Below are 55,103 nucleotides of genomic sequence, written 5' to 3' on the forward strand. Positions count from 1 at the left end.
ATCCGCGAGCGCGACGGCGGATCCCGCGTGCACGCCCGCGTCCTGGCCGCCGGCTACCTGTCGGCGATCCGCGCGGCGGGCCATGTGTGGTTCGACACCGACGACGACACCCCGCTGTTCACCCTCATCGAAGCCGCCCTGGACGAACTGGCGCTCCCCTACGAGTGAACCGACGGAAGCGGCGGGGCCCCGGGCCCCGCCGCGTCTGTCGGTGGTGTGGGTGGATCAGATCAGGGCGCCGTCCAGCAGGTCGGCGGCGTCCCGGACGCGGACGGCCCACGGGCTGTCCGGGGCGAGCGCGGGCTCCAGCGCCTCCAGCAGGCGGGCGCCGTCGGCGGTGGTGGGCCGCCGGGCGCCGACCTTGACGGCCTGGACCAGCGCCACCGCGAGCGAGCCCTGGAGCAGCCGCAGCGTCCGCGCCTGCTCGTGCGCGGTGATCGCCGCCTGGGTGCCGAACGGGACGACGTCCTGGTTGTGGTGGTTGGTCGGCAGGCTCTGCATCGACGCGGGCATCGCGCGCCGCCGCATCCGCGCGACCAGCGACGTCGCCGCGAGCTGGACGCCCTGCACCCCGTGGTCGTGGCCCGGCACCTCGGCCAGCACCGGGTTGAGCCCGCCGTTGCGGTGCGGGTCGATGAGCAGGTCGAGCTGCCGTTCGGCGAGGTTGCCCATCTGCGTCGCGGTCACCGACATCAGGTCGGCCGCGAACGCCACCTGCTGGCCGAAGAAGTTGCCGCCGTGCGCCACGACGTCGCGCTCGGGGAAGAACAGCGGGTTGTCGCTGACCCCGTTCAGGTCGTCGGTGACCACCTGCCTGGCGTGCCGCAGGCTGCTCGCCGCCGCGCCCAGCAGGTGCGGGGCGCAGCGCAGCGAGTACGGCTCCTGGAGGGGGCGGTCGGCCCCCGGCCGGTGGTCGGCGAGCCGCTCGCGCAGGACGGCGGCCTGCCGCGCGGTGTCGTCGTGCCCGAGCGCCTCGTAGAGCTCGGGCACCACGAAGTCCGTGCGGCAGCCCAGGACGTCGGCCATCAGCGCGGTCAGCGCCGTCGCCGCGTTCAGGGAGCGGGTGAGGACGGTCAGCGCGAGGCCCGCCGCGGCGGCCGTCACCGAGGTGCCGTTGACCAGGGCGAGCGCGTCCCTGCCGTTGAGCGTCAGCGGGGCCAGGCCCGCCCCGGCCAGCGCCTCGTCGGCGGGCATCCGGACCGCGCCGAGATAGGCGTGGCCCCGGCCCTGGAGCGCCCGGACGGCGTGCGCCATCGGGGCGAGGTCGCCGCTCGCGCCGACCGACCCGTACTCGGGGATCGCGGGCGCGAACGAGGTGGCGAGGGTGGCGCGCAGCGCGTCCACGACGGACAGCGCGACGCCCGATCTGCCGTGCGCGAGCGTCCACACCCGGGCCAGCAGCGCGGCGCGGGCCAGCGCGGGTGGCAGGTCGGGCCCCTGGCCGACCTCCAGATGGAACAGGAGGTTCTCGCACTGGTCGGCGGGCTGCCGCTGGCCCGCGAACCCGACGAGCGGGCCGAACCCGGTGGTCGCGCCGTAGATCTCGCGGCCCTCGGCCAGGCACAGGTGCAGGTAGTCGTGGCACTGCGCGACCGACTTCTGTGCCGTCTCCTCCAGCGAGACGGCCAGCGGCCCGGCCGCCTGTTCGAGCGCCTCCGGGGTCAGGGTCGCGGGGAATACCAGTGTGGCCGTGGCGGGAAGCTGGTCTACGGACATGTCTCCTCCTGGTGGTTTGGGCGGCGGCCTCATCGGCCGGAGGCCGCCAGCAACTGGGCCTGTGCCGTGCCCGGGGAGCTCGGGTGGTCGCCGGGGTCCAGGGCGACGGCGAGGACTCGGTCGGCGTCCCCCGCCGCGATGAGGCGGGCCGCCCGCTCCCGGGCGGCGGCCAGCGGCCCGCCGACGGCCAGGAGGGTGACGAAGGGCCCGGTCAGCCCCCACAGCGCCGCGAGGTGACCGGGTGCCGTGCTCGGCACGTTCTGGAACAGCAGGTGCTTGGGCACCCGCTCGGCCGCCGCCGTCGCCGCGTCGATCGCCGCCTGGGTGACGGTGTCGCCGCGCGTCGCCGCGAGGACCAGGCCGACCCGGCGGCCGTCGGCCTCCGGCAGCGGCGGCGGCCCGAAGGCGGCGGTCAGGCACGGCTCGGCCGCCGCCATGAGCAGCGGCGCGAGGAACGAGACGTCCCAGCGCGGCACCTCCGGCAGGCGCGGCGCGGGATCGCCCTCCGGCGGCCACTGCGCCCGCGCGAGGACCGTGAGGGCGACGCGCCCGGGAGCCGTGGCTCCCGGGTGCGCGGTGGTGTGGGTGCGGAGATCTGATTTCATGGCGCCGCCAGGACGAGGGCGGTGCTGACACCGCCGAAACCGGTGTTGAGGCTGAGCATGTGCCCTGTCGCCGGGGCGGTCCCCGGTTCCAGGACGAGGTTCAGCGGGCAGTCCGCGTCGGGGCCGAGATAGCCCGCGTTCACGGGCACCTGCCCGTTGCGGAACGCCAGCGCGCACACGGCGAGCTCCACGAGCCCGGACGCCTCCAGGCAGTGGCCGTGCAGCGCCTTGGTGGAGCTGACGTGCGCGTCCGCGCCGTCGGGCGGCAGGCCGCGCAGGATCGCGGCGGCCTCGGCCGCGTCGAACGCGGGCGTCGCGGTGGCGTGCGCGTTGACGTACCCGATCCTCGGGTTGCCCGCCCTGGCCAGGGCCGCCTGGATGGCGGCGGCCGGTCCCCTGCCGTCGGGGCGCGGCCGGACCACGTGGTCGGCCTCGCAGGTGTTGCCCCAGCCCGTCACCCGCAGCCAGGACCCCGTGCCCCCGGCGGCGCGCGTGAGGACGGCGGCCGCCGCGCCGTCGCCCAGCACGGGCCCCTCCCGGCCCGCGCTGAACGGGCGGCTGACGCCCTCGGGCGTGAGGATGCCCGCGCTGTCGAACGCGGCGAACATGCTGGCGTCCACGAAGCTGGCGCCCGCCACCACCACCCGCTCCTCGGCGAGGTCGGCGACGAGTTCGGCGGCGTCGGCGAGCGCCGAGTTCGAGGCGGCGCACGCGGCGGTGTGCACCGCGAGGACCTCGCGCAGCCCGCAGGCGGCGGCGAGCGTCCGTGCCCGCGCGGCGGTGTCCCGTCCCGCGTGCAGCGCCAGCACCAGCGGGGTGCGGGCCCGCTGCTCCGGCGACAGCCCGGCCTCCTCGCACGCCTCGTCGATGAGGCCGCGCAGCGCCGCGAACGGGTCGGGGTCGCCGGGCAGGGTCGCCGCGTGGTGCGCGTGGCGGTGCGCGGTGTCGAACCGGGTGACCCGGCTCGTCGCCGGGGTCGCCGACTTCAGGCCGTCCCACAGCGCGGGCAGGCCGTGGCCGTAGGCGGTGAGCACCGCGAGCCCTGTGACGTCGGCCATCAGACCACCCCCGAGGCGGTGCGGGGCGTCCCGGCCAGGCCCGCCGACGGACGGAACGTGACGGGCGCCTCGGACAGGCCCGCCGTCACGTGGAACCGGGTGAACGGGCCCGTGCCGCCCGGACGCCAGCGCAGCTCCGCCAGCGGGACGGCCGGAGCCAGGTCGGGCAGGCCGCGCAGCACCGTCATCAGGGCGGTCCGGCACAGGTGCGCGCCGAGCGCCGGGGACAGGCAGTGGTGCGGGCCGTGCGAGAACGCGAGGTCGTGCACGACGACGCGGTCGGGATCGAGCCGGTTCGGCTCGGCGAACCGGTGCGGGTCGCGGTCGGCCAGGGCCAGGTGCACGACGATCGCCTCGCCCGGCCGCAGCTCCGCGCCGTGGAACTCCATCGGCCGGGTGACCAGGCGCGGCATCGGCGCGGCGACCGGGCTGGTGTAGCGGAGCAGCTCGTCCGTCGCCCCCTCGACCCGGTTGTGGTCGGCGGCCAGGGCCGGGCGCCACCACAGGCTGTACAGCGCCGTGGTGAGGAAGTCGGTGACGGGCTCGGTGACGGCCATGAGCATCGCGAAGACCGTGGAGGTCAGCTCCTGGTCGTCCATGCCGGTGGCATCGGCGTGCTCGATCATCGCGGTGACCGCGTCCGGGCCGGGGGTGCGGCGGCGCGCGGCGAGCAGGTCGTGGAGCAGCTCCACCATCTCCTCCCGCTCCACCCCGTACCGGACGCGTTCGGCCGACCCCGGCGGCTCGAACAGCGGCGACGGCGCCCACCTGGGCAGGGCGCGCAGCCGCTCGGTGATGTCGCGCGGGTACCCGAACAGGTCGGCGGCGACGTCGAGGACGAACGGATGGCAGTAGTCGCGCACGAGGTCGGCCTCGCCGCGCCCGGCGACGGCGGCGAGCCGCCGGGCCGCGTGCCCGGCGGCGCGGTCGCCCGCGTACCGGGTGCGGTCGCCCGTCGCGGCGGCGCAGCCGAGCGCGCGCAGCCTGCGGTGCGCCTCGCCGTCGGTGTTGAACATGCTGCGCACGACGCTGTCGGTCGTCGGCTCGTCGGTGAACAGGAGGTACTCCTTCCACCTGGCGCCGCCCCGCTCGCTGAACGACCTGGCGAACGTCGGCTCGCCGAGCGCCTTGCGCGCCGCGTCGAAGCCCGTCACCGTCCAGACGAAGCTGCCGTCCGGGAGCGGCGCGCGCCAGACCGGCGGCTCGTCCCGGGTGTCGACGCCCTCGGCCTCCGGGCTGTGCCGCAGCCGCGCGTCCATGAGCGCGGTCGTGCCAGGTCCGGCTTCCACCATGCAGCCACCCCTCCCACCCACAATCACACCAAGTAACTATGATGTTGCCATCCGTAGCAATTGCCGGGATGCGACTTTCCAAACGCCCATCTCCGACACCTCTCCAGGAGCGGACATGCCCGACCATCTCCTCAACCCCTCCACCACGCCGTCCCCCGCGTCGGACGCGGACACGAGCGCCGCGCCCGACGCGGCGCCCTCGGACGCGGGCCACGCCATGCCGTTCGGCGCGCTCGCCGCGGGGGGCGTCGGCGGGTGGCTGCGGCGCCGGGCCGAGCGCGGCGGCGCGCGGGTCGCGGTCCTGGTCCCCGACGGCGGCGCGGTGACGTACGCCGCGCTGTTCGACCGGGCGACCCGGATGGCCCGACTCCTGGAACGGGACGGAGTGGGCAAAGGGGACCGAGTCGCCTATCTAGGGCCGAACGAGCCGGGGTTCCTCGTCGCGCTGGGCGCCGCCGGGCTGCTCGGCGCCGTGTTCGTCCCGCTGAACACGCTGCTGTCCGGCCGGGAGATCGCGCACCAGGTCGCGGACTGCGGCGCGCGGGTGCTGCTGCACTCGGCGTCGGTCCCGCCGCCGCCGGTGGCGCTGCCGGTCCGGGAGGTCGGCGGGCCGGACGGGGAACGCGAACTCGCGCGGGCCTCGGCCGAACCCGTCACCACCGCCGTCGCGGCGGACGACCCGTGCCTCATCCTCTACACCTCCGGGACGACCGGGCAGCCCAAGGGCGCCGTCCTCACCCACGGGAACGTGCTCGCCAACTGCCTCAACGCCTGGGCCGACCTCGACCTCACCGGCACCGAGACGGCGCTCGTCACCGCCCCGATGTTCCACGCCGCCGCGCTCGGCATGCTCGCGCTGCCCGTCCTGCTGAAGGGCGGGACGTGCCTGCTCACGCCGTCCTTCGACGCGGGCCGCGCCCTCGACCTCATCGGCGCGCGGCGCGTCACCTCGCTGTTCGCGGTGCCGACGATGCTGGAGCGGATGGCCGAGCACCCGGCCTGGGCCGACGCCGACCTCACGAGCCTGCGCACCCTGCTGTGTGGCGGCGCGCCCGTGCCGGAGAAACTCCTCGCGCGGTACGCCGAGCGGGGCGTCGCCGTCCGCGAGGGGTACGGGCTGACCGAGGCCGCGCCGGGCGTCCTGGTGGACGGCGGCACCGGCGCCGGGCTCGTCCCGCACCTGTACACCGACGTGCGGCTGGCCCCGCTGCCGGGCGCGCCCCCCGAGACGGGCGAGCTGCTCGTGCGGGGCCCGCAGGTGATGGCCGGGTACTGGGGCCGCCCCGCCGACACCGAGGCCGCCTTCACGGACGGCTGGCTCCGCACCGGCGACATCGCCCGCCGCCTCCCGGACGGCTCCTACCGGATCGTGGACCGCCTCAAGGAGGTCATCATCTCCGGCGGCGAGAACATCTACCCGGCCGAGGTGGAACGGGCCCTGCTCGCCGTGCCGGGGGTCGCCGAGTGCGCCGTCATCGGGGTGCCCGACGCGCGGTGGGGCGAAGTCGGGCGGGCCGTGCTCGTCGCCGCGCCCGGCGCCGCCCTCGACCCCGAGGCCGTCCTCGCCGCGCTGCGCGGCCGCCTGGCCACCTTCAAGATCCCGCGCTCGGCCGTCGTCGTCACCGACCTGCCGCACACCCGCACCGGCAAGGTCCACCGCCGCGCCGTCAAGGACCGGCACGGCTGACCCGTCCGGCCCCGCCGGGGTCGTGGCGGATCGCCCCGGTTCGGGGGCGTCGGGCTCTAGGATCCGGGGATGGCGAGGATGGGTGTGCCGCGCGTCACGAGCGGGGTGGCGGCGCTGGCCGGGGTCGGGGTGCTGTACTCCGTGACGACCGTGGCGGGCGCCGGGCTGCTGCCGGTGCTGGTCGCCGTGCTGTGCGTGGCGGTGGTCGTCGTCGTCATCGTCAAGGCGTGCGACCGGGCGACCAGGACGGTCGGGCTCGCCGTGCCGCTGCTCGTCCTCGCGCTGGCAGGCGGGCTCGCGGCGACCTCACTGCCCGAGCGGGCGATGCTGCTGCTCCTGCGCGGCGACCTGGAGCGGATCGCCGGACAGGACAGGCCCGGACGGGCCGGGCCGTACCGGATCGAGGCGCCGCTCCGGCAGGGGAGCGCCGTGCTCCTTGAAGTCTCCGGCTCGGGCTGGATCTTCGCGCACGGCGGCTACATCCACGCGCCCGACGGGGCCGGGACCGTGCCCGCGTTCGGCGAGTACGCGGAGTCCTTCAGATACCGGCACCTGACGGGCCCCTGGTACACGTACTACATGATCGAGAGCTGAGCGGCCGGCGCGCCCGGAGAACACGAGCGGGCCCGCGGGCGCGCCACGCCCCCGGGCCCCGTTCCGCGGCCTGCCGGTGCGGGAGGCTTCGGGGCGTCACAGCTTCTTCTTGAGGAGCTTCAGCAGGGCGCCGTCCTTGCGGAGGATGTCGAAGTGGTCCTTGCCCGCCTGCCTGAGGAAATCCGGGTGCATCGCGTCTCCTGGTGTCTCGTCGTTCCGACACCACCGAATCTCGCGCTAAGCCGCCCCGCCCCACATCGGGCATCCGCCGTATCCCCCGGGCTCAGGAAGACGAGCCCGTCCCTAAGAAGGTCTCAGGGACGGGCCCGCACGGCTAAGACCCCGCCGCCCGCCGCCCAGGCGGGGCGGGTCAGGGGACGGGCACGCCCAGGCGGCGGGCCGTCGCGGCGGCCTCGGTGCGGGTGGCCGCGCCGAGCTTGGCGAGGATGTGGGAGACGTGCACGCTGGCCGTCTTGGCCGAGATGAACAGCCGCTCGGCGATCTCGCGGTTGGAGCGGCCCAGGCTCAGATGGTGCAGGACCTCCAGCTCACGGGCGGTCAGGCCGTGCGCCGGGGAGGCGGAGCCGCCGACCCGGCGGGCCAGCTCGGTCGCCTCCCGGTGCAGGGCGCGCGCCCCCAGAGACTCGGCGAGCTCGGCGGCCCGGCCCAGGTGGGCGAGGGCGGCGGCGCGGTCGCCCGCCGACGCGGCGGCCGACGCCGCCGACACCAGCACGCGGGCCAGGGTGAGCGGCTGGCCGATCCGCTCCCAGCCGGCGAGCACCGGCGCCCAGTCCGCCGATCGGGGTTCGGACGCGTCCGACGTGCTCGGGCCCGGCCGGGCGCCCGGCCCCCCGGCCCCGGCGCGGAAACGCGCCGCCTCCGCCTGGAACGTGGCGTGCTGGAGTTCCTGGAGCGGGCCGAAGACGTCGGTGCGCGCGGCCCGCTCGGCGAACGGGGCGAACTCCTCGGGGGTGGCCGCGAGCCGGGCGGCGAGCAGCAGCACCGGCCAGGTGTAGCGGGAGTCGTCAGGGCGGCCGGTGAAGGCGAGCAGCGGCCGCACATGGTCGAGCGCCCGCGTCCGGCCGCCCAGCGCGACGGCCAGCTCGGCCTCGGACCTGACCAGCGGCCGGTACTCCTGGAGCCGCTGGTCGGTCTCCCAGGCGCGGCTCTCCCGGCAGCGCTCCAGCAGCGCCGCCGCGGCCCCGACCTCACCGCGGCACAGCATGATCTCGGCCTCCAGCTGCATCAGGCACAACTGGTGCGAAGGCGGCGGATCGGCGGCCAGGCCCTGCTCGACGGCGGCGAGCGCCGCGTCGAGACGGCCCAGCGACAGCAGCGACTCCGCCCTGTTGATCGCCAGGAACGAGCCCTGGGTGCGGAACAGACCCCACTCGCGGGCCTGCTCCATGCCGCGCAACGCCACCTCGGCGCCCTCGGCGTGGCGGCCCGAACCCTCCAGCAGGTGCGACCTGTTGACGGCGGCGCGCAGCACGAGCTGCGTCAGATCATGCTCGTGCGCGATCCGCTCCGCCTCCTCCATCAGCGCCGACTCGCGCGCGCCGTACTCGATCCCGCTGCCCAGGCAGGCGAGGGTGAGCAGGGCGCTGCACTCGGCGTACGGGTCGCCGACCCGGCGCGCCGTCTCCAGGGCGCGGCCCGCCGCCTCCAGCGCCTCGTCGCTGGCCCTGCCCATAAAGACGTACTGGGCGAACGCGGCGAGGATGCGGGTGCTGCGCACCGACGGTTCGAGCGGCTCGACCAGCCGGACGGACTCGCGCATGTCGTCGAGCCAGCGCTCCCGGCCCGCCCGGTGCAGCAGCCTGCCGCGCCGCTCCAGCAGCGTCGCGCGGCGCAGCGGGTCGGCGCCGACGGTGCGCAGCATCGCGGTGGCGAGCTTGATGCCGCGCTCGCTGTCGCCCGCGAGGTCGGCGGCGCAGATGGCCTCCTCCATCACGTCCTCGTGGCCGACGCCGATCCGCCCGGCCGCCTCCGGCACCCTGTCCCACAGCTCCAGGACGCGTTCCAGGAACCTCAGCTCCTCGGCGTAGGCCGCCGACTTGTCGGCCTGGGCGGCGGCCCGCCACGCGCTGATCAGCGCCCCTTCGAGGTTGTGCGCGGCGTGCCAGTGGAACGCCAGCTCGGCGGCGGCGCGGCCCGGCGGCACCAGCGAGGCGTCCGCCTCCAGGGCCTCGGCGTAGCGGGCGTGCAGCCGGGTGTGCTCGCCGGGGAGCAGGTCGTCGTGCAGCGCCTCCCGGATGAGGGCGTGCCGGAACGCGTAGCCCTCGCCGTCCACCGCCAGCACGTTGCCCTCGACGGCGGGCCGCAGCCCGCGCGCCAGGCCCAGCTCGTCAAGACCGCTGACGGCGGCCAGCAGCCGGTGCTCGATCCGGGCGCCGCCCGCGCTGGCCACCCTCAGCAGCTCCTGGGTGTCGTCGGGGAGCCGCTGCACCCCGGCCAGCAGCAGGTCGCGCAGCGACTCGGGCAGCTCGCAGGCGATCCCGCCGTCGGCCTCCATCAGCGCCTCGACGAACAGGGGGTTGCCCTCGCTGCGCGCGAAGAACTGCCGGACCCGGTGCGGCTCCGGCTCGACCCCGCGCAGGTTCGCCATGAGCTGGGCGACCTCCTGGCGGCTCAGTCTGCCGACGTCCTGCCGGACCACCCTGTCGATCCGGCCCAGCTCGGCCAGCAGCGGGCGCAGCGGATGCGCCCGGTGCAGCTCGTCGGCCCGGAACGTGACGACGATCAGCAGCGCGCCCGCCGCCCCGAGGTTGCGGACGAGGAACGTCAGCAGATCCCGGGACGACCTGTCGGCCCAGTGCGCGTCCTCGATCACCAGGACGAGCGGGCCTCGCGCGGTGAGCCGGTCGAGCAGGGTGAGGACCAGCTCGAACAGCCTGACCTGGCTGAACCGCTCGTCCCCCGCGGTGTCCTCGAACTCCGGGAGCAGCCGGGCCAGGCCCGCCGTCCGCCCGCCGAGCAGCGCGCCGACGCCGTCCGCGCCGATCTCGCGGACCAGCAGCCGCACCACGGCGGTGAACGGCGCGAACGGGAACCCGTCGACGCCCAGCTCCATGCACCCGCCGACGAGGACCCGCGCGCCGCGCTCGCGCGCCCGCTCGCCGAACTCCCGGATCAGCCGGGTCTTGCCGACGCCCGCCTCGCCGCCGACGAGCACCGCGCGCGCCCCGCCCTCGCATACCGCGCCGAACGCGGTGTCGAGCACGCCCAGCTCGGCGGCCCGCCCCACCAGCACCGACCGCTCCCCCACGCCGTCTCCCCCGCCCTCGGCGCAGCCCGCACGCCCGAACTCCCCGCTGTCGCCCACGCCACCGCCCCCGCCGTACTTCCCGCAGGGTGACCCCTGCGGCCGATCGTTTCCTTCACTATGCCATCCCGGTACGACAGAACCTTCGGCCGTCAAAACCGGGCACCCGGACGCTCTTGGAGGCGTCCGGGCTGGGGGCACTCACGGGGCGTCGCGAGGCGCGAGAACGTCCCCCGGGACCGTCCGGGCCGGGTGCTTCCAGGGCCTCGCGAGGCGCGGGTGAACCCGGCCCGGCGCCTTTACGCAGTAAGGTTGCGCAGGTCAGCAGGCGCAGGTCGGGGAGGCGAGCGGGGCCGTCAGCGGGTCGGCGGGCCGGGCGACGGTACCGGTCGCGGTCGCGACGGGGAAGCCCTCGCGGATCCAGTACTCGATCCCGCCGATCATCTCCTTGACCCGGTAGCCGAGCAGGGCGAAGGCCAGCGCGGCGCGGGTGGCGCCGTCGCAGCCGGGCCCCCAGCAGTAGGTGACGACGGGCACCGACGGGTCGAGCAGCTCCGGGGCCCGTACCGGGATGTCGGCGGTCGGCAGGTGGAGGGCGCCGGGCACATGGCCCTGCTCCCAGGCCGGGAGCGCGCGGGAGTCCACGAGGACGAAGCCCGCAGCGCCGGACTCCAGGGAGGCGCGGACGTCGGAGACGTCGGTCTGGAAGGCGAGCCGGGCGGCGAAGAAGGCGGCGGCGTCGGAGGGGGCGGCGGGCGGGGTGCGCAGCGCGGGCGAGATCAGGTCCATGCGGGAGAAACTACCGAGGGTGACGGCCGTGTGGAACAGACGATCCCCGGCATCAACGACGCCCCGCCGGGATTCCCGTGGTACAAACTGCGCATGACCGCGTTTTCCCTGGACGACACCGATCTGCGCCTGCTGGAGGTGCTCCAGGAGCACGGGCGGGCGAGCTACGCCGATCTCGCCCGCCGGGTCTCGATGTCCGCGAGCGCCGTCACCGAGCGCGTCCGCCGCCTGGAGGAGGCCGGGGTGATCAGCCGGTACGCCGCCGTGGTCGATCCCGAGCGGCTCGGCCTGTCGATCCTCGCCTTCGTGCGGCTGCGGTACCCGACGGGCAACTACAAGCCCTTCCACGACCTGCTGGCCACCACGCCGGAGATCGTCGAGGCCCACCACGTCACGGGCGAGGACTGCTTCATGCTCAAGGTCGTCGCGCACTCGATGCGGCACCTGGAGCGCACCACGGGCCGGATCGCGGGGCTGGGCGCGATCACCACGAGCGTCGTCTACTCCAGCCCGCTGCCGTCGCGGACGATCACCGCGCTGTCCTGAGCGCGCGAGGAAGGGCCCCTCTCGCGAGGGGCCCTTCCCGTGGCGTCCACCAGCCCGGCGGTCAGGAGCGTCCCGGCCACCCGGCGGGCGTGCGGTTACCGGTTCCAGCCGCCGTGCCAGCCACCGTGGTGACCGCCGCCGTGGCGGTTCCAGCCACCGTGGTGCTTGCCGCCGTGGTGGCCGTGGCGGTTCCAGCCACCGTGGTGCTTGCCGCCGTGGTGGCCGTGCCGGTGCCAGCCACCGTGGTGCTTGCCACCCTGGTGCCAGCCACCGTGGTGGCCGCCGTGGTGACCGTGCCAGCCACCGCCGTGGTGGCCGTGGTGGTGGCCGTGCCCCCCACCCGTCGGAACAGCCGCCGAAGCACCGGGTGCGGCACCCAGCAGGGCCGCGCCGACGATGGCTCCCGCCACGGCCATGCGACGCACGATCGTGGAAGCCTTCATGATGATCCCTCCTCGACACAGAGCGTTACTCCTTGCACTCACTTTCTCACACTCCGTGAGGAACATCGGGCGATCGCCGCCTTTTCCGCCAAACGATGATCAAGCCAGTAGAACGGGCATCACCGGACAGGGCGCGGCCCGGCAAAGGCCGCGCCACGCCCCGCCCCGCCACCGGACGGGGCAAAGGGCCCGGGGCCACGGGTTCACCCGGTACCGGTAGATCTCCGGAATGTTCCAGCGGCCTCGGGAACCGCGCTCACGCTTCCCTCATGTTCGCGGGCCCGCGACGCCCCGCGTGGACCGCCGCCCGGCCCGCGCAACAGCAGGAGGATCGCGGCGAGGAGCAGGGTGACGATGATGCCGTCGAGCCAGTAGTGGTTCGCGGTGACCACCACGACGAACCCGGTGAGCGCGGGGTGCGCGAGCCACAGCCACCGCCGCCGCCCCCGGCCCACCGCGATCAGCCCGACCGCGACGACCAGGGCCCACCCGACGTGCAGGGACGGCATCGCGGCGAACTGGTTGGCCAGGCCGCCGGTGTCCACGTCGCCGTAGGGCGACGGACCGAAGACCTTCCCGGTGTCCACGAGCCCGAAGGACGGCACCATGCGCGGCGGCGCCAGCGGGAACGCCAGGTGCAGGAGCATCCCCGCCCCCGTGAGCAGCGTCAGCGTCCTGCGCACCCAGACGTAGTGTCCGGGATGCCGCCGGAACATCCAGATGAGGAACGCGATCGTGGCGGGGAAGTGCACTGCCGTGTAGAAGACGTTCACGGCTTTCATCCAGGCGATGTCCTGCAGGATGAGCGCCTGGAGGGCCGCCTCGTCCGGCAGCCGGAGCGAACGCTCCCAGTCCCACACGCGGGTCGCGTTGGCGAACGCCTCGGCGACGTTCCCGTTGGCCAGGAGGCGGCCGAACCGGTACAGGCCGTACAGGACGGTGATGAGAGCGAGTTCGCGCAGGATGTGGGGGCGCTGTGCGGAGGTGGGGCGCGGCGGGAGCAAGCCCGCCTCCTTTCGGGGGCACACCACCGGCTCCGGGGGACGGGCCCGGCGGCGTGACGGGTGGAACGAGGGGTCGCGGGAGGGGTCAGAGCCCGAGGGCGGGCGCCAGGACGTGGTCCACGTAGCCGTCGCCGAAGCGGCCGTCGTCGGGCTCGCAGCGCAGCTCCCTGCCCATGAGCGCGCCGAGCAGGGCGCTCCCGACGTACGGGATCGCGGGACGGGCCGGGTCCAGCTCGCCGCGCGCGACCGCCCGCGCCAGCAGCCCGTCGACGACGAGGGAGGCGGGCTCCAGCACGTGCGCGCGGAACGCGTCGAGGAGGGCGGGATCGCGGTGCACGGCCTGGGCCATGGCCCGGTTGAGCTCGGGGTCGCGGCGCTCCTCCAGGTGGGCGAGGTAGCGCTTGAGGTCGCCGGTGAGGGTGCCGGTGTCGATGTCCTCGGCGCACGGCGCGCCGCGCGACCGCACCGCCATGATCACCAGTTCCGGCTTGCCGCCCCACAGGCGGTAGATCGTCGCCTTGCTCATCCGGGCCGCGGCCGCCACGTCGCCGACGCTGAGCAGCTCGTAGCCGACCGAGCGGAGCTGGTCCAGGACGAGGGCGAAGACCTCGCTTTCGCGCGCGGGCGAGACCCGGCTCCTGCGCGTCCTCGGCGGATCGGGAGGATCGGACATCTCCACCCCCTTAAGTGAACGACCGCGTTCTCCCAACTTAGGGCGAACCTTAAGTGAACGGAGTCGTATCACCGGAGATGTCGGTCACAGCCGGGTTCAGGGCTTCAGGACTCCTGCACGACCATCTCGGCGACGTCCCGGCGCACCGAGGTGAACAGCGGCCCGGGACGGCCGAGCCGGAAGATCATCTGCGGGTGGCGGCCGCCGCAGATCCGCTCCCTGATCATCGTGCGGAACTCGGGCATCTCCAGCGCCTGGGTGTGCAGCGCCGCCGCGTAGTGGTCGGCCGCCGCGTGCAGCAGGACGCGCTGGAGCGCCTGCCCCGCCGCGAGCCAGGCGAGCTTGTCGTCGTCGGCGGTCTCCATGACGCAGACGGTGCCCGTCTCCCCCGACACCTCGACGCCGACGTCCATGCCCTGGGCCCGGCCCCTGCCGAACTCGCGGCCGGGGAAGTAGGGGTCGGTGACCTGCTGGTCGATCGGGTACGCCGTGTCGGGCACCCCGTCGCGCCGTCCGCTGCCCGCGCCGGGCGACCAGCGCGTGAACTCCACGGTGTAGCGGTCGTCGAGCTTCTCGAACTCCTCGGCCGCCTCGGTGAGCGCGCCCAGCGCCTTGGCCTTGCGCGGGTCCGAGACGATCCGCAGGCCGACGTCCTCCAACTGCGCCTCCTCCACGAGGGAGGACATGAGGTACTCGGGCGGGCCCTTCTCCGAGAACGCGCCCCGGTGCGTCCTGCGGTGCCGTACCTCCGCGAGCAGCCTTCCGGCCTCCTCGGGCGGTTCGGCCCGCTCCCGGACGCGCAGGGTTGCCAGCAGGCCGGGACGCTCCGGGTCAGGCAGGACGTCCACCTCCGGCACGAACCCTCCGGCGAGCACCCCGAGCCGCAGGTTGGCGAGCGCGGCACCGCAGCTGATCACCATCTCGCGCCCGTCGGGGTCGGCGACGTCGAGCCGCCGCTCGGGGTCGGCGTGCAGGCTGACCCGCATCCCGCCGTCGATCTCGGCCGTCCCGAACCACCACGGCTGCGTGTTGTGGATCGACGGCGCCCACACCGCGGCCTGGATCGCGCCCTTCACCACCTCAGCGACGTCCCGCGCTTCGGCCATCGCGCCCCCTCCCGTGGTCCGGCACCCCCAGTAGACCATCCGCGACCGACCGTCGTCAGGGAGAAAAGTCCACCTTTAACCGGCCCTGACGGACTCGAAACGGGCGACCTCCGTCGCGCGGCGGAGGCCGGGGCCGCCGGAATCGGCCGCACGGGGGAAGATCACCGGCGGCCGTACGCTGTACTGTCGGCCTCGAACACCCAGCGCAGGAAGGCCCCGAGATGACGCCACCCGACCCCCGTGACCTCCCCCGTCTCCCCGCGGGCTTCGAGTTCGGCACCAGCACCGCCGCCTACCAGATCGAGGGCGCGGCGGCCGAGGACGGCCGGGGCCCGAGCATCTGGGACACGTTCTGCGCCCGGCCGGGCGCGATCGCCGACGGGTCGTCCGGCGCCGTCGCCACCGACCACTACCACCGGTACACCGAGGACGTCGCCCTGCTGCGCGGCCTGGGCGCCGACGGCTACCGGCTGTCGGTCGCGTGGCCGCGCGTCCAGCCGGACGGCGCGGGCCAGGCCAACCCGGCGGGCCTGGACTTCTACGACCGGCTCATCGACGCGCTGCTCGCCGCCGACGTCAAGCCGATGGTCACCCTCTACCACTGGGACCTCCCCCAGGCCCTGGAGGACGCGGGCGGCTGGCTGAACCGGGACACCGCCGAGCGGTTCGGCGCGTACACGGCGCTCGTCGCGGCCCGGCTGGGCGACCGGGTGCGGCACTGGGTGCCGGTGAACGAGCCGAACGTGACGGCGATGCTGGGCTACGCGCTCACCGCGATGGCCCCCGGACGCGGCCTGTCCTTCGACGCGCTGCCCGCCGTCCACCACCAGCTCCTCGGGCACGGCCTCGCCGTCGCCGCCCTGCGCGACGCGGGCGCCGCCTCGGTCGGCACCGCCACCAACCACACGCCGGTGTGGGCCGCCTCCGACGACCCCGCCGACGTCGAGGCGGCCGCCTTCTACGACCTGCTGTGGAACCGGCTCGTCGCCGATCCGATCCTGCTCGGCGCCTACCCCGAGGGCTTCGCCGAACTGATGCCGGGCCCCGTCGCCGACGACCTCAAGACCATCGCCGCGCCTCTCGACTTCTACGGCATCAACTACTACAACCCCACGGCCATCCAGGCGCCCGGCAAGACCTCCGGCCCGGCCACCGCGACGGCGGCGGGCCACGTCGAGGTGCCCGCCGAGCTGCCGTTCCAGTTCGCGCCGATGACCGGCCACCCCAGGACGGACTTCGGCTGGCCGATCGTCCCCGAGGGCCTGCACGAGCTGATCACCCAACTGCGCGAGCGCTACCCGGACCTGCCGCCCCTGTACGTCACCGAGCAGGGCTGCTCGTTCGCCACCGGGCCCGACGCCGACGGCGTGGTGGACGACGTGGAGCGCGTCCGGTACTACGACGCGCACCTACGCCAGGTCGCCCGCGCCATCGAGGACGGCGCCGACGTGCGCGGGTACTACGCCTGGTCGCTCCTGGACAACTTCGAATGGGCCGAGGGGTTCACCCAGCGGTTCGGGCTCGTCTGGGTCGACTACACGACGCTGGAGCGCACCCCGAAGGCGTCCTACCGGTGGTTCGCCGAGATGGTCGCCGCGCAGCGCGCCTAGGCCGTCACAGGGGCGGTTCGGCGTCGGCCCAGGGCCGGGCCGCCTCCAACTGCGCGGCCAGCGCCAGCAGGGTGGGTTCACCGCCGAGCCCGGCGACGAACTGGACGCCCAGCGGCAGCCCGGACGTGGTCGTGTGCAGCGGCACGCTCATCGCGGGCCGTCCGGTGATGTTCGCGAGCTGGGTGAACGGCACCGGCGCGAGGTTCGCGATGAGCTGTTTCTGCCACATCGGGGTCTTCGCGGCGTGTCCGGCCAGGCCCAGGCGGAGCGTGATCTCGCCGACCAGGCGCAGCGGCAGCGGGGTGTCCAGGGCGCCGACCGGCAGCGGCGGGCCGGAGAGCACCGGCGTCAGCAGCAGGTCGTAGCGGGCGTGGAAGGCGGCGAGGGCGCGGGTGTAGCCGTTCCAGCGCTCCAGCGCGGTCAGGTACGCCTCCGCCCTGACCGACCTCGCCGCGCCCGCCAGCAGCCGGGTGTCCAGCTCGAAGTCGCGCGGGCGGGCGCCGCCCTCACGGCGGATCCTCGCGACGGTCGCGGCGGCCTCCGCGCCCCACATCATGAGGAAGTCCTGGGCCATCCGGACGCCGTCGATCTCCGGCTCGGCGGGCTCCACGTCGTGCCCGAGTTCGGTCAGGAGCGCGGCGGCCGACTCGACCGCCGTGACGGCCTCGGCGTCCACGGGCGTGCCGAGCGGCGAGCGTGAGGTGAACCCGATCCGGAGCCGTCCGGGCTCGCGCCGCGCGAGTTCCGCGTACGGGGTGTCGGGCTTCGCCGTCCGGTAGGGGCCGCCCGGGTCGTCGATCGCGGTCATCACGTCGAGCAGCGCGGCGCTGTCGCGGACCGTCCTGGTGATGACGCCCTCGGTGGCCGCGCCGTGGAAGTACTCGGCGTAGCCGGGGCCGCACGACAGCAGGCCACGGCCCGGCTTCAGGCCGAACAGGCCGCAGCAGGCGGCGGGGATGCGGATCGAGCCGCCGCCGTCGCTCGCGCCCGCCGCCGGGACGACGCCCGCCGCCACCGCCGCCGCCGAACCGCCCGACGAGCCGCCGGGGGTGTGCGCGAGGTTCCACGGGTTGCGGGTCGGCCCGTGCGCCTCCGGCTCCGTCACGGACTTCGTGCCGAACTCGGGCGTGTTCGTCTTGCCGAAGACCAGCAGCCCGGCGTCCAGCCAGCTCCGCACCACCACGCTGTGCTCGGCCGCGACGTGCCCGCGCAGCGCGCGGGAACCGCCCGTGGTGGGGGTGCCCGCGTAGTCCTGGGTGAGGTCCTTGATGAGGAACGGGACACCGGCGAGCGGCCCCGACACCCCGGCCCGCGCCCGCTCGCGGGCGAGGTCGTGCATCGGGTGGACGATCGCGTTCAGCCGTCCGTTGACCTCCTCCGCGCGGGCGATCGCCGCGTTGAGCGGCTCGTCAGGGGCGAGCTCGCCCTTGGCGACCAGCTCGGCGATGCCCACGGCGTCCAGGCTCCGGTATTCCGCGTACTCCACGCCCACCCGTCCCTTACGGTGTCCGATTCGCGAGCACTATAGGCCCGGAGCCCGGCGCGCCGACACCCCCGGCGGCGCGGATCAGGAAACACTCTTTGCCCTGACATGACGGGGCATGACCCGAGATCTCCGGGTTATCTCCCCCGGCGGCGCGACACTGTTGAGAAGAGGCTGACGTGCTACAGAGGCCCAGCCCGTCCGAACCCGAGGGAGCACCCATGAAAGCCGCAGTGGGAGACCGCCTCGTCCTCCTGGGCCCCGACGACCACACGCACGACCGCGACGGCGAGATCGTCGAGATCCCCGACCCGGGAGGCGCGCCGCCCTACTACGTCCGCTGGGAGGACACCGGCCGCCGCACCCTCATCTACCCGGGCCCCGACGCCCGCGTCCTGGCCCGCCACTGAGCCCCCGGGCCCGTCAAACACAGCCTGGGAGCGGCCGCTCCCGACGAAGTCGGGGTCGCGAAGCGGCCACCGCCGGGCCCAATCGAACACGGCCCGGGGGTGGCCGCTCCCGACGAAGTCGGGGTCGCGAAGCGGCCACCTCCGGGCCCATCGAACACAGACCGGGACCGCTCGGCACGGCGCGGCCAGCACCGGCACCGAGCGGTCCGCCAACCCCCGGTGTTCCTCCTGTGCCCGTCTCCGGACGGGCCTTTCGCGTGCGCGCCGGATCGGTGGACCGCGTGATCTCCCCGGGGTTAGGGTCGGCGGGCGGGGGCGGCACGGCACCCGCGCTACCGGTCTCTGCCGAAGGAGGACGCGATGACCGAACAGGCTGCCGCAGGGGCGCTGGTCTGGGGGGTGAAGGCGAGTTTCCGCGACTATGTGCGGCGCGCCGAGGGGGAAGTCAAGATCACTGCCGGGGCGGAGGCGGCGGGCGACGCGTTCGCCTTCACGCCGACCGACGAGAAGCTGAAGTTCGCGGGCGAGGTCGACTTCGACGCGCACGGCGGTATGCTCAAGGTGACGGTCGCCGACCCCTGGATCGAGCTGGCCGACGACGGCTCGGCGTCGCTCAGCGTCGTCAACCCGGCGCGGCTCACCACCGACCGGAGCCAGCGCCTCACCATCGCCACCCTCGGCGACTTCACCCCCGCCGGCGACGGCACCGCCAAGGCACCCGCCTACCTGACGATGAACGGCGTCTGGCTCCTCGGCAACGTCTACGGCCCCGGCGACGAACTCGACACCGTCACCTTCCCCTGGGACGCCTGACGCTTTCCGGCTTTTCCGGCCCGGGGCGAGCGCGCCCGCCCCACCGGCCGTCTCCCTCCGCTCAGGAAGCCGGGTCGGCTTCGGTCGTGGGGAGGGGGAGTGTGGTTTTGAGGGTGGTGAGGGAGGTTCTGAGGGCGGTGTGGAACGCGGTGATGGCGGGGTGGTCGTGGGCGCCTTCGCGGACGGCCATGAAGAGGGTGCGGGCCGGGGAGCCGGGCAGGGTGAGGAGCCGTCCCGGGATGGGCGTGGCGGCCCAGACGAGGTCGGGCAGGAGCGAGGCGGCGTGGCCGGTGGCGACGAGGCTCGCGTGAAACACCATGTCGGTGGACTCGAACCGGATGTCGGGTTCGAAGCCCGCGGTCCGGCAGACGGTCTGGGCCCAGCGGCGCGGTGACGTCCCAGAGGGCTCCATCGCCCAGGGCGCGGAAGCCAGGTCGGCGAGGTCCGCGGCGTCGAACGAGTCCGGGACGGCGAGGCGTAGCGGATCGCGTCCGAGCCGGTGCAAGGAGACGCCGGGGACGCGCGGCTGCGGCTGGCCCGGGTACTCCTCCCCCAGGACGACGTCGTAGTCACGGGCCGTCAGGGTGGGGATCGCCTGCTCGGGGTCGATCTGCCGGATGCGCAGCCGCAGGCCGGGATGGGAGCGGGCCAGGGCCGTCACCGCGTTCGGCACGAGGGTGAGCGCCGCCGTCTGGAACGCCGCGACGCGCAGCAGCCCCGTGACCTCCCGCAGCGAGGCGGCGAGGTCGGCTTCGGCGCGCTCCAGCTGGCCCAGAACGGTCTCGGTGTGCCGGACGAGGATCTCGGCCTGCTCGGTGAGCCGCACCCGGCGTCCGGCCTTCTCCAGCAGCGGCACGCCCGTCTCGTGCTCCAGCTGGGCGAGCTGCTGGGAGATCGCGGACGGGCTGTAGGACAGCGCCTCGGCGACGGCCGCGAGGGTGCCCCGGTGGCTCAGCTCGCGGAGCAGGCGCAGCCGGTGCAGGTCGAGCACGGCGCCTCCCTGACGCGGACGTCCCAATTCATCAGTTCAGCTTAAGGGTACCGCGCAGAAACCTTCGCTGGACCTGAACGATGTGCCCGGCCGATCATGGAGGCACCGCCTCTCCTTCTCCAGGAAGCCTCCCGTGAACCCCACCGCGCCCGCGCCTGCCCGGATCGCCGTCGGCACCGCACTCGTCCTCGTCTCCGTCACGTCGCTCCAGCTCGGCGCGGTCGTCTCGGCGTCGCTGTTCCCCACGGTCGGTCCGGCCGGGACCACGGTCCTGCGGCTCAGCCTCGCGGCGCTGCTGCTGCTCGCGCTGGTCCGGCCACCCGTCCGGAGCTGGGACGGGCACCGTCTGCGCTCCGCGCTCCTGCTCGGCGCCGCCATGGCGGGCATGAACGGCCTCTTCTACGAGGCGCTGGCGCGCATCCCCCTGGGGACGGCGGTCACGATCCAGTTCGCGGGACCGCTCCTCCTGGCCGCCGTCCTCGCCCGCAGGGCGCGCGACCTGCCCTGGGTCGTGCTCGCCGTCGCCGGGGTGGCGCTGCCGGGGCTGGGCCACGACGGCGCGGGCGGGCCCCTCGACGTCGTCGGAGTCCTGTTCGCGTTGGGCGCGGGCGCCTTCTGGGCCGCGTACATCGTCGCCGGCTCACGGCTGGCCGCCTCCGGCACGGGCGCGGGCGGCGTGGGCGTCGCGATGGCCGTCGCCGCCGTGCTGACCCTGCCGTTCGGCGTCGCCGGGGCGGGCACCACGCTGCTGCGCCCTGAGGTGCTCGCCTCCGGTGTGCTCATCGCCGTCCTGGGCTCGGCCCTGCCTTACGCGGCGGAGATCGCGGCGCTCTCCCGGGTCCCGAAGCGGACGTTCAGCGTCCTGCTGGCGTTGGAGCCCGTCATGGCGGCCCTGTTCGGGGCGCTCCTCCTGGACCAGCCGCTGACGCCCGTCACGGCGGCCGCCGCGCTCCTCGTCCTCACCGCCGCCACCGGCACCGCGCTCACCGCGCCCACCGAACGCAAGGCGCCCGTCACCCCCCTCCCCACCCCCGAAGAGCGTGCCCCGGCCCACGCCGGACGGGCCGCCTGACGACGAGCGGCCCGTCAGGAGGGGGTGTAGGCGGTGGGGGCGGGGCGGTGGGCTCGGGTGGCGGTGAGGGCGGCGAGGAGGAGGGTGGGCGGCTCGGACGTGGTGAGGGTGAGGGTGGAGGAGAGGACGGGGTGAGTGGCGGTCGCCACGAGGGCGTCGTCGGGGGTGGTGACGCGGTAGCGGGTGGCGAACGCGTTGGCGGTGACGGTCCAGGCCGTCGAGCCGAGGCGGGCGGTGAAGGTACGTGTCGTGAAGGTCGGGTCCTCAGGGGTGACGGTGCCCAGGAGCTCGTCGGCCCGGTGCACGAGGATGGGGGCGCCGGGCGACGGCTGGCGGATCGTCAGCGGCGGGCCCTGCTCCGGGACGAGCGTGAGCGTCCCGTCAGGGTGCCGGTGCAGGTGGGCGAGGAGGGCGCCGTCCGGGGCGACGCAGCGGAGGTCACGCATCGGGACGCAGGGTCAGCTCGCGGAGGGCGGTGAGGCTGCGCGCGCCGCAGCGGTCCCCCGGAACGGCCAGGGTGGGCCCCTCGACGTCGAGCGGGCGGCCGTCGCGGGAGAGCGCGACGAGGACGGGCACGGCCCCGAACTCCGGGTCGATCTCGCCCCACGACAGGACGGCGCGGTGGCCGTCGTCGGCCCGCAGCGACAGCAGGAACCGCAGCCGCGCCTTGCGGTCGCCGCCCGCGAACACGGGGTCGGCCTCGCCCACGACGTCCAGGAGCAGCGGGCCCGCGAACCGGTGGTGGCGCGCGCCCGCCCTGCGGCAGGAGAACACCACGTCGCAGGCGTGCTGCGGCAGCGCGCGCAGCTCGGCCATGGCGAGCGCGCGCGGCGCCCGCACCGCCCCGCCGATCCGCAGGCACGGCGTGCCGTGCGGCGCTGACGTCGGGCCCACCCGACCACCCCCAGGAAGCTCGCAGGTTCAAGGGCCAGCCACCCTTTCACCTAGCATTATCCATGGAATCAAGGGGGCTTTCCTAGAGCCTGCCAGCGCGGGGCGGTCAGCCCGAGGCGGCCTGGAGGTCGAGCGCGATGTCGATGATCATGTCCTCCTGGCCGCCGACGAGGTTCCGGCGGCCGACCTCGACGAGGATCGTCCGGACGTCCACGCCGTACCGGGCGGACGCGGCCTCGGCGTGCCGCAGGAAGCTGGAGTAGACGCCCGCGTAGCCGAGCGTGAGGGTCTCGCGGTCCACCTGGACGGGCCGGTCCTGGAGCGGCCGGACGAGGTCGTCGGCGGCGTCCTGGAGCGCGAACAGGTCGCAGCCGTGGTCCCAGCCCTGGAGGTCGGCGACGGCGACGAACGGCTCGATCGGGCAGTTGCCCGCGCCCGCCCCGTGCCCGGCCAGCGACGCGTCCACCCGGGTCACGCCCTCCTCGACCGCGACGACGCTGTTCGCGACGGCCAGGGACAGGTTCTGGTGGGCGTGGATCCCGAGCTGCGTCTCCGGCTCCAGCACGTCACGGTAGGCCCGGACGCGTTCGCGCACCCCGTCCATGGTGAGCCGCCCGCCGGAGTCCGTGACGTAGACGCAGTGCGCCCCGTAGGACTCCATCAGCTTCGCCTGCCGGGCCAGCTCGGCGGGCGGGGCGAGGTGGCTCATCATGAGGAATCCGGACACGTCCATGCCGAGGTCGCGGGCCGCGCCGATGTGCTGGGCCGCGATGTCCGCCTCGGTGCAGTGCGTCGCGATCCGGATCGAGCGGACGCCGAGCGAGTAGGCGTGCTTCAGCTCCTCGATCGTGCCGATGCCCGGGAGCAGCAGCGTCGTCAGGGTGGCCCGCGTGACGTTGGCGGCGGCCGCCTCGATCCACGCCCAGTCGGTGTGCGAGCCGGGGCCGTAGGTGACGCTGCCGCCCGCGAGCCCGTCGCCGTGCGCGACCTCGATGGCGGCGACGCCCGCGGCGTCCAGCGCGGCGACGATCCGGGCGACGTCGGCGGGCTCGATCCGGTGCCGGACGGCGTGCATGCCGTCCCGCAGGGTGACGTCCTGGATATAGAGGTTCGGGCTCATCGGTTTCCTTCCACGGCCCGTCGGGCCTGCGCGGCGATCCGCTCGGCGGCGCGCAGCGCGGCGGACGTCATGATGTCGAGGTTCCCGGCGTAAGCGGGCAGGTAGTGGGCGGCCCCCTCCACTTCGAGGAAGACCGACACCTGGGTGGTGACCGGCCCCGCGCCGTCGCCGAGGAGGGTGTGGAAGGGCTCGTCCGGGGCTATCGGGGTGAACTGCACCTCCTGCTTGAGCCGGTAGCCGGGGACGTACTCCGCGACCTCCGCCACGGTCCTCGCGACGGACGCGCGGATCTCCTCCGGGTCGGCGTCCCCGACGAGCGCGAACACCGTGTCCCGCATGATCATCGGGGGTTCGGCGGGGTTGAGGACGATGATGGCCTTGCCGCGTCCCGCGCCGCCTACCTGCTCGATCGCCTTGGACGTCGTCTCGGTGAACTCGTCTATGTTCGCGCGGGTGCCGGGGCCCGCCGAGCGCGAGGAGATCGACGCGACGATCTCGGCGTAGGCGACGGGCGTCACCCGGGAGATCGCGTGCACGACAGGGATGGTGGCCTGGCCTCCGCACGTCACCATGTTGACGTTGTCGGCGGCGGCCTCCAGGTGCGCGTCGAGGTTGACGGCGGGCACGACGTACGGGCCGAGCGCGGCGGGCGTCAGGTCGACGATCTTCTTGCCGTACGGGGCGAGCGCGGCGGCGTTCGCGACGTGCGCCTTGGCGGACGTCGCGTCGAAGACGATGTCGATGTCGGCGAACCCGTCCATCTTGATGAGCCCGGCGACGCCCTCGTGCGTCGTGGGGACCTTCATCCGGCGGGCGCGGGCGAGGCCGTCGGAGTCGGGGTCGATGCCGACCATCGCGCCCATCTCCAGGGTCTCCGACAGCCGGATCACCTTGATCATGAGATCGGTGCCGATGTTGCCGGAGCCGATCACCGCCACTTTGGTCTTCTTCATCGGTTCTCCTTGGCGAAAGCGGCGGTCACGGAACCGAGCGCGGACAGCTCGGCGCGCAGGACGGCGCCGGGGGTGACGGGCACCATCGGGCCGAGCGCCCCCGACAGCACCACCTGGCCCGCGCGCAGGGGCTCACCCAGCGCGCGCGCTGTACGGGCGAGCCAGACGAGCGCCTCCAGGGGGTCGCCGAGGCAGGCCGCCCCGGTGCCCTCGGAGACGAGCACGTCGTCGGCGTACAGCTCCATGACGACGTCCACCGGCGCGAACTCCTCAAGCGTCAGCCTCTTGTCGCCGAGGGCGTAGAGGGCGCTCGACCCGTTGTCGGCGACCGTGTCGGTGATCGTGATGTCCCAGTCGGCGATCCGGCTGTCCACGATCTCCAGCGCGGCGACCGCGTACGCGACGGCGTCCCGCACGTCGGCGACGCCGGTGACCTCGTGGTCGAGGTCAGCGCCCAGGACAAAGGCCACCTCCGCCTCCGCCTTCGGCTGGAGGAGCCGCCCGGTCGGGACCTCGCGGCCGGAGACGTCCATGTCGGCGAAGAGCACGCCGAAGTCCGGCTGGTCCACGCCGAGCTGCTTCTGCACGGCGGGCGAGGTCAGGCCGATCTTGCGGCCGGTGACCACCGCGCCCGCCGCGCGCCGCCGCTCGGCGAGGCGGCGCTGGACGGCGTAGGCGAGCGCCACGTCCGTCGTCCCCAGGAGATCGCGCACGGGGGCGCAGGGGGTGCGGGTCTCCTGGGCCGTCGTCAGGCGGTCCACGGCGGCGGTGACCAGGGCCACGTCCGGTGTGTCGGGGAGCGTCATGGGGTTCCTCGGGGTCGGTGGGATGGGTCCACCTTCGCCAAGCCGACCCGGCCGCGACCACAGACGCGTTCCACTGAGTGGAACCTTTTCTTCGCCGTTGCTCAGTCCGCGCGCAGCGCGGCCCGCCGCGCGAGCGTCCCGGCGATCCCGGCGGCCGCCGCCTTCACCGACGTCCGGTGCGCCTCGGGACGGAACCGGGTCGCCGGCCCGGTGACGCTCACCGCCGCGACGGGCCGGTCGAACGGGTCCAGCACGGGCGCGGCCACGCACACGATGCCGGGCGCGGACTCCTCGTACTCGAAGGCGACGCCCGTCTCGGCGATCCGCGCGACCTGGCGGCGCAGCAGCCCCGGCGCGGTGATCGTGCGGGTGGTGCGCCGGGTCAGCCCGCCCTCGACGACCACGCCGAACAGCTCGGGCGGCCCGAACGCCAGCAGCGCCTTGCCGATCGCGGTGCAGTACAGCGGCATCCGCCCGCCGATCCGGGACGGCGCGGCGGCCTGCCGGTGCCCGCCGATCTTGGCGACGTAGACGACCTCCGTGCCCTCCAGGACGCCCAGGTGGACCGTCTCGTGGGTGCGCTCGTAGAGGTCCTCCATAAAGGGCGTCGCGACCTCCAGCAGCCCGCGTTCGACCGACGCCCGCATCCCGAGCTGGAACACCTGCCCGCTCAGCCGGTACCCGCGCCCGGCCCGCTCCAGCAGCCGCACCTCGACCATCTCGCCCGCGAGCCGGTGCAGCGTGCCCTTGGCGATGCCGGTGCGCCGCGCCAACTCGGCGAGGCTCACCCCGGTGTCGTCGGCGGTGAACGCGTACAGCACCGCCGCGACCTTGCCCAGCACCGACTTCGGCCCGGCTCCGCCGCGCCCCGCCTCCGCGGCGTCCATGGCTCCCCCTCCGACCCGGCAGCGCCCCTCCCCCAGCCGAGTCTACGAACCGCCACGGACGAGCTGTGTTCAATGGGCCCGGAGGACGGCCGCTTCGCGACCCCGACTTCGTCGGGAGCGGCCACCCCCGGGCCGTGCTCGATGGGCCCGGAGGGCGGCCGCTTCGCGACCCCGACTTTGTCGGGAGCGTCCCGGTCCGTCACCGTCGCCCGTTTCTGTGACGCTCGGTGACACGTGCCACCCCCTCAGCACACAAACCTAAACAAATGGGATAAAGGGCCCCTAAGCGGTGACGGTTATGGTCGAAACAATCGGAAGGGCGTGGAAAACTGCTGCGATCGGTTCGGTGCGGGAGGGTGACGATGGGCGGCGGACGACGGGCCCCCGGCGATCTGGAGCGCGAGATCATGGCGGCGCTCCAGGCGGCGGAGCGCGCCCTGACCCCGCGCGAGGTCCGCGCGGCGCTCGGCGAGAGCCTCGCCTACACCACGGTCCTCACGATCCTCGTCCGTCTGGAGGGCAAGGGCGTGCTGGAGCGCGGGCGCCGGGGGCGGGCCTTCGCCTACCGGCCGGTGGCCGACGACACGGGCCTGGCGGTGCGCCGCATGCACCAGCTCCTGGACGCGCAGCCGGACCGCGAGGTGGTGCTGACCCGGTTCCTCGACTCGCTGTCGGCGGGCGACGAGGACCTGTTGCGCCGGATGCTGCACGACCTCGACACCCGCGACGACGACCAGGACCCCTGACGGTCCCCGCCGCGCCTTTTCCGACAAGCCCGCTACTACAGGGTTGTAGTGGGTTAGCCTGACCTCACCTCAAGCGGCACCGTGCCGCGCGAGGAGGGGAGGCTCCGTGGCCGACGGCCCCCGGCGTTCAGACCGAGGCGTGGATGAGCAGCTCGAACAGGTCGTAGACGCACTCGCCCGTCCAGATCACCGTGCTCACCGCGATGAGGACGGGCGCGGCGAGCAGCCAGCGGCGGGCGACGGCGGGCCCCATCATCGCCGCCATCCGGCGCGGCACCGCGCCCGACGGCGCGCTCATCGCGAGCATGCCCGCGGTGTTGGCGGTGCCCATGTCCTTGCGCGCGAGCGCGGCGCGGGCGATGGCCTTGGCGACGTCGCCGCGGTCGCCCGTCACGCGGGCCGCCTCCTCGTCGGCGGCGCGCTCGACCATGTAGCCGACGCGGCGGATGAGCGGCCACAGCGCGGGCTGCGCGTAGGCGGACAGCCGGGTCATCCACACGAGGCGGTGGTGGTCGCCGGACAGGTGGGCCCGCTCGTGCGCGAGCACCGCGGCGTACTCCCGGTCGCTGAGCGCGCCGCGCAGCCCCTCGGTGACGACGACGCGGCCGTCCTCGCCGGGGCGCCCCGGCAGCGCGAACGCCTCGATTCGGGCGTCGGGCAGCACGACGACCTCGCCGGTGTCGCCCAGGTCGTCCACCTGGGCCCAGGCGTTGCGCAGCGAGGCGCGGTAGCGGCGGTAGCCGAACGCGATGGCGATGCCGCTCAGCACCGCCCAGATGACGGAGGCGAGCGACACCCACGGCACGTGCGCGGTGTCGGCCTTGACGATCTCGTGCGACCAACCCCCGAAGGCCGCGACGGACGGCAGTTCGGTGACCGCCTTGAGCATGAAGACAAAGACGTTCACCGCGCTGGACGCGCCGGCGGTCACCGCCGACCAGGCGAAGATCCGGGCCGCGACGACGGGTTGGAGCCGGTCGGTCAGCACCCAGGTGCCGCACAGGACGAGGACCGGGACGGCCAGGACGGAGTAGGCGAAGTGGTCGAACATGCGCACCTCATCGGACGGGGGGAGCGGCCAGTTTCGCATAGTTGCGCGATGCCTGATCTACTACATACTCGTAGTAGTAGGGTCGCCTTACTTCCCCGTTCCCGGGGACGGGGAGGCGCGCCGGTCCGAGAGCGGGGTGAGGTGTTGGCTCCTCCTGTTGTGCCGCCCGCGCGGCGCACCGCCGGGCGGGCCCTGCCGCGCCCCGAGCTGCTGCCGTTCACGGGCACGCTGCCGCAGGTCGCGGCGGGCGATCCGGTGTGGTGCCGGGACGCGCTCGGCCGGGGCTGGACGCGCCGGGTCGCGCTGGACGGCCCGCGCTACGACCAGGCGCGGGCGCTGCGCACGTGCCGGCTGACCGTCCCCACCGCGACGCCCGACGACTACCACCGGCACGGGCTCGACGCGCCGTCGCTGAACTGGCCTGCGGAGGACGTGGCGCGGGCCGACCTGCCCGTCCCCGGCGCGATCATGGCGCCCGGACGGGCCTCGGCGGCCAGAACCGGGCGCTGACCCGGGTCGGCCGCGCCCGGCGGCGCTACCGGGGCTCGGGGAGCCGCAGGTCGGCGCTGAGCGCCTGGAAGAACTGGGCGGCGCGCGGGATCTTGTGCGGCTTGTAGCCGAACGCGGCGAAGCTCGCCTCCAGCGCCGGGGCGTCCGCGCCGTCGGCGACGAGCCGGAGCTGCTCGGCGTAGACCTCCCGCGCCCACCGGCGCAGGAACGCCCGGCGCGCCGCCTCGCCCCTGACGACCTCGGCCATCCGCGCGGGCACCACGGCGCCGTCGGCGTCCACGAGGCCCATCTGGGTGAGCAGGGCGAGCAGTTGCGGCCCGACGGACGGCGGGTATGCCTCGACGACGCTGAGGTCGACGCGCGGCGGCACCGGGCCGCCGCCCGCGAACTCCGCGAAGAACGCGACGAACGTCCGGTAGGAGAAGGAGGGCGGCATCCATGCCTCGGTCATCCGCTCAGCTCCTTCGGGTCGTGCGTGATCTCCGCACCATTGTGCACGCTTCCGGAGCCGCCGGAGAATTCACCCAGAGTTCACCGGCGCGGGCCGGGAGAGGCACGGTCAGATGAAGGCGTCGGTCAGGTAGCGGCCGTGGTGGAACCGCATGCGGGTGAGCCACTCCTCGGCCTCGGCCGGGGACGCGCCCGTCGCCTCGCGGTAGATCCGGGCGCAGGTGGCGTGCACGGCGGGGGCCATCCGGCGGCCGTCCCCGCAGACGTAGAAGACGGCGCCCGCGCGGAACAGCTCGACGACGTCGGCCCTGTCCCGCCAGAGGCGGTCCTGGACGTACCGGACGCCGTCGCGCGGCGCGGCGGAGAAGGCCGTCCTGACGTCCACGACGCCCGCCTCGGACCAGGCGGCGAGTTCGTCACGGTAGAGGTAGTCCACCTCGGGGTGGTCGCAGCCGAAGAACAGCAGGGCGGGGGCGGGCCGTACGCCCTCCTCCCGCGCGCGCAGGGCGCGGTCCTGGAGGAAGGCGCGGAAGGGGGCGATGCCGGTGCCCGCGCAGGCCATCACCATCGGCGTCGCCAGGGAGGGCGGTGGGCGGAAGGCGCCGGCCGACGGCAGCACGGTGACGGCGATGGGTGTGCCGGGCGCCGCGCGGCCCAGGTAGGCCGACGCCGCGCCTTCGGGGCCGCCGCCCGCCCGGCCGCCGACGAGGGCGACGGTGAGCGTCGCGCGGCCCGCGTGCCAGCGTGGCGAGGAGGAGATCGAGTAGCGGCGCGGCGCGAGCGGCGCGTGCATCTCCAGGAAGGCGGCGAAGGCCAGCGCGCACTCCGGGTGCCGCTCCAGCAGGTCCAGGACGGTGACGTGCCTTTCCAGCACCTCGGCGGTGTGGAGGGCGTCGTCGTCCGCGAGGGCGCTGAGCGCGTGCCTGGCCTTCGGGTGCGCGGCGGCCCGCGCGAGCCGCCCGATCTGGCCGCGCGTGGCGGGCCGGGACAGCTCGACGTACCCCGCGAGCAGTTCCCCCGCCGTCACGGGCGAGCCGACCGGCAGCGGTGAGTCCCCGCCCTCGGGGACGCGCAGGACCAGGCCCGCGTCCGGCGCGAGGCCGAACCGCGCCAGCGCGCGCTCCACCACGGCCTCCGGGTTGAGCGGCAGGACGGCGAGGTAGTCTCCGGGCCGGTAGGAGGCGCCCTCAGGGAGCGCGATCTCAAGATGCCGCTTGGAGCGTGCGCCCGGCGCCGCCATGTCCACCAGTTCACGGTTGGCCACGACGGTGCCCAGGCCCGCGCCGTCGCCGCGCGCGACAGGACCGCGCGCCCCGGCCACGAACTCGACCTCAAGCCGCGGCGCGGCGCGCGCGCCGAGCCCGGCGCGCCTGTCCCCCAGCACCTCCGCCACGTCGCCTCCCCCCGTGCGAGACCCGCCCGGAACCCCACGAGCCCCTCCCAACCGTCCATCCCCCGACGATCTCCCCCGAAACAGCGCCACGCGCTCCGCCCCAGCTCAGCCCACCCGCCGATTGGCGGGGAGAACCCGCCGCGCGGCGGGCACACCCACCCCGCCCCACGACGCATGATGGTGATCACAGTCACACCACCCCCTCAGATACGGGAGAGCCGTAGATGCCGCATGTCGAGACGTCACCGGTCGGGCCGCCTCCGCCGTTCGACCCCGAACTCGTGCCCGTGCTCAAGGTGATCAACGAGGTGGTGCCGCCTGACGCGTTCGCCGACCTGGCGAAGGCGCGGGAGACGGCGGCGGCCAAGGCGGCGGCCGGGCCCGGCCTGGCGGAGTTCGCCAGGGACGGCGCGTTCACCGTCGAGGAGCGCCGGGTGCCGGGCCCCGAGGGCGCGCCCGACGTCGCGCTGCTGCTCTGCCTGCCGACCGGCGCGGTCGAGCCGTTCCCGCTGCTCTACCACGCGCACGGCGGCGGCATGATCCTCGGCGACTACACCGTCGGCCTGCCGGACGCGCTGGACCTCGCGCAGGAGGTCGGCGGCGGCGTCGTCTCGGTGGAGTACCGGCTGGCGCCCGAGACGCCGCACCCCGGCCCCGTCGAGGACTGCTACGCGGGCCTGGTGTGGACGGCCGAGCACGCCGAGGAGTTGGGCGCCGACCCGTCCCGGATCGTCGTCGGCGGCGGCAGCGCGGGCGGCGGGCTCGCGGCGGCGCTGGCGCTGCTGGCCCGCGACCGGGGCGGCCCCTCCCTGGCGGGCCAACTGCTCCTGTGTCCGATGCTGGACGACCGCAACGACACGCCTTCGGCGGTGCAGATGGCCGGGCTCGGCGTGTGGGACCGCACGTCCAACCACGCGGGCTGGACGGCGCTGCTGGGCGACGCGCGCGGCACCGAAGACGTCTCGCCCTACGCGGCGCCCGCCCGCGCGACGGACCTGGCGAACCTGCCCCCCGCGTTCGTCGACGTGGGCTCGGCCGAGACGTTCCGGGACGAGGACGTCGCGTACGCTACCGGTATCTGGCGGGCCGGCGGCCAGGCCGAGCTGCACGTGTGGCCCGGCGGCTTCCACGGGTTCGACCTGATGGCGCCGCACACCGCGCTGGCCCGCGAGGCCAGGGCGGCGCGGGCCCGGTGGCTGCGCAGGCTCCTGGGCGGCTGATCCGCCGGTGCGGGGCCGCGCGGCCTCGCGCCGTCCGGAGAAGGGGGCTGCCTCGGTGAAGGATCTGACCGTCCGGCTCGACGCGCTCGACCCGCAGGCGGGCGCGGCCCTGCGCGTCATCGCCTACTTCGACGAGCTCGTCGCGCACGGCGCGGGCCTCCAGGCGATCGTCAGGGCGGCGGCCGTGCTGGGCGCCGCGCCCGCCGGGCTGGTGGACGAGGCGCGGCGGGTCCGCGTCAGGGTCGGCCCCGACGGTGTGCCCGGCGAGCCGCTGGCCTCCCCCGATCCGGCGTGGCCGCGCGCGTCCGTCGGGTCGGGCGGCGGGGTGCTGTGGCTGGAGCGGGCGGGCCAGGCCCGGCCGGTGGACGCGATGATCCTGGAGCGGGCGGGCGCTGCCGTCACGGCCGTCCTGGACCGCACCCGGGGCCGGGCGTCCGCCGACGCCGCGTCGGTGGAGACCCTGCTCGACCCGGCCGCCGCGCCGCAGGCCAGGGCCGTCGCCGCGCGGCGGCTGCGGCTGCCCGAGCGCGGGCGGCTGCGCGCGGTGGCGTTCCACGGGGGACGTCCCGGCGTGCTCAAGGAGGGCGAGGCGGTTCCCGAGGGCATGCGCGCGGGCATCGGGACAGCCGGGCCGCTGGCGGAGCTGCCCGCGTCGTGGGAGTCGGCGCGGCTGGCGCTGCGGCTGACGGCGGGCGGCGGCCCGGACGACCCGGGGCCGCGGGTCGTCGCCGCCGACGAGGCGGGCGGGCTGCTCGTGCTGGCCCGCGCCGTCACGGCCGAGACGCCGCGGGTGCCGGACGTCGGCGCGCTGGACCGGGCGGCGCTCGCCGCGCCCTGGATGCTGGCCACGCTGGACGCCGTCGCCGCCGCGTCCAGCCACCGCGCGGCCGCGACCGCGCTGCTCATCCACCACTCGACCCTCCAGGAACGCGTCACGCAGGCCGAGAAGCTCCTGGGCTGGCCGCTGGGCACCGCGGCCGGTCGGCTGCGGCTCAGCCTCGCCCTCGCGCTGCGCAGGCTGCACCAGACGCCCTGAGCCCCGGCGGAGGCCAGAGCGACCCGCCGTGCCGTCAGCTCCGCGGGCTCCACCAGACCTCCGGGGCCCCGCCGACGTCGTGGAAGGGCGGCGTCAGCAGACCCGGGCCACTGGTGGCCAGATGGGACATGTCCGGCATGGGCGGTCGATGTGGGGCGTGTGTGCCCGCGCCGTCTCGGAAATTGCGTCTTTCCGCCTGGTGCCCCTACAGCCGCGTCGGCTCGCCCCGTACGCTGGTGGGGTGCGTAGGGCGGCGGGTGCCCGTGTCGTGTGCGGGTGTCCGGGGTTCGAGGCGGCTTGAGCGGCAGACGAGGAGACGCGGCGATGAGCGGGATCCACTCCACCACGCCTTATCGTCCGGCGGGCGACACCGGCGCGCCGGTCGCGCCCAGCGGCGCGGGCTGGTGGCAGGCGCCGCCCGGCGGCCGGGCCGCCGAGCCCCCGTCGATCAGGGACGCCTTCGACGCGCTGGAGCGGCACGCGCCCCGGCGTCCGGCGGCGGCGCCCAAGCCGACGTCCTCCTCGGCGTCCACCGCGCAAATCCTGACCGCCGCGTGCGGCCAGTGCGGCGGCCGCAAGGGCGCCTGGATCGGCTCGTCCTGGCACCGCTGCAACGTGTGCGACGGCAAGGGCGTCGTCATCCAGTAGCCGCAGCCGTGGGCCGGGTCAGACGGCGCGGTGCGGCTCGTACCAGTGGCCGTCGGGCGTGAGGCGGGCCGCCTCGGCGGGGCCCCAGGTGCCCGGCCGGTAGGGGATCGGCTTGTCCGGCGGGTCGAGGATGTCGCCCACGATCCGCCAGCACTCGGTGACGGACTCCATGCTGGAGAAGCGGCGCGGGTCGCCGCTGATCGCGTCGGAGAGAATGCGCTCGTAGGCGCGGGTGTTGCTTCCGGACAGGTGCGGGAAGTCGGCGTCGGCGAACACCTCGTCCACCACCGTCTCGTCGGCGCCCCGGCGCGCGAGCAGGTGGAAGGTGACGCCCGCGTCCGGCTCGAAGCGGAACCGCAGGAGGTTCGGCGCGGCCGTACGCGCGCACTCGGTGTGGTGGTAGCCGGGCACGGGCTTGCGCAGCTCGGCGATGACCTCGGTGGACGTCGCCTTCAGCGCCTTGCCCGCCTGGATCGTGAACGGGACGCCCGCCCACCGCTCGGTGTCCACGTGCAGGCGCAGCGCCGCGTACGTCTCGGTGGTGGAGCCCGCCCGGACGCCCGGCGTGTCCTGGTAGCCCTCGTACTGGCCGCGCACGTACTCGTCCGGCTGGACCGTCCGCACGGACCGCAGCGCGCGGGTCCGCTCCAGGACGACGTCTTCGGCCGACCCTGAGCGGGGCGTCTCCATGACGAAGTAGGCGAGCAGTTGAAGCAGGTGGTTCTGGACGACGTCGCGTAGGCAGCCCGTCTCGTCGTAGAAGCCGCCACGGTCGGCGACGTCGAAGTCCTCCACCGCGCTGATCTGGACGGTGTGGATCGCGTCGCGGTGCAGGGCGCGGTCGATGAGGGTGTTGGCGGCGCGGAAGGTGAGGAGGTTCTCGATCGCGTCCTTGCCCAGGTAGTGGTCCACCCGGCGGAGCCGGTCCGGTGGGAAGTAGCGGGTGAGCTCGGTCTCCAGGTCGCGCGCGGAGGCCAGGTCGTGCCCGAACGGCTTCTCCACGACGAGCCGGGCCCGCTCGTTCAGGCCGCGCGACGCCAGGCAGCGCGCGGCGACGGCGTACAGGTCGGGCGGGATCGCCAGGTAGTGGGTGAGGAACCCGCGGCCTTCGGTCTTCTCGACGATGCTCTGGAAGCTCTCGGGGTCGCCGTAGTCCACCTCGGCCAGGTGCAGCAGGTCGGCGAACCTCGCGAACACCTTGTCGTCCACGGTGTCGTGCGCGGCGACCGCCTCCCTGGCGTGCCGTCTCAGCTCGTCCAGGGTCTTCCCGCCCCGGCTGACGCCGACGACCTCGCACAGCGGATAGCCGTCCCGGACAAGCCGGTAGAGGGCGGGGAGCACCATCTTGGCGGCGAGGTCGCCGGTGATCCCGAACAGCACGAGCGCGTCGGCACGGGGGCCGTCGGTCTGGGTGTCGGCCATGGGGACGTCCTTCCCAGACCTGCCCGTACCGGAAACCTCAACTGGTCCAACCAGTTGACACGTTGACCTGTCGGTGGCCACCATGGGCGCCATGGAGATCGTGCCGATCGAACGTGCCTCGCTGTCCGACGGAGTGTTCGCCGCCCTGGTGGAGCAGATCCTCGACGGGAGGGTCGCGGCGGGCGCCGCGCTGCCGTCCGAGCGGGAACTCGCCGTCGCCTTCGGGGTGAACCGGCACGCCGTGCGGGAGGCGCTGAAACGGCTCCAGCAGGCCGGGCTCGTCCGGATCGCGCAGGGCGGGCGCACCCGGGTGCGGAACTGGCGCGAGCACGCCGAACTCGACCTGCTCGCCGCGCTCGCCGCCACCGGCGCGGTGCCCGCCGCCGACCTGCTGCACGACATCTCCGTGATGCGCCGCGCGGTCGGCGCCGACGCGGCGGGCTGGTGCGCGCGCAGGGCCACCGAGGCCGAGCTGCGCGCCGTCGTGGAGGCGGCCGCCGCCTACCCCGAGCGGCCCATCCCCCTGCCGGAGCTGATCGAGATCGACCTGCGCTTCTGGACGGCCGTCGTGGACGGCTCCCACAACATCGCCTACCGGCTGGGCCTCAACACCCTCGTGGCCGCCCTCGCCGCCATCGGCATGGAACACGTCACGAGCCTGGTCGCCGAGATGGGCGCCGCCGCCGCCCACCGGGAGCTGGCCGGGCTCATCGCGGCACGCGAGGGCGACGCCGCCCGCGCGCTCGCCGAACGGCTCATGGATCCCACCCCCGGAGGACCCCCGTGTTCGACCTGATCCTCTACGCGATCCCCTTCTTTGTCCTCTTCCTCGTGCTGGAGATCGCCTCCTTCCGCTACCTGCCAGACGACGACGAACGCGGCTACGACCTCCGCGACACCCGGACGAGCCTGCTCATGGGCCTCGGGAACGTCGTGCTGAACCTCGGATGGAAGGCCGTCGTGCTCGCCGTCTACGCGGCGGCGTACACCCTGACGCCGCTGCGGATGGACCCGTCCCACTGGTGGACGTGGGCGCTGCTCTTCCTCGCCGAGGACCTCGTCTACTACTGGTACCACCGCACGCACCACACCGTGCGCGTGCTGTGGGCCAGCCACGTCGTGCACCATTCGAGCCGGTACTACAACCTGTCCACCGCGCTCCGCCAGACGTGGACGCCCTTCACCGGGCTGCCCTACTGGCTCGTCCTGGCGTTCCTCGGCTTCGAGCCCTGGATGATCCTGCTCGCGCAGTCCTGGAGCCTGCTGTACCAGTTCTTCCTGCACACCGAGCGGGTGGGCGTGCTGTGGCGGCCGGTCGAGCTCGTCCTGAACACGCCGTCCCACCACCGGGTCCACCACGCGTCCGACCGTGAGTACCTGGACCGCAACTACGGCGGCATCCTCATCATCTGGGACAGGCTGTTCCGCACCTTCGCACCGGAGCGGGCGAGGCCCACCTACGGGCTGACCAAGAACATCACCACCCACAACCCGGCGAAGGTCGCCACCCACGAGTACGCCGACATCTGGCGCGACCTGCGGCGGGCCCGGAGCTGGGCGCAGCGGGCCGGGCACCTTCTGGGCCGTCCGGGCTGGTCGCCCGCGCGCTAGGGTCGGCCGGTGTGAGTGGTGAGACAGATCTCGGCAAGCTGCTGCGCGGTATGCGCCCGACCCTGAACCCGGGCCGCTACGTCTTCGTCTCCGTGCCGTCCGGCGGGGCGCTGCCCGGGGTGGCGCCCGTCGTCACCGTGGCGGAGGAGGAGGGCCTCACCCTCGTGCTGCGCCGCGAGGAGGCCGACGCCGCAGGGCTCGCCTACGGCTACACGGCCGCGTGGCTCACCCTGAGGGTGTTCTCCGCGCTGGAGGCCGTCGGGCTGACCGCCGCCGTCGCGCGCGCCCTCGCCGACGCGGGGCTGAGCTGCAACGTCGTCGCGGGCTTCCACCACGACCACCTCTTTGTGCCCTACGACGACGCCGACCGGGCCGTCGCCGTCCTGGAGGGCCTCGCGCGGGACTCCGGCGGCGGCTGAGCCGCGTCCGCGCCGCCGACCTCAAGGCGGCGGCAGCGTCCCGTCCGGCTCGGCCTTGCGCACCGCCGCCTCCACCGCGTGCGCGAAGCCCTGCGCGACGAGGTCATGGTCGAGCGCGTCCATCGCGGCCCGCGTGGTGCCGCCCGGCGTCGCGACCTTCGCGAGCAACTCCCCCGGCTCGGGAGCCGACAGCACGGTCATGCCGACGCCGAGCGCGACCGGCAGGTTCGTCATCGCCCTGACCGCGGGCACGTCGCCGATCTGGTCGGCGACCTCGGCGAGCGGCACCTCGGCCGCGAGCGACACCACAACGGCGTCGGACCGCAGGCCCGGCGCGATCTTCCCGGCCACCTCGCCGACGAACGACGGCGGCACCGCGAGCAGCACGCTGGCCGCCCCGCGCGCCGCCTCCCCCGGATCCTGTCCGACCGGCACCCCGAGGTCCTTCGTGAGCCGCTCGGCGCGTTCCGGGGAGCCCGTCGATCCGGTGATCCGCCCGGCGGGCACCCCCTGACCCGCGCCCACGCCGACCGAGAGGACGGCGCGCGCGCTCAGGGGCGTAGGCGCGGGAGCGGGGTGTCGTGTCTTCAGGCGGGCAGAGGGGTGGCGCCGAGGGCGGCGAGGAGGCCGGTCATCGTGGTGAGTTCGCGGGTCTGGGCGGTGGCCATGCGGGCGGCCTGGGAACGGACGTGCGGGACGCGAGCGAGGTGGGCGGCCTCGGCGGCCATCGCTCGGCCGCCCTCGTGGTGGCGGATCATCAGCTGGAGGAAGCGCTTTTCCAGCGCGGCGCCCTCCAGCTCGCCCAACTCGGCGATCTCGTCCAGGGTGGCGAGGCCGGGCATCGCGCCGTCCGGCGTGTGCCGGTGGGCGCCGGACGTCCACGCCATGGGCGGGTCCGCGCCGATGAGCGGCGCGCCCCACAGGCCGAGCCAACCCTCCATCTGGCCGATCTCGCGGAGCTGGTTGAGCTGGACGCCCGCGGCCACCTGCGCCACCGACGGGCTCACGTCCCGTCCCAGCACGGCCTGCGCCATCGTGACGGCCTGCTCGTGGTGGACGATCATGTCGCGGGCGAAGCCGATCTCGGCCCGGCCGCCCGCGTCGTCGTCGCCGACCGGGAGCGCGCCGCCGAGCAGCAGCGCCGCCACCGCGCCCAGGACGGCGAAGGCGACGGCGCGCGGCACACCACCGACCGTCACAGCGGGTAGACGCCGTTGCTGAAGCGGAGCAGGAGCGCGCCGTTGTCGTCGCAGGAGACCCACAGCCTGCCCTTGTCGAAGCGCGGCGGCGACATGCACCAGTCGGCCGTCATGTCGGTCTCGCCCAGGTACGGCGGGATGTCCGCCGAAGTGGTCTGCATCAGGTCGGAGAAGTAGCCGCCGAACGGCACAAAGGCGTGCGCGGAGTTCGTGAGCTTCGTGCGCTTCCCGACCTGGCCCGGCGGGTTGAAGTAGGCGATCTCGCGGGGCCGCCGCAGGTCGCGGATGTCGAAGACGCGGATGCCGGACTGGGTCCAGCCGCAGGCGAGGGCTGTCGGATCGACGGGCCGGTCGAGCGCGCAGTAGTGCGAGTCGTACCCGAAGATGCCGTTCCGGGCGAGATCGGCCTTGCGCGCGTTCAGGTGCTCGGGCCTGTTGATCTCCAGCTTGATCTTTCTTACGAGCTTCGGTTTCCGTTCGTTGGAGAGGTCGAAGAACCTGACGCCGCCCGAGCCCAGCTCGTCAACGGCGATCATGTAGGTGCGGCCCCCTTGGGTGAACGGGTGCGCGTACTGGCTGACGATGCCGTCCTTCCACGTGACCGTGGCGATCGGACGCAGGCGCGGGCGCGGTTCGCGCTTCTGGATGTCGCTGGAGTCGTAGACGTTGATGCCCGCCGGGACACCGGAGTTCGCGACGTACACGCGGTTGCCGTCCGGGCTGACGTGGACGCCGTGCGACAGCGTGTCGGTGAGCCCGTTGAAGATCACCTTGGGCTTGCGCGGGTTCCGCATGTCGAGGGCGGCGATGGAGCCGCCGACGATGCCCGTGGTCCAGTAGGTCATGCCGTCCGGGGACCAGGCCGCCTCGTGGCCGGGGAAGGCGCCCGGCATGGTGAGGTTCGTGCCCTTGATGCCGTTCAGCAGCTTCGGGTGCGCGCAGTCGGACTTCACGTCGTAGACCGAGACGAAGAACCCGCCCACGGCGGCGCCGACCGACACCGCGGCGAGCAGCCCGCGCCCCTGGTGGACCCGCAGCGTCTCCCAGGTGCCGCCGAGCGTCGCCGGGCTGACGAGCGAGTCGGTGAGCCGGGGCTTGCGCGGGTTCGCGAAGTCGATGACGTTGACACCGGGCCGCTTGGCGGTGACGGCGCTCGGCAGGATCGTCCCGAGGTACTGGCACGTTCCGTAGGACGCGCCCACGGTCGCCTGCCCCTGGCCCTGGTAGCGGGAGACGAGTTCGAGGTTGCACTCGTACCCGCGCTGGCTGCGTCCGCTCCTACGGTCGCGCAGCGGGACCTGCCCCTGCAGGCCCGTCTCCGGCCGCGAGCCCGGCCCGCACTCGGCGCGCGGCACCCGCGCGTCCGGGGAGGGCCGCGCCGCCGCGGGGGCCGCCTCCGACAGCGCCAACACCGCCACGACGGCCGCGAGCGCGGCCCCGGCCCGGAGCCGTCCCCGGCGCGTCGCCCAGCGTTCCGCTCGTCGCACAGCCTCACCCATGTCCCCTCGACGGCAGGTATCCCGCCCGAAACATAAGTGAACGATTACCCGCTGACAAGACCCTAATTTCACCGTCGCGAGAACGGCGTTTCCGCCGAGGACCGGCACCGGCGGGGGTCGGTCCTCGGGATCGGGCGTCCGGAGTCAGGAGGGCAGGAGCGCCTTCATCTCCTTGATCTCGGCCTGCTGGGCGGTGATGATCTGGCCCGCGAGGTCTTTCGCCGGGCCGTACGCGCCGCCCGCCCGCTCACTCCGCGCCATCTCGACGGCGCCCTCGTGGTGGACGATCATCAGGCGCAGGAACAGGGTGTCGAACTCGGGCCCGGAGGCGGCCTCCAGGCTGGACATGTCGGCGTCGCTCAACATGCCGGGCATGGCGTGCCCGGCGTGCGCGCCGTGGTCCATCGGGGCGTCCTCGGCCGGGACGGGCGCGCCCCAGGCCGTCAGCCAGCCCGTCATCGTGGCGATCTCGGGGGCCTGCGCCGCCTTGATACGGGCGGCGAGCGCCCTGACCTTCGCGCCCGCGCGGGTCTCGGCGAGGTCGGCCATCGTCACGGCCTGGCGGTGGTGCGGGATCATGCCCTGCGCGAACGTGACGTCCACGGTGTTGTGGTCTTCGGCCGACGATCCCGCCGACGGGGCGGCGGGCGACGGGGACGCGGGCGACATGGCGTGGTGTTCCTCGGTCGAGAAACAGCCGGTGAGGCCGAACGTGAGGGCTGCGGTGAGCGCGGCGACGGCGGCGCGGCGCTGGACGGACACGGACAAGACGACTCCTTGCGACAAGACGGACGACGGCCGGGCGCGCCGGGAGGCACGCCGGATCACGCCCCGGACGGCTCCGGGGCGGCGGGGCGCCGTCGTCTAGATCCGCAACAGTTGCAGGAGCGCCAGATCGGGCGGGGCACGCCCCTCGGCGGTGTCGGCCCACGCGGGCACCCGCGCGCCGGACGGCTCCTCGGGGCTCACCGGACGGCGCGCCGCAGGCAGGCTCAGCACGGGCCCCGCCCCCGTCGCCTGACACGGCGCGGCCTCATGCCCGACATGCCCGCCCACATGGTGACACGGCGCCTCAGCCGTCACCGCGACAACCCGCGCCACGGCCGCTCCCTGACGCGCCGACCCGCCCGTCACCGAACCGTGCCCACCCGGCGCAGGGCGCTGCCCAAGCCCGACTTCGTGGGAATCACCCGACCCGAGGGTGTGCCCCTTCGGGGCGGGCTTCGCGAGCCCGTCGTCGGAAGCGGCCGACCCGCTGTGTTCCTTCGGGGCAGGCTGCGCGAAGACGTCTCCGGGGGTGCCCGGGGCTAGGGCGTGCATGGCGAGCAGGCCCAGGAGGAGGGTGGCGACCAGCGTCAGGAGGGCCCGGCGCGGGCCGGACCTCCTCGTCGCGGTGCGCACCAAGCCGGTCACGCACGCAGCCTAGCAACCCGGCACGACAGAACCCGCCCGGCCGTCGCGTGGGGCGTCAGCGGGCGACGAGGCCGCCGTCGACGTGGAGGACCTGGCCCGTCATGAAGCTCGCCGCGTCGGAGGCGAGGAACAGGGCGGGCCCGACCATCTCGTCCGGGTCGGCCATCCGCTTCTGCAGGGCGGCCTGTTCCATCGCCGTCTGGAACTCGGGCGGGTTGGCCCGCACCATGTGGGTGTCCACGGTGCCGGGCGCGAGCGCGTTCACCCGGATGCCACGGGGGGCGAACTCGGCGGCCATCGCGCGGGTGTAGGACACCATCGCCGCCTTCGCCGCCGCGTACATGGAGATGTAAGGCGAGAACAGGAAGGCGCCCGCCGAAACCACGTTGACGACGGACGCGTGCGGGCTCGCCGTCAGATGCGGAAGGGCGCTCTGCACGAGGAAGACGGGCCCGCGCACGTTGACGTCCTGGGACTTCGCGAACGCGTCGGCGGTGAGCGAGCCCAGGGGCTGCGCCAGCGGGTTGGCCGCGTTGTTCACCAGGATGTCGAGGCCGCCGAACGTCTCCACCGTCCTGGCGACGAGGGCGTCGAGCGCGTCCAGGTCGCCCAGGTGGGTGGGGACGCCCAACGCGCTACCGCCGCTTGCCTTGAGGTGCGCCTCGGTCTCCGCGCACGCCTCGGCCTTACGGCTCGCCACGACGACGTTGGCGCCCGCCGCTACGAAGCCTTCGGCTATCGCCCGTCCAATACCTCGGGTGCCTCCGGTGACGAGGGCGGTGCGGCCGGTCAGGTCGAACAGCGACCTCAGCCTGTCGGCGTCCACGGCGGTCCTCCACGCGGCGGGTGTGCGCGGCGGCGGGGTGGTGCCGCCGCGTACCCGCTGACTCTTCCCGCCCTGGCACGCGGTGTCAATAAACCTTCGGTGGCGGGCCGTCAGCGCAGCGTGCCCTCCGCGGCGAGCGCGGCGATCTCCTCGTCGGTGTAGCCGAGCCCGGCCAGAACGGCGCGGGTGTCGGCGCCGCGCGGCCGGGGCGCGCTCGGCGGACGGGTCCCGGAGCGGCCGAACGCCAGCGGGACGCCCACGCCCCGGTACCCGTCCGCCTCCACGAACAGGCCCCGGTGCCGCACCTGCGGGTCGTTGAGGGCCGTCCCGACGTCGTTGACCGGCCCGGCGGGGACGCCCGCCGCGATGAGCCGACGGGTGAGCTCAGCGCCGTCCCAGGCGTCGATCAGCTCGGTGAGGATCGTGACGAGTGCGTCGATATGGGCGACCCGCGCGGGGTTGTCGCGGAATCGGGGGTCGTCGGCGAGGTCGGGTCTGCCGAGCACCCCGGCCAGCGACCGGAACTGCCTGTCGTTCGCCGCGCTGACGAAGAAGTCGCCCGAACGGGTCGAGAAGACCTGGTAGGGGGCGAGCATCGGGTGGGCGCCGCCCGTCCGGCGCGGGGTGCGGCCGTCGGCGACCCAGGCGGCCGCGTGCGGGTGCAGCACCGACATGACGGCGTCCAGGAGCGTCGCGTCCACCAGTTGGCCCCTGCCGCTCGCCGTGCGCTCGTGCAGGGCGAGGAGGATGCCACTGAAGGCGAGCTGTGCCGTCATGAGGTCCACGATGGGGACGCCGACGCGCAGCGGCTCCCGGTCGGGGTACCCGTTGACGCTCATGAGGCCGCCGTACGCCTGGAGCACCGCGTCGTAGCCGGGCAGGCCGCCCATCGGGCCGTCCGTGCCGAACCCGCTGATCCGGCAGTAGACGAGCCGTGGGTGCCGTTCCGCGAGCACCTCCTCGTAGCCGAGGCCCCAGCGCGCCATCGTGCCCGCCTTGAAGTTCTCCACGACGACGTCGGCCTCGCCGATCAGCCGCGCCAGGACCGCGCGCCCGCCCTCGGTGGCCAGGTCGAGCCCGAGGTTCCGCTTGCTGCGGTTCAGCCCGTGGAAATAGGCGCTCGTCCCGTCCTCGTGGAAGGGCGGGCCCCAGGTGCGCGTCTCGTCGCCGCCCGGCCCCTCCACCTTGACCACGCTCGCCCCGTGGTCGGCGAGCATCTGCGCGCAGTACGGCCCGGCCAGCACCCGGCTGAGGTCGAGCACCCGCAGCCCGCGCAGGATCCCCTCCTCGGGCTCCTCCCCCCAAGCGCCCCGCACCGGCCTCCCCTTCCGTCGCCACCGAACCGCCAGGAACCTACCAGCCGTCCAGCGGGTGGGCGTGGGCCCAGTGGGACGGGGCCGGGGTGGGAGGCCGCAGCCGGTCCGGTAAGTACCCATTGTCGTGACCGGCGGGACATGCGAAGATCGCCGCGCGTCCGGGGCGGGCGTGTGCGCGACGGGAGGGACCACGATGCGGGCGACCTTGCTTTACGGTGCCGGTGACGTGCGGGTGGAGGAGGTGCCGGACCCGGTCATCCGGCAGCCGTCCGACGCGCTGGTGCGGGTGCTGCGCTCCTGTATCTGCGGAAGCGACCTGTGGCCCTACGAGGCGCACAACGGACGGCCCGTGCGGATCGGCCACGAGTTCCTCGGCGTCGTCGAGGAAGTGGGCGCCGACGTGGCCGGGCTGAGGCGCGGCGACGTTGTGGTCGCGCCGTTCATGTACGCCGACAACACCTGCGAGTTCTGCGCCGAGGGCCTGCACACCTCGTGCCGGGGCGGCGGCATGTGGGGCGCGGGCGACGTCGACGGCGGGCAGGGCGAGGCGGTGCGCGTCCCGCAGGCCCAGGGCACCCTCGTGAGGCTCCCGGTCGGCGAGGACGCGGCGCTGCTGCCGTCCCTGCTGACCCTCGCGGACGTGTTCCCCACCGGCCACCACGCGGCCGTCACGGCGGGCGTCGGGCCGCGCACGACGGTCGTGGTGGTCGGGGACGGCGCGGTCGGCCTGTCGGCGGTGCTGGCGGCGCGCAGGCTCGGCGCGGAGCGGATCGTCCTCCTGGGACGGCACAAGGACCGCACCGACCTCGGTGTGGAGTTCGGCGCGACGGACGTGGTGGCCGAGCGCGGCGCGGAGGCCGTCGCCCGGGTGAAGGAGCTGACCGGGGGACGCGGGGCCCACGCCGTCCTGGAGTGCGTCGGCTTGGGTGAGGCGATGGACACGGCGCTCAGGGTGACGCGCGCCGGAGGCACCATCAGCCGGGTCGGCGCGCCGCAGTACCAGCAGGTCTCCTTCGGCGGGCCCGCCTTCATGAAGAACCTGACGCTCACCGGGGGCGTCGCGCCTGTGCGGGCCTATATCGAGGACCTTCTCCCTGATGTCCTTGAAGGGCGCGTCAATCCGGGCCGTGTCTTCGACCTCACCCTTCCGCTGGCCGAGGCGCCCGCGGGCTACGCGGCCATGGCGTCCCGCACCGCTTTGAAGGTCCTCCTTCACCCCTGAGCCCTGAGTCGGCCCGCGCGGGGTCGGCTTCCGGGTTCTCCCAGGCCGCGGGCCACCGTCCCCAGCGCTCGACGGTGGCCCGCGCTCCCTTCGTGCGCGCTTGTCGTGTGATATCGCACGGTCGTTCATCTTTTTTGGGTCATGTCCTCGTCAGGCCCTTGACGTGGCACGTATGCGTAAGTAATCGTACGAACGTTCGTTTCTTTTAGCACGATCGTTCGTATTCTGGAGGCGGGTCGCATGAAGGTGTGGAAGAGGATGGCCGTCATCGGCGACAGCGTCGCGGAGGGCGTCAGGGAGCCGGTCGAGGGCTACGAGGACCTGTCGTGGATCGACCTCATCAACCGGTCACTCGGCACCGTCACCCTGAACCTGGGCAAACGCGACCTGCGCGCGCACGAGGTACGCGAGACCCAACTGGACGCCGCGCTGGCGTTCGACCCCGACCTCGCGGTGGTCACCTGCGGCGCGAACGACGCGTTCCGCCGCTCGTTCGACCCGGAGGCCGTCCAGGCCGAACTCGACACGATGATCGGGGCGTTCCGGAAGACCGGCGCCGACGTCATCACGCTCGGCCTGTTCGACATCGTCAACTCGGGCCTCGTCACCGACCCCGGCTACCTCGCGGAGATCCGGCCGCGCTTCCTCCGCCTGAACGAGCTGACCGCCGAGGTCGCGCACGCCCAGGACGCCCTGTTCGTCAACTTCCGCAACCATCCGGCGGGCGCCGACAAGGCCATCTACGCCTCCGACCTCGTCCACCTCAACGCCCGGGGCCACGCCATCGTCGCCGCCGAGACCCTGGCCCACCTCAAGGCCCGAGCCGCCGACTCCCGCCCCGCCTAGGCCGCCCTGACACGGCCCGGCGGCACGGCCGACGCCGGGCCGCCGGGCGACGGCGGGCGGCCCGGCCCCCTTCGCCCGGCGCCGCCCTGGCCGACGGCCACCCGCGCCAAGAGTTAGGCAAGGCATACCTAACTCTCGCTATGCTTGCGGTCCCCCTTGTGGAAAGGACACCGCGGATGGCCCGGCAGAACATGCACAAGACCGCCGTCAAACCGGAGGCACCCGAACTCCTCACCGCCGAAGTGCTGCGCCGCGAGCGGATCTCGCCGCACTTCGCCCGGGTGACGCTCGGCGGCGAGGCCCTGCGGAAGTTCACCCCGATGGGCTTCGACCAGTGGTTCCGCCTGTTCATCCCGACCAGCGACGAGTCCCTCAGCCGCGTCCCGCCGAAACTCACCACGCTGGCCTACCTGAAGTTCCTCACCGTCTCCAAGGCCCACCGCGCGATCCTGCGCAACTACTCGGTACGCGACTTCCGCGCCGACTCCCTGGAACTGGACATCGACTTCGTCCTCCACGGCTCCGCCGACGACGGCACCGCCGGCCCCGCCTCCGCCTGGGCCCAAACCTGCTCCCCCGGCGACAACGTAGCCTTCCTGGACGAAGGCATCGGCTTCAACCCCGACGAGTCCCTCCGCGACTTCCGCCTAGTGACGGACGAAAGCGGCCTCCCCGCCGCCGCCGGAATCCTTCGCTCCCTCCCCTCCGACGCCAAGGGCCAAGCCCTCATAGAAATCCCCTCAGACGCCGACCGCCAAGACCTCAAAACCCCCAAGGCCGTCACCGTCGAATGGCTCCCCCGCTCCCCCAACACCCGCCCCGGCACCCTGGCCCTGGAAGCCGCCACCGCCCTCCCCACCCCCGCCACCCCCTTCTACGCCTGGACAGTCGGCGAATCCACCCTCCCCACCACCCTCCGCCGCCACTGGCTCACCACCGGCGTCCCCAAACAGAACATCATGTTCTGCGGCTACTGGAAAAACACCCACTGACAAAAATGGCCCCCGCCATTCAAGCGGGGGCCAGAAATCGCCGGTTATCGTGCCTCTCCGGCAAGAATCCGGGCCCACCCTTCCCGAGCCTGCGTACGACGCGAAACCAGCCCAGCGGGGTAAACGGCCATACCACCACGCCCATGCTTCCGAACCCGGTAGGCCCCACCCGCCATAACCCATTCGTACATCACGGACACACCGGACCCATTCGGACAGCGAGAACAGGTGGACTCCAACACCCGCACCGGCCCCCCGACCCAAGGCACCCACTCCAGGTCCTCCGCGTCGGCATGCACAACAACATGCAGCCCGGTGCAACGCCGACGGGCCCGCAGCGACTCGTTCACCGCCCCGCCCTCACGTACACGATCAGGGCAACGACCAGGACGACCCACAACAGCAGCCCGATGATCACGGCGACGATCAGCTCCGTCATCGCCCGGCCTCCCGTCCGGCCTGGTCGGCGAGCGCGGCGGCGAGCGTCTCAAGGTCGTCCTCGATCAACGTCTCGGCCAACCCGGCCGCGAGTTCCTCGGTGGTCAGGCGGCGGCCTGTCCTTGTCGCCTTCGCCCATCCGGTTCGGCGGATGTTCCAGCCGGGGTGCTCCGCCCTCAGCTGCTCGACCGTGATCGCGCCCGCCATGTGACCTCCCTCGTCGCGGAGTGTGCTGTTTCCAGCACGGTAGAGAAGGGGCCTGGGCTGGATCCACTGGCTTGCGCATGCTTGCGCGCTAATCGAGGGCGGTGATCGCGGCGGTGATAAGCGCTCGGGCGCCGGGACCGTAGACGGCGTGTGCGGCCAGCTGCTCGTAGGCGCGGACGTAGAGCTCGATCTCGCCCGGCGCCGTGGTGGTGACCTGGGCGGACAGCAGTTCGACGGACACCTGGGCGTCGTCGAACACGGTGAAGGTCTCCAGCGGCCACACAGGGCGGTTCTCGGCGGCGTGGGGGATGACGCCGACAGAGACCGCGGGCAGGGACACGGCCGACAGCAGGTGCCCGAGCTGGCCCGCCATGGTCTCCCCGTCGCCGATGCGGTGCCGCAGGACCGATTCCTCAACGAGGAGGGCGAACCGGTGTCCCGGTTCGTGCAGGACCCGGTTGCGGGCCATCCGCGCCGCCACGGCGTCCTCGACGTCGTCGGGCGTGCCCTGGAACGCGGTGATGGCGGCCATAAGAGCCCCGGCGTAGGCGGGCGTCTGGAGCAGCCCGGGGACGACGGTCGAGGTGTACACCCGCATGAGCCGCGTCCGCTCGTACAGGGGGACGCGCGACTGCTGGGCGTGCCGCAATCCGGTGGCGTGGGCACGCCTCCACCGCACGAACATCGACTCGACGTTTCGGGACGCCGCGACGAGGTCGGGCGCCTGGTCCTGCGCGCCGCACACCCGGCACCAGACGCGGATGTCGGCATCGGTGACGGCCTGCTTGGCCCCCTCGATGCGCGACGTCTTGGCCTCATGCCAGCCCGCGGCGGCCGACAGCGCCCGGCCGGTGAGCCCCGCGTCGAGGCGGATCTCACGCAGCCGGGCGGCGAGCTCCTGACGCGCGCGCTGGACGCTGGACGACGGATGGACGGCCACAGTTCAGAGACGATAGTCCCGGTGATCGACGGCACGTGCCCAAACCGCCTCGAACGCCGACCGGCACAGCGTGACCAGGCCCGCGTCCCGTGACAGCTCGTCCTCGACGATCTCGCCGTCGCCGCTGAAGTGGTGGACGCGCACGAGCCCGTCGTCGAACAGCCAGAAGTCGTTGCCGGGCAGCGCCAGGTCCGACGCGCGCCGACGAGGCAGCCACCGGACCTCCTCGCCCGCCGCCACGTTGGTCGCCGCGGTGATGGCGTACTCGAACCGGATGTAGTCGCTCACCGGCTCCGACACGATCCGGGCCCGCCGAATCCGCACGCCGCGCGCCACCTGCGCGGCGATGAGCGCCGACCAGTCCGGATAGCACGAGACGCCGACGTCGATCTCACCGTCCCGCCACGCGGCGAAGTCCGGATCACCCGGCGTGTAGGAGTCGCGCATCTCCAGATGCACGGCCTCCCGCGTCGTGGACCGGATCAGCTCACTGAACGGCGGAATCGCCGACATCGCGCAGGGCCTCCAGAACCAGGGTTCGCATACGGGCGGGCAGACGCACGACCGACTCGTCGTCGGCGATGTGGCTGCGCGCCTCGACCTGCGCCAGGTCCCGCGCGTCGGTCACCGTCCACCCCTGGAACACCAGGTCACCGGTCCCCTCATCGACGAACACCGCGGGGCAGTGATCTGCGCCCGCCTCCGGGTCGATCACCAGAAACGGTAGCCGCATCACAGCCTTCTGCGCGCCCATGTTGCGCAACCTTGCGCACCCTTCGCTCTGCCCGCGCCTCCCAGCCACCCGGCGCCCATGGCAGACCCCGGCCAGAGCACCGCCAGGGTCGGGGGCTCTGGCCGGGGTGGCCGGGCTCTTGGAGAGGTGGGTCAGGGTTCGGTGGGGGTGTAGGCGAGGTTGGGGCGGAGCCAGCGTTCGGTTTCGGGGACGGGCATGGCGGTGCGGGTGGCGTAGTCCTCGATTTGGTCTTGGGCTAGGCGGCCTACGGTGAAGTAGCGGGCTTCCGGGTGGGCGAAGATGAGGCCGCTGACGGCGGAGGCCGGGGTCATGGCGTAGGACTCGGTGAGGGCCAGGCCGCGTTTTTCGGCTTCTAGGAGGTCGAAAAGGGTGCGTTTGCGGGTGTGGTCGGGGCAGGCGGGGTAGCCGAGGGCGGGGCGGATGCCGCGGTAGCGTTCGGCGTGCAGGTCGGCCAGGTCGGGGGCGGCGGCGGGCTCGAACCAGGCGCGGCGGGCCTGGAGGTGGATGAGCTCGGCGAACGCCTCGGCGAGCCGGTCGGCGATGGCCTTGACCATGATGGCGCGGTAGTCGTCCTTGGCGGCCTCGTACCCGGCGGCCAGCTCGTCGGCGCCGTGGACGGCGACGGCGAAGCCGCCCAGGTGGTCGCCGGACGGGGCGAGGTAGTCCGCGAGGCTCCGGTTGGGGCGGCCGTCGGGCTTGGCCGTCTGCTGCCGCAGCATCGGGATGCGGGCGCCGCTGTCGAGCACGAGGTCGTCGCCCTCGCTGTGCGCGGGCCAGATCCCGTAGACGCCCTCGGCGCGCAGCGACCCGGCCGCGACGATCTCGTCCAGCATCGTCCGCGCGTCGTCGTACAGCTCGCGGGCGACGGGCTGGTCGAGGATCGCGGGGAACTTGCCCTTCAGTTCCCAGGCGAGGAAGAAGAACTGCCAGTCGATCATCCCGCGCAGCTCCGTCAGCGACGGCGTGACGACGCGCAGGCCGGTGAACTCCGGCGTCGGCAGGTCCGCGAACGAGGGCCGTTCGGCGTTGGCGCGGGCCTGCTCCAGGGTGAGCAGCGGCTGGGACCTGCGTCCCTCGTGCGCCTCGCGGAGCCGCTGCTGCTCGACCCGGTTGGCGACGTCGAGGGTCTCGGCCCGGTCGGCGTCCAGCAGGTCCGACACGACGCCGACGACGCGGGAGGCGTCCAGGACGTGCACGACGGAGCCCTGGTAGGCGGGCGCGATCCGCACCGCGGTGTGCTGCCGTGACGTGGTCGCGCCGCCGATGAGCAGCGGCAGCTTGAGGCCGCGCCGGTCCATCTCGGCGGCGACGGACACCATCTCGTCCAGCGACGGCGTGATCAGCCCGGACAGGCCGATCGCGTCGGCGCCCTCCGACACCGCGGTGTCGATGATCTTGGCGGCGGGGACCATGACGCCGAGGTCCACCACGTCGTAGTTGTTGCAGCCGAGCACAACGCCGACGATGTTCTTGCCGATGTCGTGCACGTCGCCCTTGACGGTGGCGAGCACGACCTTGCCCTGTCCGCTGCGCGCCTCGGTGCGGCCTTCGGCGAGCGCCTTCGCCTTCTCCTCCTCCATGAACGGTTCGAGGTAGGCGACGGACCTCTTCATCACCCGGGCGCTCTTGACGACCTGCGGCAGGAACATCTTCCCGGAGCCGAACAGGTCGCCGACGACCTTCATGCCGTCCATGAGGGGGCCTTCGATGACGTCGAGGGGACGCGGAAGCAGCAGCCGTGCCTCCTCGGTGTCCTCCTCGACGTAGTCGGTGATGCCGTGGACGAGCGCGTGCGCGAGCCGTTCGGCGACGGGCAGTTCCCGCCACGAAAGGTCGATCTCCCGCTTGGTGCCGCTGCCCGACACCGTCCTGGCCAACTCGATGAGCCGGTCGGTCGCGTCGGGACGCCGGTCAAAAAGCACGTCCTCGACGTGTTCGAGCAGGTCGGCCGGGATGTCGGCGTAGACGGCGAGCTGTCCGGCGTTGACGATGCCCATGTCCAGGCCCGCCCGGACGGCGTGCAGCAGGAACGCCGAGTGCATCGCCTCACGCACGACGTCGTTGCCCCGGAAGGAGAACGACAGGTTCGAGATGCCGCCGGAGGTGCGCGCCCCGGGGCAGCGCTCCTTGATCCGGGGCAAAGCCTCGATGAACTCCTTGGCATAGGAGTTGTGCTCGCTCATGCCGGTGGCGACGGCGAGCACGTTCGGGTCGAAGATGATGTCCTCGGGGGCGAACCCGACCTTCTGCACGAGAAGGTCGTAGGCGCGCCCGCAGATGGCGACCTTCCGGTCGGCCGTCTCGGCCTGGCCCTGCTCGTCGAAGGCCATGACGACGACGCCCGCGCCGAACGCCCTGACCCTGCGGGCCTGCTCCAGGAACGGCTCCTCGCCCTCCTTGAGGCTGATGGAGTTGACGACGCCGTTGCCCTGGACGCACTTGAGCCCTGCCTCCAGCACGCTCCACCGCGAGCTGTCGATCATCACCGGGATCCTGGCGATCTCCGGCTCGGTCGCGATGAGGTTGAGGAAGGTCGTCATGGCCTGCTCGCTTTCGAGCAGGTCGGCGTCCATGTTGACGTCCAGGAGGTTCGCGCCGCCGCGTACCTGCTCCAGCGCCACGTCGGCGGCCGCCTGGAAGTCGTCGGCCTCGATGAGCCGCCGGAACCGGGCGGAGCCGGTGACGTTGGTGCGCTCGCCGATCATGACAAAGCCCGTGTCCGGGCCGATCTCGAAGGTCTCCAGGCCGGAGAAGCGGGTGCGGCGCGGCGGCTCGGCGACGGGGCGCGGCGCCTTGCCCTTGACCGCCTCGGCGATCTTCGCGATGTGCGCGGGGGACGTGCCGCAGCAGCCGCCCGCGATGTTGACGAGGCCGTCGTCGGCGAACTCGGCGAGCAGCGCGCCGGTCTGGTCGGGGGTCTGGTCGTAGCCGCCGAACGCGTTGGGCAGGCCCGCGTTCGGGTGCGAGGCGGTGTACGTCCCGGCGATCCGGGCGAGTTCCTCGACGTGCGGGCGCATCTCAGCGGCGCCGAGCGAGCAGTTGACGCCGACGACGAGCGGCTCGGCGTGCTTGACCGAGTTCCAGAACGCCTCGACCGTCTGGCCCGACAGGGTGCGCCCGGAGAGGTCGACGATCGTCACGGAGATCCACAGCGGCAGGTCGGGCGCCACCTCGTGCGCCGCCGCGATGGCCGCCTTGACGTTCAGGGTGTCGAAGATCGTCTCGATGAGCAGGAGGTCGACGCCGCCCTCGACGAGCGCCTCGATCTGCTCCGCGTACGTCTCCTTCACCTGGTCGAAGGTGACGGCCCGGTAGGCGGGGTCGTCCACGCGCGGCGAGAGCGACAGCGTGACGTTCAGCGGCCCGACCGACCCGGCGACGAACCTGCCGCCCGCCTCGTCGGCCGCCTGCCGGGCCAGCCGCGCGCCCTGCACGTTCATCTCGCGGACGTGCGCCTCCATGCCGTAGTCGGCCTGGGCGATCGACGTGGCGGTGAACGTGTTGGTGGTGGTGATGTCGGCGCCCGCCGCGAGGTACTGGCGGTGGACGTCGAGGATCACGTCGGGGCGGGTGATGTTGAGCAGGTCGGGGTCGCCGGTGACGTCCTTGGGGTGGTCGGCGAAGCGGTCGCGCCGGTAGTCGGCGGGGGTGAGGTTCGCGCCCTGGAGCATGGTGCCCCAGGCGCCGTCCAGCACGGCGATCCGCTGCTCCAGGATCTCCTTCAGCCGCCGCGTGCGCTCCGCCCGCCGCTGAGCCGTCACTGCCGTCATGCGCGCCCTCCCTTGGTGTCGGGAGGCGCCCTTGATCCATCGACCAGGTCGAGCGTGGCGGGCGGGTGCCGCCCGTTGCAGCGCCTCTCGGCCTGTCCGCCCGATCTTACCGCGTCCCGGGGGGCGTGCCGCGTCCGCTGTCAGGCTTCGGCCGGGGGCGGGTCGTACTCGGAGTCGGTGACGTGGCCCGCCCATTCGGTGTCCGGTTCGCCGTCCGGCGCACCGCCTTCCAGCAGGCCGAGATGCACCATGAAGTGGGTGGGAGCGGCGCCGTGCCAGTGCCACTCCCCCGGCCCGGTCCGGACGGTGTCGCCGGGCCGTAGCACGTTGATCTCCTCGCCGCGCGTCTGGACGAGCCCGATTCCGGCCAGGACGTGGAGGGTCTGGCCGCGTGTGTGCCGGTGCCAGGCGGTCCGCGCGCCGGGCGCGAACCGGACGAGGTTGGCCCGGACGAACGGCGGCCGCGCGCCCGGCGAGATCACGTCGATCCAGGCGTCGCCGGTGAACCGTTCGGCGGGCGCCTTGACGGTAGGCCCGTGCGTCAGCCGTTCCACGATGCTCCCTCCGCCGCTCCGGTCTCCTCGTTGTACCCGGCGGCCCGGCGAACCCGTGTGAAACCCGCGCATGTTCTCGGCAAACCCTGGCATACCAGGCGCGTCACCAACCGGGGGCCTTTACCCGGTAAGGCTGGAGACGCGGCGAGGCGGCACGGAACCGTCCGTGCCGCCTCGCGGGGGTCGTCCCGGTGTCAGGCCGGTTCGGGGCGGGCGTCGGGGTGCGCGACGACAAAGGCGTCGTAGACCTCGTCGGCGATCTTGCCGCGCGCGCTCACCTCGACGCCCTGGGCGACCGCCCACGCGCGGACGTCGGTGTTGGTGTAGCCCTGCAGGCGCGGGGCGGTGTCGGCCGACGACCGGCGGGAGCGGCCCGCCTGCTTGACCTCCGCGGCCCGCTCGACGAACGGGGCGAGGGAGGCGAGCAGGTCGGTCAGGTGCTTGTAGTTGGCGTCGCCCAGATCGATCGCGTACTTCGAGCCGCCCAGCTCGAACTCTCTCCGGGTGACGTCCTCACCGTCGTACCCGTCGATGTCGTCCACCACGATGGTCTTGGTTGCCACTGTGAAGATTCACCCTTTCGCTCGTTTGTTCGCAAGCGAGCCTAGTGGCCCCCGGCCCCCGCTCGCGCCCTGACGCGCACACGGGCCACCCGGCCGCGCCCGCCGATCAACGCTGACCTTGTCGTCGAGATGCCGTCCGAGCGGGGCGGACATCGCCCGAGCAGGGTGCGCGGGTAGCGTCATGTGGCGTGGGAGTGAGGTCGGGGAACGGCTATTCTGGCCGCGGAACTAGGTACGAACGAGGGCCCCGGCGGGTGATCGCCGGGGCCCTCGTCTTGTTTGCGCTTACAGGTGCTTGCCCGCCTTGATGCCGCGGGCGAGGCGCGCAGCCGCTGACGGCGTGAAGACGAGGGCGGGGTGGGCGGGGTTCTTGCTGTCGCGGACGGCGACGATACCCGGCACGCTGCCGAGCTCGACGCAGGCGCCGTTGGCCTGGGAGTGGCGGGACTTCCGCCAGGTAACGGTGGAGAGATCGGGGGACATGGGTTTACCTGCCTTCGGAACTAGGCTGACACAGGTGCTTAGCCCGCCGCCTCTGCGAGGAGCGCGCGGCTCTGGGCCGGGCGCAGCGCGTTGGCGGCGAGCAAGCGGTGTGTTCGCCGGTAGACCTCCACCTGCGCGGCGGCCTCGACGAACAGTTCACTTCCCAGTATCTCCACGTACGCGCATGGATCGTCCTCGGCGGAAGGAAAAGCTAGCACGGTGAAGCTGCTCAGCGTGCCTGGGTGAGCACCGACGCTCTGCGGGATCACCTGGAAGACGACGTTCGGCAGGTTTGTGATCTCCAGCAGGTGCCGTAGTTGCTCACGGTGCACGCGTTCCCCGCCGACTGGTCGTCGTAGCGCCGCCTCGTCGATGATCGCCCACAGCTTGAGCGGGTCGTGCTGTCGGGTGAGGACTTCGGCCCGCGTGGCGCGCAGCTCGGCCTGGGAACGGGCACGTTCTTCGGTGAGGCCGTACGGACCGGCGACGTTGAGGGCGGTCGCGTAGTCGACGGTCTGGAACAGGCCCGGAACGACGGCGAGTTCGAACGTCTCGGCCTCCTGCGCTTCGGCTTCCAACCCGATGTACTCCGAGTACGCGTTGGGGATGACGTCGGCGTAGGGACGCCACCATCCGGCCTGTCGGCTCTGCTTGGCCAGGTCTACGAGGTAGGCGCGTGTCTCGTCGTCCACCTCGTAGAGAGTGCACAGGTCCTCGATGTCACGCGGGCTGGGCCGCTTCCACTCGTTCCGCTCCATCCGGGCGATCTTGCCGACCGTCCAGCCCAGGCTTCTGTCGACCTGGACCGCGTGCAGCTTCCTGTCTTCGCGGATTTTGCGGAGGCGGGCGGACAGGCGACGACGCCTCAGCGTGGGGCTGAACTGTTCCGGCACGCGTACCTCCCGTGTGTCCAGTGGTGCGGCGAGCCTACCGGGGTTCATGTAATCGGACATCGCGAAGCAAATATACCAAGTCGAATTTCACTATGGCTTTTTTGCTTTGGTTAGTCCATGCTGGGGCCACACCACCTGGTTCCGCGTCCGGCTGACCGGACGCCATGACGGAAAGCGAAGACGTCATGACACCACCTGGGGAGATCGTCTTCCCTGTTGCACATGGGCCCGGAGACGGCGCAGCGGCGGTTGATCATGCGGTGATCGCTCGTCTCGACGCCGTCTACGGGATGCGCTGGCGGATCTGGTCGTCTGACGAGGGGCATCTGTACGCCTCGCTCCGTGAGGACCCGCCGAAGGTCGCGAAGGGCGCCGGGTATCACGGCCTCTACCGCACCGTGCACGCGGCGACCGCGCATGGCCTGGAAGCCGAGTTGGAGAAGCAGGCCGCCGCGATGCTCCGCGTCGAGGCGTTCGCGGCGGAGGGTCTGTGATGCCGCGGCGTGGCAGGGCGTTGCGTCAGGCGCTCGTCGATGAGCTGGAGGCCGATCGGCGGGGCCGCGCGACGGCTGCGCGGATGGATGCGGCGTTCGGCTGGTGGGTGGTGGTCTACAGCGGTCACCGCGGCACCTACACCGCTTTCCCGCGTCATGGCGTGCCGCCGTGGGGTGGTGAGCCTCCGGAGGTTGAGGAGGAGCGGGACCCGGCCGTGCTCGCCGCTCGGATGCGCGGCGTCGACGAGCGGTTGTGCCCCCGGGACCCCGTCGCGGCCTGGTCTGGCGACAGCCCGCATCTCGCACGGCAGGCGCCAGCGGCCGTGCGTCCGTGATCGGGGTGCGGCGGCCGTGCGCGGACGGCCGTCGCG

Annotated in this window: 59 protein-coding genes and 1 riboswitch (1 of these 60 running past the window's edge); of the genes, 21 read left to right on the plus strand and 38 right to left on the minus strand. The window is 73.5% G+C overall.

Going from position 1 to position 55,103, the window contains the following annotated elements; translation table 11 throughout:
• On the plus strand, nt 1–168 hold the 3' end of the coding sequence (locus tag LO762_RS11215) for a TetR/AcrR family transcriptional regulator (RefSeq protein ID WP_230614533.1). It extends 417 nt beyond the left edge of the window; the window shows 168 of its 585 coding nt (coding positions 418–585); its start codon lies off the left edge, out of view; its stop codon occupies nt 166–168.
• A gap of 57 nt (nt 169–225) precedes the next feature.
• On the opposite strand, the gene LO762_RS11220 is transcribed toward LO762_RS11215, so the two are convergent.
• From LO762_RS11220 to LO762_RS11235, 4 genes are read right to left on the minus strand one after another with little or no spacing between them, the layout of a single operon-like run.
• On the minus strand, nt 226–1,716 hold the full coding sequence (locus tag LO762_RS11220; protein ID WP_230614534.1) for an aromatic amino acid ammonia-lyase: 1,491 nt from the start codon (nt 1,714–1,716) through the stop codon (nt 226–228).
• A 29-nt stretch (nt 1,717–1,745) separates the two neighbouring features.
• Nucleotides 1,746–2,321, minus strand: a complete 576-nt coding sequence (locus tag LO762_RS11225; RefSeq protein WP_230614535.1) for a beta-ketoacyl synthase N-terminal-like domain-containing protein — start codon at nt 2,319–2,321, stop codon at nt 1,746–1,748.
• Nucleotides 2,318–3,379: a beta-ketoacyl synthase N-terminal-like domain-containing protein gene (locus tag LO762_RS11230; protein WP_230614536.1), complete on the minus strand. Its 1,062-nt coding sequence runs from the start codon at nt 3,377–3,379 to the stop codon at nt 2,318–2,320. The genes LO762_RS11225 and LO762_RS11230 overlap by 4 nt, the downstream gene beginning before the upstream one ends.
• Complete coding sequence (locus LO762_RS11235; RefSeq protein ID WP_230614537.1) at nt 3,379–4,671, minus strand: cytochrome P450; 1,293 nt, start codon at nt 4,669–4,671, stop codon at nt 3,379–3,381. Before LO762_RS11235 ends, LO762_RS11230 begins: the two co-directional genes overlap by 1 nt.
• Before the next feature lie 115 nt (nt 4,672–4,786).
• Between LO762_RS11235 and LO762_RS11240 the strand changes: the two genes are divergently transcribed.
• Both LO762_RS11240 and LO762_RS11245 read left to right on the plus strand, forming a co-directional pair.
• A complete protein-coding gene (locus tag LO762_RS11240; protein ID WP_230614538.1) occupies nt 4,787–6,358 on the plus strand; it encodes an AMP-binding protein in 1,572 nt (523 codons plus the stop codon).
• 69 nt (nt 6,359–6,427) lie between these two features.
• On the plus strand, nt 6,428–6,952 hold the full coding sequence (locus tag LO762_RS11245) for a hypothetical protein (protein ID WP_230614539.1): 525 nt from the start codon (nt 6,428–6,430) through the stop codon (nt 6,950–6,952).
• A gap of 370 nt (nt 6,953–7,322) precedes the next feature.
• Here the strand turns inward: LO762_RS11245 and LO762_RS11250 are convergent, their stop codons facing one another.
• Nucleotides 7,323–10,277: an AAA family ATPase gene (locus LO762_RS11250; RefSeq protein ID WP_230614540.1), complete on the minus strand. Its 2,955-nt coding sequence runs from the start codon at nt 10,275–10,277 to the stop codon at nt 7,323–7,325.
• A gap of 261 nt (nt 10,278–10,538) precedes the next feature.
• On the minus strand, nt 10,539–11,006 hold the full coding sequence (locus LO762_RS11255) for a rhodanese-like domain-containing protein (RefSeq protein ID WP_230614541.1): 468 nt from the start codon (nt 11,004–11,006) through the stop codon (nt 10,539–10,541).
• Nucleotides 11,007–11,099: 93 nt separating this feature from the next.
• On the opposite strand from LO762_RS11255, the gene LO762_RS11260 reads away from it, so the two are divergent.
• Nucleotides 11,100–11,552, plus strand: a complete 453-nt coding sequence (locus LO762_RS11260; RefSeq protein ID WP_230614542.1) for an Lrp/AsnC family transcriptional regulator — start codon at nt 11,100–11,102, stop codon at nt 11,550–11,552.
• 95 nt (nt 11,553–11,647) lie between these two features.
• Here LO762_RS11260 and LO762_RS11265 read toward each other — a convergent pair whose 3' ends face one another.
• The 4 genes from LO762_RS11265 to LO762_RS11280 all read right to left on the minus strand — a co-directional run bounded on the left by LO762_RS11265 (nt 11,648) and on the right by LO762_RS11280 (nt 14,778).
• A complete protein-coding gene (locus tag LO762_RS11265) occupies nt 11,648–11,995 on the minus strand; it encodes a hypothetical protein (RefSeq protein ID WP_230614543.1) in 348 nt (115 codons plus the stop codon).
• A gap of 203 nt (nt 11,996–12,198) precedes the next feature.
• A complete protein-coding gene (locus LO762_RS11270; protein ID WP_230614544.1) occupies nt 12,199–12,999 on the minus strand; it encodes a phosphatase PAP2 family protein in 801 nt (266 codons plus the stop codon).
• Between the two features lie 85 nt (nt 13,000–13,084).
• Nucleotides 13,085–13,672, minus strand: a complete 588-nt coding sequence (locus LO762_RS11275; protein ID WP_230614545.1) for a TetR/AcrR family transcriptional regulator — start codon at nt 13,670–13,672, stop codon at nt 13,085–13,087.
• Between the two features lie 104 nt (nt 13,673–13,776).
• Nucleotides 13,777–14,778 carry a hypothetical protein gene (locus tag LO762_RS11280; protein WP_230614546.1) on the minus strand — a complete coding sequence of 334 codons (1,002 nt, stop codon included), beginning with the start codon at nt 14,776–14,778 and terminating at the stop codon, nt 13,777–13,779.
• Nucleotides 14,779–14,999: 221 nt separating this feature from the next.
• Between LO762_RS11280 and LO762_RS11285 the strand changes: the two genes are divergently transcribed.
• Nucleotides 15,000–16,388 (plus strand): GH1 family beta-glucosidase, encoded by a 1,389-nt coding sequence (locus LO762_RS11285; protein ID WP_230614547.1) that lies wholly within the window; start codon nt 15,000–15,002, stop codon nt 16,386–16,388.
• A 4-nt stretch (nt 16,389–16,392) separates the two neighbouring features.
• On the opposite strand, the gene LO762_RS11290 is transcribed toward LO762_RS11285, so the two are convergent.
• Nucleotides 16,393–17,874, minus strand: coding sequence for an amidase (locus LO762_RS11290; RefSeq protein WP_230614548.1), 1,482 nt, complete (start codon nt 17,872–17,874; stop codon nt 16,393–16,395).
• A gap of 218 nt (nt 17,875–18,092) precedes the next feature.
• Between LO762_RS11290 and LO762_RS11295 the strand changes: the two genes are divergently transcribed.
• A complete protein-coding gene (locus LO762_RS11295; protein ID WP_230614549.1) occupies nt 18,093–18,281 on the plus strand; it encodes a DUF1918 domain-containing protein in 189 nt (62 codons plus the stop codon).
• 360 nt (nt 18,282–18,641) lie between these two features.
• Nucleotides 18,642–19,094 (plus strand): HtaA domain-containing protein, encoded by a 453-nt coding sequence (locus LO762_RS11300; RefSeq protein ID WP_230614550.1) that lies wholly within the window; start codon nt 18,642–18,644, stop codon nt 19,092–19,094.
• Nucleotides 19,095–19,155: 61 nt separating this feature from the next.
• Here the strand turns inward: LO762_RS11300 and LO762_RS11305 are convergent, their stop codons facing one another.
• Nucleotides 19,156–20,085: a LysR family transcriptional regulator gene (locus LO762_RS11305; RefSeq protein ID WP_230614551.1), complete on the minus strand. Its 930-nt coding sequence runs from the start codon at nt 20,083–20,085 to the stop codon at nt 19,156–19,158.
• Nucleotides 20,086–20,218: 133 nt separating this feature from the next.
• Here LO762_RS11305 and LO762_RS11310 point away from each other — a divergent pair, with 133 nt between their 5' ends.
• Nucleotides 20,219–21,157 (plus strand): DMT family transporter, encoded by a 939-nt coding sequence (locus tag LO762_RS11310; protein ID WP_230614552.1) that lies wholly within the window; start codon nt 20,219–20,221, stop codon nt 21,155–21,157.
• A 14-nt stretch (nt 21,158–21,171) separates the two neighbouring features.
• Here the strand turns inward: LO762_RS11310 and LO762_RS11315 are convergent, their stop codons facing one another.
• The 6 genes from LO762_RS11315 to LO762_RS11340 form a co-directional block, all read right to left on the minus strand.
• On the minus strand, nt 21,172–21,603 hold the full coding sequence (locus LO762_RS11315; RefSeq protein WP_230614553.1) for a hypothetical protein: 432 nt from the start codon (nt 21,601–21,603) through the stop codon (nt 21,172–21,174).
• Nucleotides 21,596–22,051, minus strand: coding sequence for a hypothetical protein (locus tag LO762_RS11320; protein ID WP_230614554.1), 456 nt, complete (start codon nt 22,049–22,051; stop codon nt 21,596–21,598). Before LO762_RS11320 ends, LO762_RS11315 begins: the two co-directional genes overlap by 8 nt.
• A 106-nt stretch (nt 22,052–22,157) precedes the next feature.
• Nucleotides 22,158–23,171 (minus strand): 4-hydroxy-2-oxovalerate aldolase, encoded by a 1,014-nt coding sequence (gene dmpG, locus LO762_RS11325; protein ID WP_230614555.1) that lies wholly within the window; start codon nt 23,169–23,171, stop codon nt 22,158–22,160.
• Nucleotides 23,168–24,124, minus strand: a complete 957-nt coding sequence (locus LO762_RS11330) for an acetaldehyde dehydrogenase (acetylating) (RefSeq protein WP_230614556.1) — start codon at nt 24,122–24,124, stop codon at nt 23,168–23,170. Before LO762_RS11330 ends, dmpG begins: the two co-directional genes overlap by 4 nt.
• Nucleotides 24,121–24,930: a 2-keto-4-pentenoate hydratase gene (locus LO762_RS11335; protein ID WP_230614557.1), complete on the minus strand. Its 810-nt coding sequence runs from the start codon at nt 24,928–24,930 to the stop codon at nt 24,121–24,123. The genes LO762_RS11330 and LO762_RS11335 overlap by 4 nt, the downstream gene beginning before the upstream one ends.
• 101 nt (nt 24,931–25,031) lie before the next feature.
• Entirely contained in the window at nt 25,032–25,817 is a 786-nt protein-coding gene (locus LO762_RS11340; protein WP_230614558.1) for an IclR family transcriptional regulator, read from the minus strand.
• 362 nt (nt 25,818–26,179) lie between these two features.
• Between LO762_RS11340 and LO762_RS11345 the strand changes: the two genes are divergently transcribed.
• Nucleotides 26,180–26,563: a BlaI/MecI/CopY family transcriptional regulator gene (locus LO762_RS11345; protein WP_230614559.1), complete on the plus strand. Its 384-nt coding sequence runs from the start codon at nt 26,180–26,182 to the stop codon at nt 26,561–26,563.
• 127 nt (nt 26,564–26,690) lie between these two features.
• On the opposite strand, the gene LO762_RS11350 is transcribed toward LO762_RS11345, so the two are convergent.
• The gene (locus tag LO762_RS11350; protein ID WP_230614560.1) at nt 26,691–27,614 is read right to left on the minus strand and encodes a M56 family metallopeptidase; all 924 of its coding nucleotides are present in this window, start codon (nt 27,612–27,614) and stop codon (nt 26,691–26,693) included.
• A gap of 144 nt (nt 27,615–27,758) precedes the next feature.
• Here LO762_RS11350 and LO762_RS11355 point away from each other — a divergent pair, with 144 nt between their 5' ends.
• Nucleotides 27,759–28,124, plus strand: a complete 366-nt coding sequence (locus LO762_RS11355) for a hypothetical protein (protein WP_230614561.1) — start codon at nt 27,759–27,761, stop codon at nt 28,122–28,124.
• 25 nt (nt 28,125–28,149) lie between these two features.
• Here the strand turns inward: LO762_RS11355 and LO762_RS11360 are convergent, their stop codons facing one another.
• Both LO762_RS11360 and LO762_RS11365 read right to left on the minus strand, forming a co-directional pair.
• Nucleotides 28,150–28,575, minus strand: a complete 426-nt coding sequence (locus tag LO762_RS11360) for a hypothetical protein (protein ID WP_230614562.1) — start codon at nt 28,573–28,575, stop codon at nt 28,150–28,152.
• 108 nt (nt 28,576–28,683) lie between these two features.
• Complete coding sequence (locus tag LO762_RS11365) at nt 28,684–29,967, minus strand: hypothetical protein (protein ID WP_230614563.1); 1,284 nt, start codon at nt 29,965–29,967, stop codon at nt 28,684–28,686.
• A 224-nt stretch (nt 29,968–30,191) separates the two neighbouring features.
• Here LO762_RS11365 and LO762_RS11370 point away from each other — a divergent pair, with 224 nt between their 5' ends.
• From LO762_RS11370 to LO762_RS11380, 3 genes are all read left to right on the plus strand, one after another.
• Entirely contained in the window at nt 30,192–31,187 is a 996-nt protein-coding gene (locus LO762_RS11370; protein ID WP_230614564.1) for an alpha/beta hydrolase, read from the plus strand.
• A gap of 55 nt (nt 31,188–31,242) precedes the next feature.
• Nucleotides 31,243–32,223 (plus strand): helix-turn-helix domain-containing protein, encoded by a 981-nt coding sequence (locus LO762_RS11375; protein WP_230614565.1) that lies wholly within the window; start codon nt 31,243–31,245, stop codon nt 32,221–32,223.
• A gap of 324 nt (nt 32,224–32,547) precedes the next feature.
• Nucleotides 32,548–32,871: a hypothetical protein gene (locus LO762_RS11380; protein WP_230614566.1), complete on the plus strand. Its 324-nt coding sequence runs from the start codon at nt 32,548–32,550 to the stop codon at nt 32,869–32,871.
• A gap of 18 nt (nt 32,872–32,889) precedes the next feature.
• Here LO762_RS11380 and LO762_RS11385 read toward each other — a convergent pair whose 3' ends face one another.
• Nucleotides 32,890–34,293 carry a glucose-6-phosphate dehydrogenase gene (locus tag LO762_RS11385; RefSeq protein ID WP_230614567.1) on the minus strand — a complete coding sequence of 468 codons (1,404 nt, stop codon included), beginning with the start codon at nt 34,291–34,293 and terminating at the stop codon, nt 32,890–32,892.
• A 91-nt stretch (nt 34,294–34,384) separates the two neighbouring features.
• Here LO762_RS11385 and LO762_RS11390 point away from each other — a divergent pair, with 91 nt between their 5' ends.
• From LO762_RS11390 to LO762_RS11400, 3 genes are read left to right on the plus strand one after another with little or no spacing between them, the layout of a single operon-like run.
• A complete protein-coding gene (locus tag LO762_RS11390) occupies nt 34,385–35,089 on the plus strand; it encodes a FadR/GntR family transcriptional regulator (protein ID WP_230614568.1) in 705 nt (234 codons plus the stop codon).
• The gene (locus LO762_RS11395) at nt 35,077–35,904 is read left to right on the plus strand and encodes a sterol desaturase family protein (protein ID WP_230614569.1); all 828 of its coding nucleotides are present in this window, start codon (nt 35,077–35,079) and stop codon (nt 35,902–35,904) included. The genes LO762_RS11390 and LO762_RS11395 overlap by 13 nt, the downstream gene beginning before the upstream one ends.
• Before the next feature lie 11 nt (nt 35,905–35,915).
• Entirely contained in the window at nt 35,916–36,323 is a 408-nt protein-coding gene (locus tag LO762_RS11400) for an ACT domain-containing protein (RefSeq protein ID WP_230614570.1), read from the plus strand.
• Nucleotides 36,324–36,344: 21 nt separating this feature from the next.
• Here the strand turns inward: LO762_RS11400 and LO762_RS11405 are convergent, their stop codons facing one another.
• The 7 genes from LO762_RS11405 to LO762_RS11435 all read right to left on the minus strand — a co-directional run bounded on the left by LO762_RS11405 (nt 36,345) and on the right by LO762_RS11435 (nt 42,576).
• Entirely contained in the window at nt 36,345–36,848 is a 504-nt protein-coding gene (locus tag LO762_RS11405; RefSeq protein ID WP_230614571.1) for a pyrroline-5-carboxylate reductase, read from the minus strand.
• A 62-nt stretch (nt 36,849–36,910) separates the two neighbouring features.
• Nucleotides 36,911–37,522: a DUF305 domain-containing protein gene (locus LO762_RS11410; RefSeq protein ID WP_230614572.1), complete on the minus strand. Its 612-nt coding sequence runs from the start codon at nt 37,520–37,522 to the stop codon at nt 36,911–36,913.
• Entirely contained in the window at nt 37,519–39,021 is a 1,503-nt protein-coding gene (locus tag LO762_RS11415; RefSeq protein ID WP_230614573.1) for an LVIVD repeat-containing protein, read from the minus strand. The genes LO762_RS11410 and LO762_RS11415 overlap by 4 nt, the downstream gene beginning before the upstream one ends.
• A 144-nt stretch (nt 39,022–39,165) precedes the next feature.
• Complete coding sequence (locus tag LO762_RS11420) at nt 39,166–39,783, minus strand: DUF305 domain-containing protein (RefSeq protein WP_230614970.1); 618 nt, start codon at nt 39,781–39,783, stop codon at nt 39,166–39,168.
• A gap of 102 nt (nt 39,784–39,885) precedes the next feature.
• Nucleotides 39,886–40,434, minus strand: coding sequence for a DUF6153 family protein (locus LO762_RS11425; RefSeq protein WP_230614574.1), 549 nt, complete (start codon nt 40,432–40,434; stop codon nt 39,886–39,888).
• 55 nt (nt 40,435–40,489) lie between these two features.
• The gene (locus tag LO762_RS11430; protein ID WP_230614575.1) at nt 40,490–41,260 is read right to left on the minus strand and encodes an SDR family NAD(P)-dependent oxidoreductase; all 771 of its coding nucleotides are present in this window, start codon (nt 41,258–41,260) and stop codon (nt 40,490–40,492) included.
• A 110-nt stretch (nt 41,261–41,370) separates the two neighbouring features.
• Complete coding sequence (locus LO762_RS11435) at nt 41,371–42,576, minus strand: CaiB/BaiF CoA-transferase family protein (protein ID WP_230614576.1); 1,206 nt, start codon at nt 42,574–42,576, stop codon at nt 41,371–41,373.
• Between the two features lie 193 nt (nt 42,577–42,769).
• Between LO762_RS11435 and LO762_RS11440 the strand changes: the two genes are divergently transcribed.
• From LO762_RS11440 to LO762_RS32490, 3 genes are all read left to right on the plus strand, one after another.
• Nucleotides 42,770–43,798 carry a zinc-binding dehydrogenase gene (locus LO762_RS11440; RefSeq protein WP_230614577.1) on the plus strand — a complete coding sequence of 343 codons (1,029 nt, stop codon included), beginning with the start codon at nt 42,770–42,772 and terminating at the stop codon, nt 43,796–43,798.
• Between the two features lie 240 nt (nt 43,799–44,038).
• Nucleotides 44,039–44,644, plus strand: coding sequence for an SGNH/GDSL hydrolase family protein (locus tag LO762_RS11445; protein ID WP_230614578.1), 606 nt, complete (start codon nt 44,039–44,041; stop codon nt 44,642–44,644).
• A gap of 176 nt (nt 44,645–44,820) precedes the next feature.
• Entirely contained in the window at nt 44,821–45,636 is an 816-nt protein-coding gene (locus LO762_RS32490) for a siderophore-interacting protein (RefSeq protein ID WP_255685570.1), read from the plus strand.
• A gap of 435 nt (nt 45,637–46,071) precedes the next feature.
• Here LO762_RS32490 and LO762_RS11460 read toward each other — a convergent pair whose 3' ends face one another.
• The 9 genes from LO762_RS11460 to LO762_RS11500 all read right to left on the minus strand — a co-directional run bounded on the left by LO762_RS11460 (nt 46,072) and on the right by LO762_RS11500 (nt 54,298).
• A complete protein-coding gene (locus LO762_RS11460) occupies nt 46,072–46,281 on the minus strand; it encodes a hypothetical protein (RefSeq protein ID WP_230614579.1) in 210 nt (69 codons plus the stop codon).
• An 88-nt stretch (nt 46,282–46,369) separates the two neighbouring features.
• The gene (locus LO762_RS11465) at nt 46,370–47,221 is read right to left on the minus strand and encodes a helix-turn-helix transcriptional regulator (RefSeq protein ID WP_230614580.1); all 852 of its coding nucleotides are present in this window, start codon (nt 47,219–47,221) and stop codon (nt 46,370–46,372) included.
• Between the two features lie 3 nt (nt 47,222–47,224).
• Nucleotides 47,225–47,734 carry a DUF6879 family protein gene (locus LO762_RS11470; protein WP_230614581.1) on the minus strand — a complete coding sequence of 170 codons (510 nt, stop codon included), beginning with the start codon at nt 47,732–47,734 and terminating at the stop codon, nt 47,225–47,227.
• Entirely contained in the window at nt 47,709–47,975 is a 267-nt protein-coding gene (locus LO762_RS11475) for a hypothetical protein (RefSeq protein ID WP_230614582.1), read from the minus strand. Before LO762_RS11475 ends, LO762_RS11470 begins: the two co-directional genes overlap by 26 nt.
• 131 nt (nt 47,976–48,106) lie before the next feature.
• Complete coding sequence (gene metH, locus LO762_RS11480; RefSeq protein WP_230614583.1) at nt 48,107–51,745, minus strand: methionine synthase; 3,639 nt, start codon at nt 51,743–51,745, stop codon at nt 48,107–48,109.
• A gap of 16 nt (nt 51,746–51,761) precedes the next feature.
• Nucleotides 51,762–51,840, minus strand: a riboswitch (S-adenosyl-L-homocysteine riboswitch).
• Between the two features lie 45 nt (nt 51,841–51,885).
• Entirely contained in the window at nt 51,886–52,299 is a 414-nt protein-coding gene (locus tag LO762_RS11485) for a cupin domain-containing protein (RefSeq protein ID WP_230614584.1), read from the minus strand.
• Nucleotides 52,300–52,493: 194 nt separating this feature from the next.
• Nucleotides 52,494–52,862: an Lsr2 family protein gene (locus LO762_RS11490; RefSeq protein ID WP_230614585.1), complete on the minus strand. Its 369-nt coding sequence runs from the start codon at nt 52,860–52,862 to the stop codon at nt 52,494–52,496.
• A gap of 285 nt (nt 52,863–53,147) precedes the next feature.
• Nucleotides 53,148–53,345, minus strand: coding sequence for a DUF397 domain-containing protein (locus LO762_RS11495; protein WP_230614586.1), 198 nt, complete (start codon nt 53,343–53,345; stop codon nt 53,148–53,150).
• Nucleotides 53,346–53,383: 38 nt separating this feature from the next.
• Nucleotides 53,384–54,298, minus strand: a complete 915-nt coding sequence (locus LO762_RS11500; protein ID WP_230614587.1) for a helix-turn-helix transcriptional regulator — start codon at nt 54,296–54,298, stop codon at nt 53,384–53,386.
• A gap of 200 nt (nt 54,299–54,498) precedes the next feature.
• Here LO762_RS11500 and LO762_RS11505 point away from each other — a divergent pair, with 200 nt between their 5' ends.
• Complete coding sequence (locus LO762_RS11505) at nt 54,499–54,732, plus strand: hypothetical protein (RefSeq protein WP_230614588.1); 234 nt, start codon at nt 54,499–54,501, stop codon at nt 54,730–54,732.
• Nucleotides 54,732–55,067 carry a hypothetical protein gene (locus tag LO762_RS11510; RefSeq protein ID WP_230614589.1) on the plus strand — a complete coding sequence of 112 codons (336 nt, stop codon included), beginning with the start codon at nt 54,732–54,734 and terminating at the stop codon, nt 55,065–55,067. The genes LO762_RS11505 and LO762_RS11510 overlap by 1 nt, the downstream gene beginning before the upstream one ends.
• Nucleotides 55,068–55,103: the final 36 nt, after the last annotated feature.

It is taken from the genome of Actinocorallia sp. API 0066 (assembly GCF_020991275.1).
Taxonomy (GTDB): Bacteria; Actinomycetota; Actinomycetes; order Streptosporangiales; family Streptosporangiaceae; genus Actinocorallia.

Coding starts and splice junctions, on each gene's coding strand:
- LO762_RS11275 (WP_230614545.1), bottom strand. CDS start 13,672: ATGTCCGATCCTCCCGATCCGCCGAGGACGCGCAGGAGCCGGGTCTCG.
- LO762_RS11220 (WP_230614534.1), bottom strand. CDS start 1,716: ATGTCCGTAGACCAGCTTCCCGCCACGGCCACACTGGTATTCCCCGCG.
- LO762_RS11385 (WP_230614567.1), bottom strand. CDS start 34,293: ATGGCCGACACCCAGACCGACGGCCCCCGTGCCGACGCGCTCGTGCTG.
- LO762_RS11370 (WP_230614564.1), top strand. CDS start 30,192: ATGCCGCATGTCGAGACGTCACCGGTCGGGCCGCCTCCGCCGTTCGAC.
- LO762_RS11340 (WP_230614558.1), bottom strand. CDS start 25,817: ATGGACGCCGCGGAGGCGGGGCGCGGCGGAGCCGGGCCGAAGTCGGTG.
- metH (WP_230614583.1), bottom strand. CDS start 51,745: ATGACGGCAGTGACGGCTCAGCGGCGGGCGGAGCGCACGCGGCGGCTG.
- LO762_RS11495 (WP_230614586.1), bottom strand. CDS start 53,345: ATGTCCCCCGATCTCTCCACCGTTACCTGGCGGAAGTCCCGCCACTCC.
- LO762_RS11330 (WP_230614556.1), bottom strand. CDS start 24,124: ATGAAGAAGACCAAAGTGGCGGTGATCGGCTCCGGCAACATCGGCACC.
- LO762_RS11230 (WP_230614536.1), bottom strand. CDS start 3,379: ATGGCCGACGTCACAGGGCTCGCGGTGCTCACCGCCTACGGCCACGGC.
- dmpG (WP_230614555.1), bottom strand. CDS start 23,171: ATGAGCCCGAACCTCTATATCCAGGACGTCACCCTGCGGGACGGCATG.
- LO762_RS11415 (WP_230614573.1), bottom strand. CDS start 39,021: ATGGGTGAGGCTGTGCGACGAGCGGAACGCTGGGCGACGCGCCGGGGA.
- LO762_RS11380 (WP_230614566.1), top strand. CDS start 32,548: ATGAGCGGGATCCACTCCACCACGCCTTATCGTCCGGCGGGCGACACC.
- LO762_RS11500 (WP_230614587.1), bottom strand. CDS start 54,298: ATGTCCGATTACATGAACCCCGGTAGGCTCGCCGCACCACTGGACACA.
- LO762_RS11460 (WP_230614579.1), bottom strand. CDS start 46,281: ATGGCGGGCGCGATCACGGTCGAGCAGCTGAGGGCGGAGCACCCCGGC.
- LO762_RS11300 (WP_230614550.1), top strand. CDS start 18,642: ATGACCGAACAGGCTGCCGCAGGGGCGCTGGTCTGGGGGGTGAAGGCG.
- LO762_RS11225 (WP_230614535.1), bottom strand. CDS start 2,321: ATGAAATCAGATCTCCGCACCCACACCACCGCGCACCCGGGAGCCACG.
- LO762_RS11510 (WP_230614589.1), top strand. CDS start 54,732: ATGCCGCGGCGTGGCAGGGCGTTGCGTCAGGCGCTCGTCGATGAGCTG.
- LO762_RS11240 (WP_230614538.1), top strand. CDS start 4,787: ATGCCCGACCATCTCCTCAACCCCTCCACCACGCCGTCCCCCGCGTCG.
- LO762_RS32490 (WP_255685570.1), top strand. CDS start 44,821: ATGGCCCGGCAGAACATGCACAAGACCGCCGTCAAACCGGAGGCACCC.
- LO762_RS11235 (WP_230614537.1), bottom strand. CDS start 4,671: ATGGTGGAAGCCGGACCTGGCACGACCGCGCTCATGGACGCGCGGCTG.
- LO762_RS11285 (WP_230614547.1), top strand. CDS start 15,000: ATGACGCCACCCGACCCCCGTGACCTCCCCCGTCTCCCCGCGGGCTTC.
- LO762_RS11360 (WP_230614562.1), bottom strand. CDS start 28,575: ATGACCGAGGCATGGATGCCGCCCTCCTTCTCCTACCGGACGTTCGTC.
- LO762_RS11445 (WP_230614578.1), top strand. CDS start 44,039: ATGAAGGTGTGGAAGAGGATGGCCGTCATCGGCGACAGCGTCGCGGAG.
- LO762_RS11345 (WP_230614559.1), top strand. CDS start 26,180: ATGGGCGGCGGACGACGGGCCCCCGGCGATCTGGAGCGCGAGATCATG.
- LO762_RS11350 (WP_230614560.1), bottom strand. CDS start 27,614: ATGTTCGACCACTTCGCCTACTCCGTCCTGGCCGTCCCGGTCCTCGTC.
- LO762_RS11390 (WP_230614568.1), top strand. CDS start 34,385: ATGGAGATCGTGCCGATCGAACGTGCCTCGCTGTCCGACGGAGTGTTC.
- LO762_RS11260 (WP_230614542.1), top strand. CDS start 11,100: ATGACCGCGTTTTCCCTGGACGACACCGATCTGCGCCTGCTGGAGGTG.
- LO762_RS11475 (WP_230614582.1), bottom strand. CDS start 47,975: ATGGGCGCGCAGAAGGCTGTGATGCGGCTACCGTTTCTGGTGATCGAC.
- LO762_RS11280 (WP_230614546.1), bottom strand. CDS start 14,778: ATGGCCGAAGCGCGGGACGTCGCTGAGGTGGTGAAGGGCGCGATCCAG.
- LO762_RS11440 (WP_230614577.1), top strand. CDS start 42,770: ATGCGGGCGACCTTGCTTTACGGTGCCGGTGACGTGCGGGTGGAGGAG.
- LO762_RS11265 (WP_230614543.1), bottom strand. CDS start 11,995: ATGAAGGCTTCCACGATCGTGCGTCGCATGGCCGTGGCGGGAGCCATC.
- LO762_RS11335 (WP_230614557.1), bottom strand. CDS start 24,930: ATGACGCTCCCCGACACACCGGACGTGGCCCTGGTCACCGCCGCCGTG.
- LO762_RS11255 (WP_230614541.1), bottom strand. CDS start 11,006: ATGGACCTGATCTCGCCCGCGCTGCGCACCCCGCCCGCCGCCCCCTCC.
- LO762_RS11245 (WP_230614539.1), top strand. CDS start 6,428: ATGGCGAGGATGGGTGTGCCGCGCGTCACGAGCGGGGTGGCGGCGCTG.
- LO762_RS11470 (WP_230614581.1), bottom strand. CDS start 47,734: ATGTCGGCGATTCCGCCGTTCAGTGAGCTGATCCGGTCCACGACGCGG.
- LO762_RS11295 (WP_230614549.1), top strand. CDS start 18,093: ATGAAAGCCGCAGTGGGAGACCGCCTCGTCCTCCTGGGCCCCGACGAC.
- LO762_RS11315 (WP_230614553.1), bottom strand. CDS start 21,603: ATGCGTGACCTCCGCTGCGTCGCCCCGGACGGCGCCCTCCTCGCCCAC.